The following is a 56149-nucleotide window of genomic DNA, read 5'->3' as shown; positions in this document are numbered from 1 at the left end:
GGCTCGAAGTTGCAGCTGGCGGTGACTCAGCTCTTGGGCTCGAACTTGAACAGCCGTTCGGGATTGCTGACAAGCAGCTTTCGCTGCATGGCCGGATCCGGGGCGTAGAGCGGGATCAGATCGACCAGATCACCATCATTGGGCATGATCTTGACGTTCGGATGCGGCCAGTCCGTGCCCCAGATGACGCGATCGGGCGCATTCTCGATCAGTTTCCGGGCGAACGGCACGGCGTCGTGGAACGGTGGTCCGGAGGCCGAGGCGCGCTCGGGACCGGTGATCTTGATCCAGCACTTGCCGTCGCTCGCCTGCAGGTCGAGCAGCGCCTTGAACTCCGCATCGTCGATGCCCTTGGCAGCGCTGATCGTGCCCATGTGGTCGATCACATAGGTGACCGGCAGCGCCTTCAGGATCGGCACGAATTCCTGGATCGTCCCGGCCTCGAGATAAATGTCGACGTGCCAGCCGATCGCCGCGACGCGGTCCACCAGGGTGCGGAAGACGTTCATGTCGCCGACGCCGCCGAGGCGGCGGAGGAAGGCGAACCGGCAGGCGCAGATGCCGGCCTTGCCGAGCGCCGTGAGGTCGGCGTCGGACATCGCCGCGTTGATGTTGGCGACGCCCTTGTAATGGCCGTTGCTCTGCGCGATCGCGTCGGTGACGACGCGATTGTCGGTGCCGTGGACGGTCGCGTTGACGATGACGGCGCGTTCGACACCGATCTTGGCGTGCAGCGCCCGGAACATCTCCAGTGACGCATCGGGCGGCGTGTAGGGGCGGGTGGGCGAGAACGGATAGGTCGAGGCGGGGCCGAAGATGTGGGTGTGGGTATCGACGCTGCCGAGCGGCGGCCGGAAGCTCGGGGTCTTCGTCGCCGGATCCGGGCCGGCGATGCTGGGGATCTTGGCCTCTTCGGCGGAGAGTTGCGCAGGGACAGCGCCGAGCACGCTCGCCGCTCCCAGCCCGGCCATGGTGGCCAGCAGATCTCGTCTCAACATCAGAGCGTCCTCCTCGGAATGGCCGTGGTCGCGGGCAGGCGTTGCCTGCCAGGCTCCGGTATCGTTCGTGTTTGCTATCGTCACGCCACAACGTAGAGATCAGGCGACCTCTCAACGTGGCGTCGTGATCATGGCGTGCTTCGGATCCGGAGCCGTGTGGCGTCCGCATTGCAGCGGGGCAGCCGACCGCCGTGATCCCAGTCAGTTCCTGGGTTCGAGGATGTTGCAGCCTCTGGAGCATGACAAGAAGCATTGGGTGAACGGTCAGTTCGCTTGGTTGGACAATGCTCTGCAGTCCAACTGCCAATGTTGCAGAGATCCCGTTCGAGCTGCGTTGCAGCGTATCTGAGCGAGACGGGCTTCTCTTCGACCAACCTGCCAGACGGCGGCTTCATCACGCCGGTCCGCGGAATTGTTCGTGCGACGGAAAGGTGAGTTGCGTCAACGCCGTGGCGTGCGTTTTGGTCATGCGCCGGCAGCTTCAAGCGCCGTTGTGAAGACCGCATGCGCAATGCTATGCGACAGCAAAGAGAGGCGTGCGGGCGCCGAGACGCTGCGCGGCTGTCAGCTCACAACAATATCGGGCAAAGGAAACACCATGGTCGACGCGCTCATCATCGATGCCTGCAGAACGCCGCGCGGTATTGGCAAGGCCGGAAAGGGCGCGCTCGCCGGGCTGCACCCGCAGCATCTCGGCGCCACCGTGCTGCGCGCGCTGGCCGATCGCACCGGCATCAACACCGGCGACGTCGAGGACGTCATCTGGGGCTGCTCGTCGCAGCGCGGGCCGCAGAGTGGCGATCTCGGCCGCATGTCGGCGCTCGATGCCGGCTACGACATCCGTGCCTCGGGCGTCACGCTCGATCGCTTCTGCGGCTCCGGCATCACCAGCGTCAACATCGCAGCAAGCTCGATCATGGCCGGGCAGGAGGACCTCGTCGTCGCCGGCGGCTGCGAGATGATGTCGATGGACGGCCGGCGCGGCGAGGGGCCGCTGATGATGGACGCCGGCAATCTGCATCTGCGCGCGCTGCATCCGCAGTCGCACCAGGGCGTCTGTGCCGACGCCATTGCCACCATGGAAGGCATCACCCGCGCCGACGTCGACGCGCTCGGGCTGGAGAGCCAGAAGCGCGCGGCGGCTGCGATCACGGCTGGACATTTCAAGAAGAGCCTGGTGCCGGTGCATCGCGAGGACGGCAGCCTCGCGCTCGACCACGAGGAATACCCCCGGCCGCAGACCACGGCCGAGGCGCTGGCCGGGCTGAAGCCGGCGTTTCCGGCTATCGCCGACTACGCGCTGGACGAGAAGGGCACGACGTATCGCAACTTGATCCTGCAGCGCTATCCCGGGCTCGAGATCGAATTCGTGCATCACGCCGGCAACTCCTCGGGCGTGGTCGACGGTGCGGCGGCGATCCTGCTGGCGTCGCCATCCTACGCCAAGGCGCATGGCCTGAAGCCCCGGGCGCGCGTGGTGGCGATGGCCAATATGGGCGACGACCCGACCCTGATGCTGAACGCCCCGGTGCCGGCGACGCGCAAGGTGCTGGCCAAGGCCGGGCTCAAGCTTGATGACATCGACCTGTTCGAGATCAACGAGGCGTTCGCCGTCGTCGCCGAGAAGTACATCCGCGACCTCGAGCTCGACCGCGCCAAGGTCAATGTGAACGGCGGCTCGATCGCGCTGGGACATCCGATCGGCGCCACCGGTTCCATCCTGATCGGGACGCTGCTCGACGAGCTCGAGCGGCGCGATCTCAAGCGCGGCCTGGTCACGATGTGCGCGGCCGGCGGCATGGCACCCGCGATCGTCATCGAGCGGGTCTGAACGGTACATCTCCTCGATCTGAGGTGCGCGCGCCCGTTGCGGAGATTCCCGCGGCGGGCGCCGTCGTCTTGTGCTCCGGCAATTTGTGATTTTGGCGGTGGCGCAGTTGAGGCGCAGGATCGCGCGAGCCGCGGCGGTTCCACTTTCCGGACCAGTCAACCACGTTTCGACCGGAAAGGAATTCGCGCTTGTTCCGCTAGTTGCGACGGGTTATTGCCACGGCGAGGCCTCATCTTAGAAGAAATGGCTCTCCGTGCTGTCGACGCTGTCGCATATCATCGATCGCAAGGCTTCGAACCGGGTGGTCACGCGGCTGCGGGCACTGCTGCGCAGCAATGAGTTCTACCTGATACCGCTGGCCCTGGTGATCGGCGTTGCGACGGGGGCGATCGTGACGGTGATGAGCCTGATCGCGCAAGTCGCGCATGTGGTCATCTACGGCATCCCGATCGATGTCCGGCTCAGCGCTCATACCTGGGTCAACCCGGTGGTCGCCCTGATCGCGCCCGCCTGCGGCGGCCTTGCGCTCGGCATCATGGAATGGCTGCGGCGGCGCTGGAAGATCGCGGCCGCGGTCGACCCCGTCGAGGCCAATGCGCTGCGCGGCGGACGGCTGTCGATGCGCGACAGCATCGTGGTGAGCGGCCAGACCCTGGTCTCCAACGGCTCCGGCGCGTCGGTCGGGCTCGAGGCCGGCTACACCCAGATCGGCGCCGGCGTCGCCTCGCTGCTCGGGCAGTATCTCACGCTCCGCCGCAACGATATGCGCCTCATTCTCGGCTGCGGTGCGGCCGCCGCCATTGCGGCCGCCTTCGGCGCGCCGATCACGGGGGCGTTCTATGCCTGTGAGCTGATCGTCGGCGTCTACTCCGTCGGCAGCGCGGCGCCGATTCTGGCGGCCTCGCTGGCGGGTGCGCTGACCTCGCAATATCTCGCCGGCGCGCCGTATTCGCTGGAGATCGCCAAGGTCGGCGCGGTCGGCTTCGAGCAATACATCGCGCTGTTCGTCCTGGCGCTGCTCGTCGCCGGCATCGGCATCCTGGTGATGCGCGCCTCGCCGGCGGTCGAGCGGCTGTTCGTCCGGATTCCGGTGTGGCTGCGCCCGGTGATCGGCGGGGTTTGTGTCGGCGCCATGGCGATCGTGACGCCGCAGGTGCTGGCGGCAGGCCACGGCGCAATGCTGCTCGACCTGCATCGCGAGATGGCGGTCGGCATGATCGCCACCATCATCGTGCTCAAGCTCGCCGCCTGCCTGATCTCGCTGGCCTCGGGCTTCCGCGGCGGTCTGTTCTTCGCCTCGCTGTTCGTCGGCAGTCTGCTCGGCAAGCTGTTTGCGGGCCTGCTCGCGCTGGCCGGCCTCGGGCTCGCGATCGACCCGCTGGTGGCGATGCTCACCGGCATGGCGACGCTCGGTGTCGCCATCGTCGGCGGGCCGCTGACGATGTCGTTCCTGGTGCTGGAGATGACCCGCAGCGTCGACGTCACGGCCGTTGTGTTGGGGGCCTGCATCGTGACCTCGGTGTGCGTCCGCGTCCTGTTCGGCCACTCGTTCTCGACCTGGCGCCTGCATCTGCGCGGCGAGACCATCCGCAGCGCCAACGATGTCGGCTGGCTGCGCAACCTCACGGTCGAGCGGCTGATGCGCTCCGACGTCGGGAAGGTGCCGACCACGACGAGCATCGCGGCCTGCCGGCGCGAGTTCGCGCTGGGCACGCGCCAGGCCGTGGTGGTGGTGAACAACAGCGACGATTATTGCGGGCTGGTCTCCTTGCCCGATTTGTTCTCGGGCGAATTGGATTCCATTGCCGACGAGATCCAGGTGGTCGAGCTCGCGAAATATTTCGATGTCGCGCTGTTGCCCGAAATGAACGTCAAGACGGCGATGAAGATCTTCGACGATTCCGGCGCCGAGGTGCTGGCCGTGCTGGAGTCGGAGAACAGCCGGAAGGTGATCGGCTTCCTGACCGAGTCCTTCGCGCGCCGCCGCTATGTCGAGGAGATCGACCAGGCGACGCGCGGCGTGCTCGGGGCGCTGTCGTGACCGCGTCCCATCGCCGCGACGCGTGATCCCTGGGCCGGCACCAGGGCAGGCTGACGGCCGATCGAGACGCGTGAGGACTGCATGACGAGACGGATGAGCACGGCTATCGTGGCCGCCTTGAGCGCGCTGGTGACGGCTGCGGCGACAGCACAGCCCGCGGTGCTCAAAGGCAAGGACGCGTTCGGCAGCTGGCAGGGCGATGCACCGGGCACAATCAGGCTGATCCGTCCCGAAGACCTGCCCAAACCGGGTGCGACGGCGTCCGCAGCCAACGTCTCCCGCGTGGTGCAACGACCGGCCTCCGCCGTGCCGAAGGTCATCGACGGTTTCAAGATCGCGCTGTTCGCCGAGGGGCTGAGCGGGCCGCGCATCATCCGCACCGCGCCGAATGGCGACATCTTCGTTGCCGAGACCCGGGCAGGGCGCGTCCGCGTGCTGCGCCCGAGCGAGGACGGCAGCAAAGTCGCGTCGAGCGAGATCTTCGCCGACCGGCTCGGCCATCCCTTCGGCATTGCGTTCTATCCGAGTGCCGATCCGCAATGGGTCTATGTCGCGAGCACCGAGCGCGTCATGCGCTTTCCCTATCGTGCCGGCGACATGAAGGCGCAGGGGCCGCTGCAGGTCGTCGTGCCCGATCTGCCGGCCGGCTACGGCCATTCGACCCGCGATGTCGTCTTCACCAGGGACGACAAGCGCATGCTGGTGTCGGTCGGCTCCGTCGGCAATGTCGGCGAAGCGCTGGGAGAGCCTGCCGGCGGAATCAGTGCCTGGATCAAGGCGCACCCGCTCGGCGCCGCCTGGGGTGGGGAGGCCGACCGTGCCGGCGTGCTCGCGTTCGATCCCGACGGCAACAACCGCAGCCTGTTCGCCACCGGCATCCGCAACTGCGTCGGCCTCGCCATCCAGCCCACGACCGGAACGCCGTGGTGCTCGACCAACGAACGCGACGGGCTCGGCGACGATCTGGTGCCGGACTACGTCACGCGGGTGAGGGAGGGCGGCTTCTATGGCTGGCCCTGGTACTACATCGGCGACAACCCTGACCCGCGCCATGCCGGCGAGCGCCCGGACCTCAAGGGCAAGATCACCGTGCCCGACGTGCTGCTGCAGCCGCATTCGGCCTCGCTCGGTCTGACGTTCTACGACGGAAATCTGTTCCCGCCGGAGTATCGCGGCGACGCCTTCGCGGCCGAGCACGGCTCGTGGAACCGCTCCAAGCGCACCGGCTACAAGGTGATCCGGGTCAGGCTCAAGGACGGCGTGCCCACCGGCGAATACGAGGATTTCGTCACCGGCTTCGTCCTCAATGACCGCGAGGTCTGGGGCCGGCCGGTCGGCGTCACCGTGGCGCGCGACGGCAGCCTTCTCATTTCCGAGGACGGCAATGGCACGATCTGGCGCGTGAGCCGCTGAGCGCCGCACCACCACCTGTGACTCACTTCTTCGGCGCGCGGCAGTTGAAGGCGCGGCGGAAGCCGGCGGCCCTTGCGTCGTCCTCGGAGCAGAACCAGCGATCGGGCTCGGTGGTCGCGGGATAGCTCGGGCAGCCCTGCAGGTGATAGATGCCGATGTTGCCGGTGACGCGGGCGCGCACCGCGAACTTCCCCTTGATGCTGCAGCCCGGCGGCGCGCTCGGCGCGTCCGGGAACAGCACGGCACGGATCTCGCGGTCGCGGTCGGTGCGGCAGGCGGCGCCGAGCAGGGCGCCGTCCTTCTTGTCGGCGCGGAACTCGGCCGGCGCGACGAAGCAGCCCTTCCAGAGTCCGCGGAGCGCCTCCTTGGCCGCGGCGACATCGTCCTTGACCCGCGCCTTCGCGGCCGGGTCGGCGCCGACGGCGAAACCTGCGCGCGCCATTTGCTGGTTGAGGCTGACCTTGTCGCCGTCGACGGTGCAAAGGCCGATCCTGCGGGTCTTGAGCGGCTTGTCCGGACCGAGATCGTCGCAGCGCACCGCGCGGCCGCCGATCAGCTTGCCGAGCTGCTCGCGCGCCTCGACGCCACAGCTCCAGGAATCGGCGTGATCGTCGATGCAGAGCTGGTCGACCTCCGGCGCATCGATGCCGTCGAGCCGGAACACCGTGTCGCCGAGCTGGATCGTGTCGCCGCTGCGCACCGTGGCGCTTGCGGCCAGCGACGCGCCGGTCATGCCGGCTCCCAGCACCATGGCCCCACACAACGACAACAGCCGGTCTCGCAGCCGCATGCTTCCTCCCGCAATCACATTCATCAAATACTCGGCCGTAGTCCTATCACAGCGCGCGTGAGTCTCGCCAAGGGCGGCGCGGAACGACGCCGCCGGACCGCCACCTTGCGCGGGGGGCGGCTGCTACCCATCTGACCGGGCGAAGGAAATCTTGCCATGTTGGACTTGACCTCCGATCTCGCTGGCGCGGCGCTGTCGCCGGCGCGCGCGTCTGATGCTGCGCCGGCCGACGACCGCGCGCTGCTCGACGCCTATTCCAATGCCGTCATCGACGTCACCGAGCGCGTCGGCCCTGCGGTCGTGCGCGTCGAAACCGGTCCCAAGGCTGGGGCGACCGCCGGCTCCCGCGGCGGGCTCGGCTCGGGCATCGTGATCTCGCCCGACGGCCTCGTGCTGACCAACAGCCATGTGGTCGGCTCCTCCAAGAGCATCCGGCTGCGCGACGTCGAGGGCGTCGTCACCGACGCGCAGGTGCTCGGCGTCGATCCCGACACCGATCTGGCGCTGCTGCGCGCCAATCACGCGCGCGACCTGCGCTACGCCGCGCTCGGCAATTCCAAGAGCCTGCGCCGCGGCCAGCTCGTGGTCGCGATCGGCAACCCGCTCGGGTTCGAATCGACGGTGACGGCGGGCGTCGTCTCGGCGCTCGGCCGCTCGATCCGCTCGGTCTCGGGCCGCATGATCGAGGATGTCATCCAGACCGATGCGGCGCTCAACCCCGGCAATTCTGGCGGCGCGCTGGTGTCGTCTGCGGCCGAGGTGATCGGCATCAACACCGCCATCATCCAGGGCGCGCAGGGCATCTGCTTTGCGGTCGCGAGCAACACCGCCCAGTTCGTGCTGTCGGAGATTATCCGCCACGGCTATGTCCGCCGCGCCTATATCGGCGTGTCCGGGCAGACTGCGCCGGTGCCGCGGCGTCACGCGGTTCTGGCCGGCGTCGAGAACAAGATGGGCGCACTGTTGATGCAGATCGAGCAGGACGGGCCCGCGGCGCGCGCCGGCCTGTTGCCGGGCGATGTCGTGATCAGGCTCGACGGGGTCGACATCAACGGCGTCGACGACCTGATCCGCGTGCTCGACCGCGACCGCATCGGCCGTACCATCGCGATGGACGTGCTGCGGCTCGGCAGGTTGCGCGGCATCGACATCGATCCGGTGGAGCGCAAGCCGGTGGCAAGGCAGGCGTCTTAGCATTGCATTCGTGAGATGCTGAGCTGCAGCCACGACCACAGCTGTCGTCCCGGCGAACGCCGGGACCCATAACCCCAGGGAGCAGTTTTGAAGCAGGTGCGTCGTGAGCACCTCGCGCCACACGTCCGCCGCGGCGTATGGGTCCCGGGTCGGCGCCGCGCCGCGCTGTCGCGCGTCACGGCTTGCCCGGGACGACAGCGGTGGGTGGGTCGGATATACGCTTCAAACAGCGATCGGTATAAGGTCTCGTTCCCGCTGCGCGTCGCGCCCGAGTTCTGCGATCAGTTCGGTCCCTCCTGATAGTGCAGAGGGCGCAGGGAATGCCGGGTGAAGGCCTCACCCATGGCCCGCCTGCTGAAAAAATGCAGGCGGCAGGTACCACAGGTGCTGCCGTAGCCGGCATTCCCTGCGCGATGGTCTTCACGCTTATACGCAGTCTCCCTGGTGCGCCGGGCTTGTTGGCCACCATTCGCGACAACCCTTGCGCATTGCGCGGGACACCAGCATCGGGGTGTCAGGACGCTGCGACTTCACGTCCGCAAGCGATCGTTCGTCCGCGCATCCGAAGACACACTGCGATCTCTCGCGGCCATCGCTCCCCGCCTCGCGTGTCGTGACGATCGCGCGCAACGCCCCTCCGCAGTGAGGCGGGATGCGCGCAGACAACCGCGATTTCTGGAAATACGCAGCATGTTTCTACCCGAAGTTCAAGGTGGCCATGGACCCTTGCGGGACGCTGTCCGGAACGTCGGCTGGAGCCCAAATTCCGGACCGATGCACCGCTGGGCCCAAGACGGCTTGCTACACAGGATGGCCAGAGGGCGGCTGGTCAACGGTTAGCATCCACGATGATCTTAGCAAGCAACCACACTCCGAGACCAATGATCAGGATCGGAGCCAGTGGCCAAGGCAAGTTGAGAAGCGCCCAAAGCCCCCCTGCGAAGCACACGACCCCGCAAGCGACCCAGAAGCCTTCGATCCTGATGTCCATCTGCCAGCGGGCATACTCCGCCGCGAGGATGAGGATGCCAACACCCATGAGAAACCATTCCCAGGGCACCGGCACCAGCATGGCGATGCCGACCCAGATGAAGAACACGGCCCAGGCAACGGCGTCGATCTGCCCGGCGATTTCGGTGGACGATCCGCGATTGAACGCTGGCTGGCTGTTCATGCCTTTCTCCATTTCGTCGTTCGAAGGAACGAGCAACCGAAGACCTAGAGCTTGGGTTGCATGGACCGGATCATGGCCTGCGCTGGAACAAGGGCGGCAACTCTCCCCGACACGGGGGGCGCAAGCGACCGATAGGCGAAGCTACTCCGACCACAGGATGTCGAAGCGGTTGAAGTCAATTGATTTCGTTACGAACTTGGGGGTCTTGCCGGACAGGCCTGCCAACGCGCCCGACGTGAACTCGATGAGGGTCTTGCCGGACCCGGTTAAGCCAACTGCCTTTCCGTCCTTCATCTCGATCGTTGCGGTTCCTTCCTGCATTTGGGTTACGGCGAGACCCCCGGGGAGTCCTGTGGACGCCGCCGACGAGGACCGGCTCTCCAGTTGGACCATCCCACTCGCCTACGTTCATCGCAGAATACACCGCCCCTTTCAGCAGACCTTCGACGCCGACGCATGAGAACTGGCATTGTGCCAATCCATGTCCGGGGCGATCGCCTATCGGCTCGGGAGTGGAGACACCAAGGGCGTTGCATTCATAGCGCCCGATGACGTCGGAATGGGCGACTTCCACGGCTCAGATCAAACTAAACACAGAACACGTCACCATTGTAACTAATCGCTTGATCATGGAGTGTCCTCCTGCGAAGTTGCGCGACCTTGATCTCAATACGAGCCCGCCCATTGACCGAGATCAACAGGGCAATCATGTGCGTCGGATGCGCACTCTCTAAGCTGGAAGGCGATGGGCCGCCCGGCCGGACCGTGCCGCCCGGGTCAATCCATCAACAATGAGGCCTGGTCAGGTCAGGCAAGCAGACGTACTTGGACCTCGGTCGACAAGTCGGGAAAGGGCGCGTGCCGACATCGGCGGGGTGACCTTAATCTCTCATGCCATCAGAAACCTTGCACGACTTGAGACCGCAAAACCAGCCTTCGATCTCCTCGGACTTCATAGGATCTTTGTGAGCGCCCACTGAAGGGTGAGACGACACGGCATTCGGACACACACCGGCGACTCAAAGGCGCACCAATTCTCTGCGGGGGATTTAGATGAATGCCTGAAGCAGTTAAGCCAAGGTGGCTCGGATGCGCCCATATGTCCGTCACTCCACGTAACAGGCTGCGACCGGAACTCTACAGTTTTTCGTGCGAGCGACCGCTATTGCGGGCTGCTTGCAAGCCATGGCATGCGCGGCAGTCAGGACAAGATTCCCGCACCTTCTCGATGGCGCGGCGACATAGATCGACCGGCTTCTCTTGGCCGTCAGCCGCCGAGGCCAAGATCTTCTCGGCGAGGCATGCCATCAAGGAAGGTGTCCGCTTTGCTTCGGGTATCGTTCTTGCAGCGTCCGCCAGAACACCCCGCAATGCGGCGCGAGGATACGTTTGCGACCACTCGCTCTGCGTCAGCGCCATCAGTTCCCCCACAGACAGACTACTCACACTACTTACAAACGAAAATCGGCTGTTGAGCTTTGCTCGGCACCTCGCGCTCGAAAATTGGGCCGTCGAATGCGACATTCGACGGCCCAATTCGTTCGGTGTCACTGGTGAACGATCCAGGGGCGGTCACACCGAGGAGACGAAAGTATAATTAGGTCATTGAAAGCCGGACATCTTGGTTATCTCGACTTAGGTATCTCGATGCGCTTCGCGGAGGCGGGTAGTTTCCCCATTTCATTCTCGATCAGCCGGAGCAATATGCGGCGCTTATGCGGATCCGTCTCCTCTCGCAGGAGCGCTTTGTAGTGAACCAGGTTCTGGTTGACGATGAAGCTTTCGAAGTCAGTCATTCGAGCCTCGCCTTCCCACGCATCATTTATAAGGTATGCGGTGCGCGAGGCAGAACCATTTTCAGTGCCCAAATCCTGCAGACATTGCTCAATGAGCGCCGGGGGGCGTCCCCAACCGCCCTTGGCGGGCTCAATCTCGGTAGTCCGCACTGGGGCGCAAGCCGCTGCTTGGCGTTGGACTGCGGTAGATCGGCTCTGGCCTGAAGAACGGACATCGCGTTCGGGGCCGGGCGGCGCCTTGGGCCAGACGGAACCCGACAAGCGCTGCTCCATCGCCCTCCAGGGCCCCTCGCATTGACCGATGTCAATGCTGCCGGGGCCAGAGGATTAAGCTCCCGATCTGAAAGTGGTGCCGAGAGGAGGCCGCCATGTTGTTTGGTCCGTGTGGTTGCACGACCCGATCGCCGTCGTTGTCGAGACGCCACCTGCTTTGCGCCGGCGGCGCGGGCTTTGTGTCCGCGATGGTGGGCACGCTGGTCGGGAGCGGACAAAGCGCAAGGGCTCAGGCACTCGGCGGAGCCGTGCCGCAGGTCGATCGCTTGAAGGTTCGCATGGTCAGCGACATCATTGTCCGTCGCTTCGGGATCTCGCAAAAGCTCGGTGACCTCTCGATCGCGCGCATGCAGGGCAATGAAACACCGGATGCGCCGCCCCGCGCCACCCTGGTCGGGGAATGGGGCCTCTCGATGCACGCTGAATCCCAGCGTGACAATGAGGTCCGCAATATCCTCGTCGATTTCGGATACAATCCGGTCACGCTGCTGACCAACATGGAGATCCTGAAGATCCGGCCCGAAGAGTTCGACGCGCTCGTCCTCAGCCATGGCCATTACGATCACTTCGGCGGCATGGTGGGGTTTCTCTCCGCGACAAAGGGCAAGCTCAAGAAGGATCTGCCCTTCTTCGTCGGCGGTGAAGACTGTTTCTGCACGCGGACCGTCGGGAATGGTGGTCAGTTCGGGGCGCTCGATCGCCAGGCCATCAAGGAGTCGAACCTCATCCTGATGATGGCGGACGGGCCGGCCGTCGTTGCCGATCATGCGTTCACGACGGGCAAGATCGCGCAAAGCAGCTTTGAAAAGCCGCTCAGTCCCAGTCGCGAGAAGGTCGGCATCGCCAATGGCTTCGGCTGCTTCCCGGACAAGGTCTCGCCGGCGAAGAACGCCGGCGAGTTCGTCGTGGACGACTTCGAGCACGAGATCGGGACCAATTTCCTGCTGAAGGGAAAAGGTCTGGTGATTCTGACCTCGTGCAGCCATCGTGGCGTCATCAACACCATCAGGCAGGCCCAGCGCGCATCGGGAGTTGACAAGGTTCACGCGGTGATTGGTGGCTTCCACCTCGTGCCGCCGCTCGACGATGCCTACTTCAAGCAGGTCATCGCGGAGTTGAAGGACATCAACCCTGATTACCTCATGCCGGCCCATTGTACGGGCGAGCCGTTCTACGACATGGTCCGGCGCGAAATGCCGGGGAAAGTGTTCCAGTCGAACGTCGGAACGCTCTATACGTTTACGACCTAGGTGGTTGCCCCACCTTCGCGACGGGCTGACCATCGGGACCATGCGCCGCGTGCAGCGGCCGCCCAAGAAATAAGCTGAGGCGTCGGCGAGGGCGGCTGCTTGGCAATCGAGCAGCTTCAGTCCTTTTCTCAAGTCATTGAAACGGTTGTCTCTTCCAAATCCGCGGCAAGCGCGAGCCGATTGTACACAATGGCACAGCGCTTGCTTCGTTACTTGCGAGCCATTCTCGCGGGGAGGCAATGGTCGCCATGGCGGACTCAATTGCATCGGGTGGAGTGAGCATCGCCGCCGAGCCCGAACCGATCGCGCTCGACTGGGACGAGACGGCGCTGCTCATCATCGACATGCAGCGCGACTTCATGGAGCCGGGCGGTTTTGGCGAGACGCTGGGCAACGACGTCTCGCAGCTCGCGCGCGCCGTGACGCCGATCGCGAACGTCCTGGCGGCGGCGCGCAAGATGGGCATGCTCGTCATTCACACCCGCGAGGGCCACAAGCCGGATCTGTCCGATGCGCCGCCGGCCAAGGTCGAGCGCGGCGCGCCATCCCTTCGCATCGGTGATCCCGGCCCGATGGGGCGCATCCTGATCCGCGGCGAGCCGGGGCACGACATCATTCCTGCGCTGTATCCGATCGCCGGCGAGGTGGTAATCGACAAGCCGGGCAAGGGCGCGTTCTACGCCACCGAACTCGGCGATGTGCTGAAGCAGCATGGCATCGCCAACCTCCTGGTGTGCGGCGTCACCACCGAGGTCTGCGTCAACACCACCGTGCGCGAGGCCAATGACCGCGGCTATCGCTGCGTCGTCGTCTCCGACGGCTGTGCGTCCTACTTCCCGGAATTCCATGAGATGGGCCTGAGGATGATCAAGGCCCAGGGCGGCATCTTCGGCTGGGTCGCGGACTCGGCCGCGGTCCTGAAGGCCATGAGCTGAGAGATGAGCCGAGAGACCAGTCGAGACGAATGAGTTCGGTCATGTAGTCGCTGCAAGCAACAGGGGAGCAAGGCGATGAGCGGAAGCGGGACGGCAAGCGCGGTCAAGGCGGATTTCAAGCCGGTGCTGTGGACATCCGGCGACTGGAACGCGTTCTTCGGTTTCGGCACCAACATCCTCGTCAACATGCTCGTCCTCACCGGGCTGTTGCGCTTCGTGCTGAAGATGCCGGACAGCCTGGTGTTCGGCCGCATCCTGCCGGCGCTCGGCCTGATGATGTGCCTGTCGACGTTCTACTACGCCTTTCTCGCCTATCGCCTGGCCCAGAAGACCGGCCGCAGCGACGTCTGCGCGCTGCCGTCGGGGGTCAGCGTGCCGCACATGTTCATCGTCACCTTCGTGATCATGCTGCCGATCACCTTGAAGACCGGCGATCCGCTGAAGGGCTGGTCGGCCGGCCTGGTCTGGGTGTTCTTTCAGAGCTTCATCCTGATGATCGGCGGCTTCGTCGCGCCCTACATCCGCAGGATCACGCCGCGCGCCGCGCTGCTCGGCACGCTCGCCGGCGTCTCCGTCACCTTCATCTCGATGCGCCCGGCGCTCGAGATGTACATGACGCCGCAGATCGGCCTCGTGTGCTTCGCGATCATTCTGGTGAGCTGGTTTGGCGGCGTGAAATATCCCAAGGGGCTGCCGGCCGGGCTCGTCGCCATCGCGGTCGGCATGGTCATCGCCTGGGGCTCGAACCTGTTCGGCCTCGGTCTCGGCGGCCTCAGCGTCAAGGGCGTCGGCGACGCCTTTGCGAGCTTCGGCTTCTCGGTGCCGCTGCCGGCGTTCGGCACGGTGTTCTCCGGCTTCGAATATCTCGGCATCATCCTGGTCACCGCGATCCCGTTCGGCATCTACGACCTCGTCGAGGCCATGGACAATGTCGAGAGCGCGGAGGCCGCCGGCGACGAGTATCCGACCACGCGCGTGCTGACAGCCGACGGCGTCGTGAGCCTGATCGGCTGCATGATGGGCAACCCCTTCATCAACGCCGTCTATATCGGCCATCCCGGCTGGAAGGCGATGGGCGGCCGCATCGGCTATTCGGCGGCGACCGGCCTGATGGTGATCGTGCTGTCCTGGCTCGGCATCATCTCGGTGCTGCTGGCGCTGGTGCCGGTGGTCGCGATCTCGCCGATCCTGCTCTACATCGGCATGCTGATCGGTGCGCAGGCGTTCCAGACCACGCCGGTCAAGCATGCGCCGGCGATCGTGCTCGCCTTCACCCCGCATCTCGCCGCCTGGGCCAAGCTGCAGATCGACACCATGCTGGCCTCGACGGTGGCCGCGGCGCAGAGCGTCGGCGGCCTCGCAGCCGACAAGGTCGATGCGGTCAAGACCGCTGCGATCGCGGCGCTGCCGCAGCAGGGCGTGCTGTATCACGGGCTCGAAGTGATGGGTGGCGGCTCGATCCTCGCCGGCCTCGTGCTCGGCGCGATCGGCGTGTTCGTGATCGAGCGCGCCTTCACCAAGGCGGCGGCCTTCGCGCTAGCCGGTGCGGTCATGACCTATTTCGGCTTCATGCACGGCGAGGCGGTCGGCATCGGTGGCGGTTTCGGCGTGACGCCGGCGGTGGCGCTGGCCTATGTCGTGGTCGCGGGCGGGCTGTTCGCACTGGGGCGGCTCGGCATGTCCGAGAGCTACCTGGCGCATGCCGACATGCATGCGGCGCCGGCAGAATAGGTATCTTTTCAACGAGAACGACAACCGGCGGCATGGCCGCCGGTTATGATTTTCACGCGCCCGGCTGATCGAGATAATAGCGCAGCAGCGCCTGGCCCGGCTCGGACAGCCATTCGGCCGCCCCGGTGACATAGCCTTCAATCAATCCCGTCGTGCCGATCAGATAGGTGATCGGCATCGCCGGCGTCGCGAAGATCGAGGCATCGGCATTGGCCGGATTGGTCGCTTGCGCATGCGGATCGGCGTAGGAGGCGCGGGGCATCGCGATCGCCTCGGCATAGCGGCGGATGCTCTTGATGTCGCGCCGGTCGGTGCAGATGGTCCAGACGTCGAGCGTCGGAATCCGCATCCGCTCGAGCCCGGCCAAAGTCGGCAGGTCGACCTTGCACGCCGCGCACCAGCTCGCCCACAGATTGACCAGCGTGACATGGCCGGGCTTGGGCGCGAGCGTCACGTCCTTGCCGCCCATGTCCTGCAGCTTCAACGGCGGCGGCGCCTGGCGCGGCCGCTCGACGATGAACTGGGTGCGGCCGCTGCGGAACACCGGCGGGCTCGGGTCCTGTGCGCCGGCGCAGGCAGGCCTGCTTGTCAGCAGCAGCAGGCTGGCCGCGGCCAGCAGCAGATCGCGCCGTGCGGGCGCGCTCAAAGCCTCAGCCATGGACGTAGGCCCAGCCTTTGCGCTGCAGCTCGACGACGCGGCCGATGCCGAACGGCACCAGCTTGGCGCCGTCGATCAGCTCGATCGTGAGGTTCTCCTTGCTCTCCGCGATCGACTTCGACGAGGCGCACATGCTGAAGCCGATATGCGGATACATCTGCCGCAGCGCCGCCAGCGGCTCCTTGAGCGGTGATTTGTCGGCGCGAAACACATCGATGCCGGTGCCGTTGGCGACGACCTCGATCGCGGGGGTCTGTCCAAGACTGGCGAAATGCCGCGTCAGATTGCCGGAATAGCTGATGGCGTGACCCATCACATGGGGGTCGTTGCGGTCGATCAGCACGACAATGCCGGCGCGATGCTGGGCGACGGCCGGGACGGCGGGGGCTGGGGCGCCGAGGGCTGTCGCGCCAGCGAGAAAGCCGCGGCGCGACACGTCAGGGATCGGTTCGCTCATCATGGCTTCCTTCAAAGCACGCGGTGCGCCGGCGCTGGATGGCCAGCGCCGGCGATGCTCGGATCAGCCGCGCGGCGCGATCGGCGCCTTGCCGTTGCGGCCCCACAGTACGAACAGCGACAGCGCCAGCAGCAGGATGTTCAAGGGCGTGACTGCCGCTTCGCCGCGGGAGATGTGGAAGGCGAACGCGAACACCTGCAGCGTGGCACAGCCGATCGCGGCCAGCACGGTCAGGCGAGGCATGATGCGGGTCAGCGACGGCAGCAGGATGCCGAGCCCGCCAGCCAGATCGATCAGGCCGATGGTGCGGACGAAGGCCACCGAATATTCGCCGGTCCACGGCATCATCTGGGCGAGTTCCTCAATCGGCGTGAAGACCTTGGTGACGCCGGCGAAGCAGAACAGGGCGAAGAGCAGGGTCTGGGCGACCCACAGGCCGATGCGCAGCGCCAGCGGGGGCTGGAGTGGGCTGAGATCGGTGGTCGATGCGGTGCTGGACATGGTCGGAGCTCCAAATGGAAAGGTGCCCGACATTGATAATTTCTTCTGGTTTGATCATTATGCTTTTCGTTAAGTCATCATTTTCTATGGGTTGATGATAAGTGGATACGCTGGTCAGTATTCGAGTGTTCTGCCAGGTCGCGGAGCTCAAGAGCTTCGCGGCCGCCGCTGATCGCCTGGGGCTTTCGCCGGCGATGGCCTCCAAGCATGTCATGCAGCTGGAGCAGCGGCTCTCGACCCGGCTGCTCAACCGCACCAGCCGGCGGGTCGGCCTGACCGAGGCCGGCCAAGTCTATTTCGACCAAGTGCGGCCGATGCTGGAGTCTCTCGACGAGGTCGAGGCCGTCGTCAGCAAGGCAACCGTGATCCCGCGCGGCACCCTGAAGGTCAGTGCGCCGGTGTGGTTCGCCAATCCGCTGTTTGCCGGCACGCTCGCGGCGTACCGCACGCGCTATCCGGACGTGGTGATCGATCTCGATCTCAGCGGACGCCTGGTCAATCTCGTCGACGAGGGGTTTGATCTGGCGCTGCGCGTCTCGGCCACGCCCGGCGACGGGCTGATCGCGCGGCCGCTGTCGCCGGTGCTGATGCAACTCGTCGCCGCGCCGAGCTATCTCGCCGCCGCCGGGCGGCCGAAGGCGGTGGCCGATCTCAATGGCCATGCAATGCTGAAATACGCGTTGTACCCGCTGCGGGCCATGATCCTGCCGACCGTGGACGGCGAGGTGACGGTCAACTTCAACGAGGTGCTGATCAGCGGCAACGAGACGCTCCTGCATCACGCCGCTGTCGCCGGCATGGGCATGGCGGTGCTGCCCCGCTGGCTGATGGCCGACGACCTCGCCAGCGGCCGGCTCGAGACGGTGCTGCCGGAGATGCTGACGATCAAAGCGCCGCTGATGGCGGTCTATCCCAGCCGAAAATATCTCTCCGCCAAGGTCCGCACCTTCATCGACTTCATCGCCGCCGATCCCCTGATGAAGCAGGCCTCGGACGGACCTCTGGCCGCGATCGATCCGACGGCGGCGGGGGTAAGAAAGGGACGGAAGGCAGGGTCTTGAGCATATTGGGTCGCCGGAGGTCTCTATGCCGTCATGGCCGGCCATAACGCGTAACCCATGGCACGGCTCGTTCGAAGCGGCGTTCTGCAAGCTCGAACGACTTGCCTGATAGCTCGTGAGTCCTTGCCCGCTCACGGCCGCACCGCCGGCGCCTCCATCCTCATGCCATGTGCCCGGGACATCAGATACAGCTCCAGCGCGATCATGTCCGGCGCGTCGAAGTCGAAGGCTCGCGCGCGCACCCCGGTCATGCAGCCGCGCAGGCGGCGCTGCAGCGAGCCCATGCCTTGCCATTCCAGCCGGTAGATCGGATAGCCCGTCGGCTGTCCCTGCGTGATCGCGGAGCCGGCGAGATGCTTGCTCCAATTGTCATCGTGACAATTGGTGCAGGCGAGATTGAGCTGGCCCTGCCGCTGAAAAAACAGCTCGCGACCGCGCGCGATGAAGGGCTTGAGCCGCGGATCGTCGCCAGCGGTGATCGACATCCCGCGCGATTGCTTCGCGATCAGCGCCGTCAGCGCCAGCAGCTCGCGGCTCTCTGCTGCGAACGGCGCTGCCTCCTGATGCTGTTTGCGGCAGAGATTGACGCGCTGGCCGAGATCGACCGGCGCACCGCTGGCGGCATTGAAGGCGGGATAGCGCGCGGCGACGCCCTTCATGCTGACATCGACCGCGCCATGGCAATCGCCGCACGCCTTGTTGGCTGTGCCTGCCTTCGTCGTCCACAGCGCGTCACCGTCGAGCACCGACAGCATCGCCGGATTGGCGGTGTCGTCGTCCTGCATCGCCTTGGTGTCCGACGACATGAAGTCATAGCCGGAGCGGCGCTCGGACTCTGCGATCTCGCCGGCAAGGACGGGCAAGGTCAGGACGATTGCCGTGACGACAGTGAGAAACGCAGACCGCATCATTCGATCGTGATCGCGGCGGTGGTGGTGGCGACGAACCCGTTGTCGCCGATCCATTCGAACTCGAAGCGGCCGCTCTCGGTAGCCGTGGTGAAGAATGACAGGAAAGGATTGGCGGCGATGGCCGGATAGAGGTCGGCGCGAAAGATCTCAGTGCCGTTGAAGCGGCAGGTGAAGCTGGTGATGATGTCGCGCGGGATGGCTTCGCCTGCGGCCGTATGGCGATAGCCCGGCTCCATGACGTGGCTCATCAGCGTCTTGATCTCGATGACGGCGCCGCGCTTGGCCTTGGCGGGAACGTTGACGAGGGCGGCAGGCATCACGGCATCTCCTCGGTGCAGGCGGCCAAGGTCACGATGACGTCGACGCTCGCCGACCAGAACGAGCCGTCGGACAGTCTTGCGATCGCCACGACCTTCTGGGTGTCGGCGAGCCGGATGCGGGTCGTCACCTGGGCGCGGCCGGCGCTCGGCGTCAGGTGAAAGTTGGCGACGTTGGGCTGCGGATTCTTCTCGTTGAAGACGTGGATGCTCTTGACGGAGGTGTCGGGCGTCATCGGATGATCGACGCTGACGGTCATCGGCACGGTGTTGCCGTTCTCGACCAGCGGCGGGATGTCGAGCCGGACCTTGCCGACCGTCACATTGGCTTCGCCGACGAGATTGCGGATCGCGGACGCCAGCATCGCCGGCGTCGCCTGCGCCGGCCGGACCGTGATCAGCGGCAGCGCGCCGGCGGCGGTCAGCGTTCCCGCCAGTTGCAGCAGGTGGCGGCGCGAGATGTGGGACGATTCGAACATGCCAATCATATGGGCTCACTCGCGCAAGGTCGCGAGATAGGCGACGATGTCTTCGATCTGCTCCGCCGACAGGATCGGCTTGTCGCGCCAGGCGGAACCGACGCGCGTCAGCCCATCCACGCGGTAGTAGGACGGCATGATCGTTTCCGGATTGAGCCTGGAGGCATCGACCAGCCGCAGGCGGAGCTGCGCGGGCGTGGAACGGCTGCCGGCGCCGGCAAGGCTGGGCGCGAGATCGCCCTGGAAGCGTACCTCCGCAAACGGGCCGGAGTGACAGAGGAGGCAGGTCGAGCTGCGCGCGACCACCAGCGCGCGGCCGCGGGCGGCGTCGCCGGGCCGTCCGGTGAGGGAAGAGGCGATGCCGTCGCCGGTGATCGTAGTGGGCGCGAGTGTCTGCGCCGCGACAGCGGCGGGCAGGGCGGCGACGATCGCGGCGATGACAAAGCTAGCCGAAGGCATCATGGGTCAGCGCCTTGAACCAGGCCGTCGCCGAGTCGGCCTCACGCGCGCGCGTCTCGCGCGGTGCGTCGACCGGGCTGCTCCGGCCGCCCTCGACCTCGGCGAAGATGTCTCCCTTGGGCTGATAAACGCCTGCCAGCGAGAACGCGTAGTCCGGCGCGACGATGCTGTAACAGATGCCGGTCAGCGGCGGCGGCTCCGACGGCCGTCCCGTCAGATCGCGCACGATCACGGCCGCACACGCCTTGCCCTGCGCCTGCGCGGCGCCGGCCGATTTCGGGATGCCGCCGCCGAGACAGGCGTCGCCGATGACGTGGACATCCGGGACGAGCTTCGAGGCGAAGGTCGCGGCATCGATCGGACACCAGCCGGTGCGGTCGGCCGCGCCGGCGAGCGAGGCAATGCGGCCGGCCTTCTGCGGCGGGATGATGTTGGTCACATCGGGATTGTAGTTGCCGAACTCGGTGACGACGGTGCGCGTGGCAACGTCGACGCCGGTGACGCGGCCGCCCTGCGACAGCGGGATACGCTCGATCATTCCGGCATAGAGCTGCTGCCACGCCTGCTCGAACAGCTTCTGCTGCGAGAAGCTGTCCTTGGCATCGAGGATCAGCACCTTCGACTTCGGCTTGTGCGCCTTGAGATAATGCGCGATCAGGCTGGCGCGCTCGTAAGGCGCGGGCGGGCAGCGCGACGGATTGGCCGGCACCGCGATGGCGACGGTGCCGCCATCCGGCATCGCCTCGATCTGCTTCCGCAGCAGCAGCGTCTGCTCGCCGGCCTTGTAGGCGTGCGGCATCGCTTCTGATGCAGCTTCGTCGTAGCCCTGCAGGGCCGTGAAATCGAGATCGATGCCGGGCGCCAGCACGAGGCGGTCATAGGCCAACGTGGTGCCGTCGGCGAACGTGACCTTGTGGGCCGGCGCATCGATCGCCGTGGCCGTCTGCAGCACGACGCTCACGCCTTCGGCTGCGATCTTGTCATAGCCGAACTGCTGGGCACTGATATCGCGCAGGCCGGCGATGACCTCGTTGCTGAGCGGACACGCCGTGAAGGTCTTGTTGGCCTCGACCAGGGTGACGTCGAGCTTCGCATCCGCCTGGCGCAGCGCGCGGGCGCAACTGGCGCCGCCGAAGCCACCGCCGATCACGACCACGCGCGCCATCGCTTGTGCGCGCAGCACGGCAGGGGCGGCGATCATGGCAACGCTTGCCGCGATCAGGCCGCCGACCTCTCTCCGCGTGCGCTGCCGGGACATCGTCATCATCTTGCAATAGCACGGCGGCGCCATTGTTCCCAACGGCTGCCGCCACGCGGGTCATGCGAAGGTGATGTTCTGGGCGCGCAGCGGCACCGAGCGGATGCGCTTGCCGGTGGCAGCGAAATACGCATTCAGCACCGCGGGCGCGGCGACGCCGATGGTCGGCTCGCCGACGCCGCCCCAGAAGCCGCCGCTCGGGATCATGATCGCTTCCACCTTCGGCATCTCGCTGATCCGCATCGAGTTGTAGCTGTCGAAGTTGGTCTGCTCGATGCGCCCGTCCTTGACCGTGCAGCCGCCGTAGAACAGCGCCGACAGGCCGTAGACGAACGAGCCCGCGATCTGCCGCTCCACCTGCGCCGGATTGACCACGTAGCCGGGATCGGTCGAGGCGACGATGCGGTGGATCTTGATCTTGCTGCCGTCGATCACCGAGATCTCGGCGGCGCCCGCGACATAGCTGCCGTAGCCATGGAGCTGCGCCAGCCCGCGATGAACGCCGTCCGGCGCCGGCGTGTCCCAGCCGATCTTCTCGGCCACGGCGTTCAGCACCGCCAGATGCTTGGGATGATCGGCCATGAGCTTGCGGCGGAACTCCAGCGGATCCTGGCCGGCCGCATTGGCGAGCTCATCCATGAAGCATTCGAGATAGATCGCGTTCTGGTTCACGTTGACGCCGCGCCAGAAGCCCGGATTGATGTGCGGGTTGCGCATCGCGTGTTCGATCAGGAGGTTCGGCACGGAATAGCCGATCGTAGCCTCGCCCGATGGCGCGAGCCCCTGGAAGGTCGCGGGGTCCTTGCCGTTGACGAGCGCGTCGGGCCGCAGGCTGAACAGGATCGACTGGCCGGAGATGCGCATGTGCAGAGCGGTCAGATTGTTGTCGGCGTCGAAGCCGCCGGTCAGCTTGCACTGCGTAATCGGGTGATAGCGGCCGTGGGTCATGTCCTCCTCGCGCGACCACAGCAGCTTGACCGGCGTGCCCGGGATTTCCTTGGCGATCTTCACGGCTTGGCGGACATAGTCGGTCTGGCCGCGCCGGCCGAAGCCGCCGCCGAGAATCAGCTTGTGCACCTCGCACTTGTCCGCCGGAAGCCCTGAGGCTTCCAGCACCGCGGCGAACGCCGCCTCGCCGTTCTGCGTGCCGCACCACACCTCGCAGCGATCCGCCGTGTAGAGAGCGGTCGCGTTCATCGGCTCCATGGTGGCGTGGTTCTGGTAGGGATAGTCGTAGACCGCCTCGACCTTCTTTACGGCATTGGCGAGCGCGGCCTTGGCGTCGCCGTTCTCGTTGCCGACGAAGGCCGGCCCGGAATCCAATCCGTCCGCGAGCCATTTGGCGATCGAGGCCGAGGAGACCTTGGCGTTCTCGCCTTCGTCCCACACGATCGGCAGCGCATCGAGCGCCGTCTTCGCGTGCCACCAGGTGTCGGCGACCACGGCCACGGCGGTGCCGTCGATCGCCACCACCTTCTTGACGCCCTTCATGCCGGCGATCTTGGCCTCATCATAGCTCTTCAGCTTGCCGCCGGTGACCGGACAGTCCTTGATTGCGGCGTTGAGCATGTTCGGCAGCTTCATATCGGCGCCGTAGATCATCGCGCCGGTGACCTTGTCGGCGGTGTCGAGCCGTCTGACGCCCTTGCCGATCAGGGTCCAGTCCTTCGGATCCTTCAGCTTGACGTCGGTCGGCGGCGTCAGCTTCGCGGCGGCTTCCGCCACCTTGCCGTAGGTCGTCGTGCGGCCCGAGGCCTTGTGGGTGATGACGCTGTTGGCGGCGGTGCATTCGGCCACCGGAACCTTCCATTGATCGGCGGCCGCCTGGATCAGCATCATGCGCGCGGCGGCGCCGCCCTTGCGGACATAGTCCTGCGAAGAGCGGATGCCGCGGCTGCCGCCGGTGGAGAAATCGCCCCACACGCGCTTGCGGGCGACGTTCTGGCCGGGCGTCGGATATTCGGTCGTCACCTTGCTCCAGTCGCAGGCAAGTTCTTCCGCGACGAGCTGGGCGAGACCGGTGAGCGAGCCCTGGCCCATCTCCGAGCGGGCGATGCGGATCACCACGGTGTCGTCGGGCCGGACTACGACCCAGGCATTGACCTCGGGCGAGCCATCCGCGGCGCGCACGACTTGCGGGCCACCGAACGGGAGGTCGAGGCCGAGCGCGAGGCCACCGCCGAGCGCGGCGGTGGCGATGACGAAGGACCGGCGATTGAGGCGCGGCGTCACATGCTGGTTCATGCCGTCCTCCTCAGGCGTTGGCAGCGGCGTGGATCGCCTCGCGCACCTGCGCGAAGGTTCCACAGCGGCAGATGTTGGTGATGGCGTCGTTGATGTCCTGGTCGCTCGGCTTCGGATTGTCCTTGAGCAGCGCGGCGACGGCCATGATCATGCCGCTCTGGCAGTAGCCGCATTGGGGAACGTCGTTCTCCAGCCACGCCTGTTGCACCTTGTGCAGGCCGCCGTCGCTGGCCAGTCCCTCGATGGTCGTGATCTGCTTGCCGACGGCCTCGGAGACGGTGACGCCGCAGGAACGCACGGCGGTGCCGTCGAGATGCACGGTGCAGGCGCCGCATTGCGCGATGCCGCAGCCATATTTGGTGCCGGTCAGTCCGGCGTTCTCGCGGATCGCCCACAGCAGCGGCGTGTCGGGCTCGACGTCCAGAGCATAGGATTGTCCGTTGATCGTGAGGTTTGCCATCGCAGATCCCTTTCGTTCAACTCGCCAGTTGAACAGAAGGCTGCAATGTGGCGCGAACGTTTGCATCCTTCAAATCAAGAATATGCGTTTGCCGCGCGGGAAGATTTGTGATGAGCCGGGGTTGTAGTTGCTTCGGCTCATGGGCCGCGCGGCGGAGCTACGGCAAGCCGCAGGAAGCTCATCACGCTGCCCAGCGCGGCGAAACCTGCGCCGAGGGCCAAGGCAAGGGTGGCACCTTCGCGCCCCGCAAGGCTGAAGCACAGGGCGGCCAGCGCCGCGCCGGTGGTCTGGCCGGTCAACCGGGCCGTGGCGACGATGCCGCTGGCGCCGCCGCTGCGATGGGGCGGGGCGCTCGACATGATGGCCTTCATGTTCGGCGCCTGGAAGAAGCCGAACCCGATGCCGCAGATCAGCATGCGCCAGACGATGTTCGCGATGCTCGGGTTCTCCGGCAGCATGGCCAGCAGCGCCATGCCGGATCCGAGCATCACCAGGCCGATGCCGCCGAGCAGGCCGGCGGGAAAGCGGTCCGACAGCCGGCCGGCGATCGGCGCCATGATCGTCACGGCGAGCGGCCAGGGCGTCATGAAGAACCCGGTCTCGACCTGCGAGCGTTGGAGAATGTCCTCGAAGTAGAACGGCAGCGACACGAAGCCGAGGCCCTGGACCGAGAAGGAGCAGACGGCTGTCGCCGCCGACAGCGCGAACACCCCGCGGCGGAACAGGTCGATCGGCAGCATCGGCGCGGGGTGATCGGCCTGGCGGCGGGCCAGGATGACGCCGAGCACGAGCGCTGCGACCAGCTCGGCCACCACCATGGCCGGCGTCGCGCCATGCGCGGCGCTGCCGATGCCGGTGATGAACAGGCCGAGGCAGAGCGCAGCGAGCGCCGCGCCGAGAAAATCGAAGCCGTGGTCAGCGCGCGGCGTGCGCGGCAGCATCTTCATGCCGATCGCGATCGCAATCAGACCGAACGGCAGGTTGATCGCGAACAGCCAGGGCCACGAGCCGAGCGAGAGAATGGCGGAGGCGATGGTCGGGCCGAAGGTGAAGGAGATCCCGACCACGAGCGCATTGTGGCCGAGGCCGCGGCCGAGCATTTTTCCAGGATAGACGTAGCGCACCAGCGCGGTGTTGACGCTCATGATGCCGCTGGCGCCAAGGCCCTGCAGCGCGCGGGCAACCACCAGCGTCGGCAGCGACCACGCCAGCGCGCAGCCGACCGAGGCGAGCGTAAACAGCAGGAGGCCGCCGAGATAGATGCGCTGATGGCCGACGATCTCGCCGAGCGCGCCGAGCGGCAATAGCGTCGCCACTAGCGCGATCTGATAGATGTTGACGACCCAGACCACCTCCGCTGGCGAGACGTGGAGATCGGCGGAGATCGACGGCAGCGCGATGTTGGCGATGGCGACGTCGAGCGAGGCCATCGACAGTGCCGTGAAGATCGCGGCGATCGCCCAGGGCCGCTTGCCGGGCGGCAGGCCGTCGGCCGTGCCGTCGCCGGCGAGCTTCGAAGCGTGGTGGCGGTTGGACATGGAGACCTTTGGGGACCTTCGGCTCGCGGGGCGCGTCCGGATCAGCATGTACACTCGAACAGGCGAGCGCCCCAGCCGTCGCGGGCGCATGGCGGTATGCGCCCGGTCGCAAGGAACGGGTTGAAGCCGGCTACACGCCCGGCCTTGCCAACCGCTCAATCGTCTGGTTGTGCCGCGTCAGCAGCTCACACGCGTGCCCGATCTGCCGCGCGCGCAGGGCCTGCAGGATCAGCCGGTGATCCTGGTTGGTGCGCGGACGCCAGCCGGCATTGCGGGCCATCGCCAGCACGAGGCGCGAATTCGCGAGGCGTAGTCCGTCGAGGCTCGCCAGCAGCCGCGGCATCGCGCAGGGCGCGACCAGCGCGCGGTGGAAGGCGCGGTTCGCTGTCTCGAACTCCTGAATGGTCTCGGCATTGTCGGCTTCGATCAGCGCGAGCTCGATCGCGGCGAGATGCGTCGGCGTATAGCGCGGCGCGGCATTGCGCAGCGCGATCACCTCGAGCGCTGTGCGCATCTCGACGATCTCCCTGGTCGACTTCGCATCCAGCGGCGCCACCCGCACGCCGCGTCGCGGTGCCGCGACCACCAGATAGAGCGCCTCGAGCTGCCGGAATGCCTCGCGCACCGGCACGTGGCTGGAGTTGAACTCGCGCGCGACGTGGTCCTGCCGCAACGGCGCGTCGGGCGGCAGCGCACCGCTGACGATGCGATCGGTGATGGCTTCGGCGATCCGCTGAGCGGTGGTGAGATTCTCGTCGGGCATAGTCATAGATTATCTATCGAAAAAACCAATGCAGCGGAAGCTCTCGTCCGATACGGTGCTCAAATACAGAGAAATCATAGATAATATCTATGATAATCTATAAATTGGCGTGGAGCGAGCATGGTGGATCTAAGCGGTGCGGGCCCTGATCGAATGGCGGTTGGCAATGCCATCCGTCATGACTGGACCAGAGACGAGGCCGAGGCGCTCTACCGCCTGCCATTTCCGGACCTGATGTTCCTGGCGCAGTCGGCGCATCGCCAGCAGTTCGATCCCACCCGCGTCGAGACGGCGAGCCTGCTCAGCATCAAGACCGGCGGCTGCCCGGAGGATTGCGGCTACTGCTCGCAGAGCGCGCACTACGACACCGGGCTCAAGGCGACGAAGCTGCTGGATCGCGACGAGGTGGTCGCCACCGCGCGGCGTGCCAAGGCAGCGGGAGCCGAGCGCTTCTGCATGGCCGCGGCCTGGCGCAGTCCGAAGGACCGTGACCTCGATCAGGTCTGCGACATGGTCAGCGCAGTGAAGGGTCTCGGCATGGAGACCTGCGTCACGCTGGGCATGCTGACCCCGCCGCAGGCGGAGCGGCTCAAAGCGGCCGGGCTCGACTTCTACAATCACAATGTCGACACCTCGCCCGAATTCTACGACCGCATCATCACCACGCGCACGCTGCAGGACCGCATCGACACGCTCGCGCATGTGCGGCAGGCCGGCATCAAGGTGTGCTGCGGCGGCATCATCGGCATGGGCGAGGAGGTCGATGACCGGGTCGGCATGCTGGTGCTGCTGGCCAATCTCGCTGAGCATCCCGACAGCGTGCCGATCAATCTGTGGAACGAGGTGAAGGGCGTGCCGGTCAACGATACGGCCGCGCGCCCCGATCCGATTGCGCTCGTGCGATTGATCGCGGTCGCGCGGATCCTGATGCCGGCCAGCGTGGTGCGGCTGTCTGCCGGCCGCCAATATATGAGCGACGAGCTGCAGAGCCTGTGCCTGCTCGCCGGCGCCAACTCGATCTTCATCGGCGACGTGCTGCTGACCACGGCCAATCCGCAAGCCCAGCGCGACGCCGATCTGCTCGCGCGGCTCGGCATGACCTCGTCGCTGTCGGCGCGCCCGGCCGTGCCGGCCGCCGCGAGAGAGAGCGCGGACGCGCCGTCCCCAGCCTGATTCGAGCCTGATCGCGATCTCGGGGCGACCGCGCCCACGGAACTGCCTTGTCGTGCCGGTCCACGCCTGCGGCTGACCGAAACAGAGCGGAGCCATGCCTATGCCGTCCGACAGATTGGCGATCTATTCCGACGGTCTGCAGGGACTCGCGGCCGATGACCGGTTGCGGCGCCTCAGTCCACGGGCCGGTCTCGATTTCTCCTCCAACGACTATCTCGGTCTCGCACAGGCTCCGCGGATGAAGCGCGCGGTCGCCGCGGCCATGGAGGCCGGCACGCCGGTCGGTGCGGGCGGCTCGCGCCTGCTGCGGGGCAATTGCGAGGAGCACGAATGGCTCGAGGCGGAAGCGGCGCGCTTCTTCGGTGCCGAGAGTGCGCTGTTCTTCGGCTCCGGCTACATGGCGAACTTCGCCGTGCTCACCACGCTGCCGCAGCGCGACGACCTGCTGGTGCTCGATGCGCTGGTTCATGCCAGCACCCATGAAGGCGCGCGCGCCGGCCGTGCCGAGACGTGCCAGTTCATCCACAACAACGCCCAGTCGGCCGAGGACGCGATCCTGATCTGGCGCAGGGGCGGCGGGGTGGGCCGGCCCTGGATCGTCGTCGAAAGCCTCTACAGCATGGATGGCGATCTCGCGCCGCTGGCGGATTTGATCGCGATCGCCGAGCGCCACGATGCCTTTCTGCTGATCGACGAGGCCCATGCGACCGGGGTCCATGGCGCGCAGGGCCGCGGTCTTGCCGCAGCCTACGAGGGACGCGAGAGCATCGTGACCGTTCACACCTGCGGCAAGGCGTTGGGCGCCGCCGGCGCGCTGGTCACCGCAAGCCGCGTGCTGTGCGACACGCTGATCAATCGCTGCCGGCCTTTCGTCTTCAGCACGGCGCCGTCGCCGCTGATGGCGGTGGCGGTGATGGAAGCGCTTGCGATCCTGCGGGAAGAGCCGGAGCGGCAGCGGAGGCTGGCGCAGCTCGTCGCCTTCGCCCATCGCGCGATCGCCGCGCGCTTCGGTGAAAGCTGGTCGCCGTCGCAGATCATTCCCTGCATCGTCGGCGACAATGCGCGCGCGATGAACCTGGCTGCAGCGCTGCAGGCGCGGGGCTTCGACGTCCGCGGCATCCGCCCGCCGACGGTGCCGCCGGGCACGGCGCGGCTCAGGCTGTCGCTGACCTTGAATATCGACGAGGCGGCCATCGCGGCGCTGCTCGATGCGCTCGCCGACGAGATCGGAGGGCTGCGGCCATGACGCTGCGCATCGTGGTCACCGGGACCGACACCGGGATCGGCAAGACGGTGTTCGCCGCCGGCCTCACGGCGCTGCTCGGTGCCTGCTATTGGAAGCCGGTCCAGGCCGGCCTTGCCGAGGAGACGGATGCCCGCCGTGTCCAGCGGCTCGCCGAACTCGCCGACGACCGCGTGTTGCCTGAAGCCTATCGGCTGGCCGAGCCGGCCTCGCCGCATCGCGCGGCGCGCCTCGCAGGCATCAGCATCGATCCGCTCAGCCTCCGTCCTCCGCAGGCCGTCGGCCGGCCTGTCGTGATCGAGGGGGCCGGCGGGGTCATGGTGCCGCTCGATTCCGGAACGCTTTATCTCGATGTCTTCGCGCGCTGGCAGCTCCCGGTCGTGCTCTGCGCGCGCACCAGTCTCGGCACGATCAATCACTCGCTGCTGTCGCTGGCGGCGCTGCGCAGTTGCGGCATCGACGTGCTCGGCATCGCCTTCATCGGCGACGGCCACGACGACAACGAAGATACGATCTGCCGGCTCGGCGAGGTGAGGCGCCTCGGCCGGTTGCCCTGGGTCACGCCGCTGACGGCGCGATCGCTGCAGCAGGTGTTCGGTACTCAATTCCAGCGCACGGATTTCGAAGGATGACGCGCAACGCAGCCTCGCCGATCTGGCATCCCTTCACGCAGCATGCCCTCCAGCCCGAGATGACACCGGTCGCGCGCGGCGAGGGCGCCTATCTCTTCACCGCCGACGGCAGGCGGATCATCGATGCGATCGCGTCCTGGTGGGTGGTCACGCACGGCCATTGCCATCCGCATATCGTGCGCGCGATCCAGGATCAGGCCGAGCGGCTGGATCAGGTCATCTTCGCCGGTCATACCCATGAGCCGGCCGAGCAGGTTGCCGCCGGGCTGCTCGCGCTGGTGCCGCCGAGCCTCACGCACGTGTTCTTCTCCGACAGCGGCGCCACCAGCGTCGAGGTCGCGCTGAAGATGGCGCTCGGCTATTTCAGGAACATCGGCGAGTCGCGCACGCGCATCGTGGTGATGCAGCATTCCTATCACGGCGACACCATCGGCGCGATGTCGGTCGGCGCGCGCGGCGTGTTCAATGCGGCCTATGAGCCGCTGCTGTTCGACGTCGCCGTGGTCCCGTTTCCAGCGCAAGGCAGGGAACAGGCGACTCTGGATGCGCTCGCTACATTTTGCGAGAAGGACCGGCCGGCCGCCTTCATCGTCGAGCCCTTGGTGCTCGGCGCCGGCGGCATGCTGATGTATCCGGCCGCGGTGCTGCGCGAGATGCACCGGATCTGCAAGGCGTTCGGCGTGCTGTTCATCGCCGACGAGGTGATGACCGGCTGGGGCCGCACCGGCACGTTGTTCGCCTGCGAGCAGGCGGACATCGCCCCCGATATCGCCTGCTACGCTAAAGGACTGACTGGAGGCGCGATGCCGCTTGCGGTTACGCTGTGCAGTCCCGCCATCTTCGAGGCGCACTATTCGACCGACCGCGCCTGCACGTTCTTTCACTCCAGCTCCTACACGGCCAATCCGATCGCCTGCGCGGCGGCGAGCGCCAATATCGAGCTGTGGCGGCAGCCGCAGACGCGGGCCCGGGCCGCCGCCGTCGCGGCCGCGCAGGAGCGCTGCCTCGACCGCCTGCGTTACGACGAGCGATTTTCCGACCTGCGGCGCTGCGGCACCATCACCGCGCTCGATCTCCATGCCGACGAGCCGGGCTACCTCGCCGAGGTCGGCCCCAAGCTGCAGGCCTTCTTCCGCGACAGCGACGTCCTGCTGCGTCCGCTTGGCCACACGATCTACGTCATGCCGCCTTACTGCGTCACCGCCGGGGATGTCGAGACGGTCTATGCCGCCATCGACGAGGCCGTCGATCACGTGCTCTGAGGGGCTGTTGTGCGGACCACGATTTGCGCTCCGCGATCCCGCGCACTAGCATCGTGCCAACGTCGTTGCGGAGGAAGCGGTCATGAACGCGCCGGTCAGCGGAGATGGCACCAAGGAGTGCAAGGAGGCCAGCGCAGCCGTGGGCGCGGCGCAGCAGGCCTTGCTGGAAGCGCTGCCGTTCGGCGACACGGCCGATTTCGATGATGCCGCGCGCGGCTTTCTCGGCACGATCGATCAGGCCAAGGTGGCGACGGCGCAGGGGCGCACCGTCTGGAGCCTCGCGCCTTACGGCTTCCTTGATGCGGAGCAGGCGCCGCCGACCGTCAATCCCAGTCTGTGGCGGCAGGCGAAGCTCAACATGCATCACGGCCTGTTCGAGGTCGTGCCCGGCGTGTACCAGGTGCGTGGGCTCGACATCGCCAACATGACGCTGATCGAGGGGGACACCGGCGTGATCGTGGTCGACACGCTTACCTCGATCGAGGGCGCGCAGGCTGCATTGGAGCTGTACTACCAGCACCGCGGCGTCAGGCCGGTCACGGCGGTGATGTTCACGCATACCCACACCGATCATTGGGGCGGCGCGCGCGGCGTGGTCGACGATGATGCCCTGGCCAGCGGCCGCGTGCCGCTGATCGCGCCGAACCTGTTCATCGAGCATGCGGTCTCCGAGAACATCATCGCCGGCCCCGCGATGCTGCGGCGGGCGCAATATCAGTTCGGGCCGCTGCTCGCGAAGGGTCCGAAGGGCCATGTCGATTGTGGGCTCGGCAAGACCATGGCGGCGGGGGCCGTTGCGTTGTTGCGGCCGACCGACCTGATCATGGCGACCGGGGACACCCGGGTCATCGACGGTCTCACCTTCGAATTCCAGATGGCGCCGAACAGCGAGGCACCGGCGGAGATGCATTTCTTCGTGCCGCGCTATGGGCTCCTGAACCTCGCGGAGAACTGCACGCACAACTTCCACAACCTGCTGCCGTTTCGCGGCGCCGACGTGCGCGACGCGCTGGCGTGGTCGAAATATCTCGGCGAGGCGCTGCAACTGTGGGGCGGCAAGGCGGAGGTGATGTGCGGCCAGCATCATTGGCCGATATGGGGCGCGAGCCGTGTCGACGGCATGATCCGCGAGCAGCGCGACCTCTACAAGTTTGCCCACGACCAGACGGTGCGGCTGATGAATCATGGCCTGACCGCAAGCGAGATCGCCGAGCAGATCAGGCTGCCCCGGAGCCTCGAAGGGGCATGGCATGCGCGCGGCTATTACGGCCACATCCGCCACAACGTGAAGGCGATCTACCAGAAATATCTCGGCTGGTATGATGCCAATCCGGTCAATCTCGATCCGCTGCCGCCGGTCGAGGCCGGCCGGAAATACGTCTCCTATATGGGCGGGGCCGAGGCGCTGCTGGCGCGGGCGCGCGCGGACTTTGCCAACGGCGAATTCCGCTTCGTCGCGCAGGCCGTGGGTCATCTCGTCTTCGCCGAGCCGGACAATGCCGAGGCGCGCGCGCTGCTGGCCGACACGCTGGAGCAGCTCGGCTATGCCGCCGAGAGTGCGACCTGGCGCAATGCCTATCTGTTCGGCGCGCAGGAGCTGCGCCAGGGTATGCCGGAGGTTCCGGCCCGGCCCGGCCTGCCGCGCGAGACGCTGGCGGCGCTGCGCACCGAGCAGCTATGGGACGTGCTCGGGGTCAGGCTGAACGGGCCCAAGGCGGAGGGCAAGCACATCGTGCTGAACTGGACGTTCACCGACACCGGCGAGCGCTTCGTGCTCACCTTGCAGAATTGTGCGCTGACCTATGCGGTCGGCGTGCAGGCGTCGACCGCCGATGCGGGGTTCACGCTGGCGCGTTCGACGCTTGATGCGGTCATTGCCAAGGCCACGAGCTTTCCGGAAGCGGTCGCCGCCGGAAAGATCAGCTTCGCGGGCAATCCGATGCGGCTGGCCGAGCTGATGTCGCTGATGGATGAGTTCCCGCGCATGTTCGAGATCGTCGAGCCGAAACGGGGCGCCGTGACCTGAGTTGAGGCGGAGGCCGGGTTGCCGACTTGCCCGGCCTCCTCGTGCTATTCGGCGCTGCTGACCAGCCGGATACGCGGCTTCGCGATGTCGATCAGGCTGCGATACGCGGCGAGATAATCGAGCGCCATGCGGCGCGCGGTGAAGCGGCGCTCGAACTGCTCGCGCACGCGGGCGCGGCTCAGGTCGGGCAGGCGATTGACGGCCGCGACCGCGCTGAGCTCGTCCTCGACGATGAAGCCGGTCACGCCGTCGTCGATCACTTCTGGAACCGAGCCGCGGTTGTAGGCGATCACGGGCGTGCCGCAGGCCATCGATTCGATCATCACGAGGCCGAACGGCTCCGGCCAATCGATCGGCAACAGCAGTCCGAGCGCGCCAGACAGGAACTCCGGCTTCTCACGATCGCCGATCTCGCCAATGAACTCGACGAGCGGATTGTCGTGGATCAAGGGACGGATCGTCTGCTCGTAATAGTCTTGGTCAGCGCGATCGACCTTGGCCGCGATCTTCAGCGGAATCCCGCAGCGCATGGCGATCTTGATGGCACGGTCGACACCCTTTTCCGGGGCGATGCGTCCGAGCACGGCGAGATAGCTCGGCCTCACCGGCTTGGGCATCAGGAGCGTTGCGGGCAGTCCATGCAGCACGGTGCGCACCCAGTTCGCATTCGGCACCGGCCGGCGCTGTGAGTCCGAGATCGAGACGACGGGAACATCCTTGAAGACCGAGAACACCGGCTGGTGCTCCGGAAGATCGAGCCTGCCGTGCAAGGTGGTCAGGAACGGTGTGGGTTGCCGGTGGAACAGGGAGAACGGGTAGTAGTCGAGGTGGAAGTGCAGAATGTCGAACTGTTCGTCGTCGCATTGCTGCCGGACGTTTTCGAGCATCACCATGTGCAGCGCGTTCGGATCCCTCACCGAGCCGTCGAGGCGCAAAGCTCTCGGCCATGTTGGAGAGAGCTTCGCTGAGGTCTGAGAATCGCCGCTGGCGAACAGGGTGACGTCGTGTCCGAGGGCAACGAGCTCCTCGGTCAACCAATGAACGACCCGCTCAGTGCCGCCGTAGAGCTTCGGAGGCACGGCCTCCGTCAATGGAGCTATTTGCGCAATGCGCATCTCATCGTCTCCTGTTCGTGACCGATCATGGATGAATCCCCAATGGCACCGGCACTGCCACAGCGGGAACGTTGTCGCACGTGCGAAGTTCCATTCACGCGATCACTCTTTCTTCGACACAACGTGTTCCGCGCCGTCTCATTGATGCCATCCCCGCTCTCCAACGCTGCCGCCGCGGCATCACCGGAGGGCAGGGTTGCGCTGCGAAGGCGCACGGAACCGGAGAAATGGTTCATCGTTCATCTGGCCCCATCAGGTGTCGCCACGACCTCGCTCATCAAGGGGAAGACCATGGATCAGCTTTCAGGCTACGCGCACCGACCCTTTCCCTTCGTGATGCGCTATCTGCGCAAGCGTCCCACCGCCCATCTCGTCATCCTGATGGCCGTCATCGGTGCGGTTGCCTGTTCGGTAGGCACGCAATATGGCGTGAAATCCCTCGTCGACAGCCTCTCCGCCGGGCCTGCGGGCGGCGGCAACGTCTGGGCCGCGTTCGTGCTGCTGATGGCGCTGATCGCGACCGACAACATTCTGTGGCGCGTCGCCAGCTGGATCGCGAGCTTCACCTTCGTCCGTGTCACCGGAGATCTCCGGCGCGACATCTTCCGTCATCTCACCGGGCATTCGCCGAGCTATTTCGGCGACCGTTTGCCCGGCATGTTGTCGAGCCGCATCACAGCGACGTCGAACGCCGTGTTCACCGTCGAGAACATGTTCGTCTGGAACGTCTTGCCGCCATGCCTCGCCACCGTCGCGGCGATCTGTCTGATCGGAACCGTGAGCGGCCCGATGGCCATCGGCCTGCTGCTGATCTCGGCGATGATGGTGGCGGCGATGTTCCGTCTGGCGGCCGCCGGCAAACCGCTGCATGACGATTTCGCCGACAAGGCGGCCATGGTCGACGGCGAGATGGTCGACGTGATCTCGAACATGCCGCTGGTGCGCGCGTTCTGCGGCCTGCGCCACGAGCACGACCGATTCGATGCGACCGTCGACCGGGAGCTCGAGGCGCGCGGGCGCAGTCTTCGCTACCTCGAGAAGCTGCGCATTCTGCACGCGACGGTCACGATCGTGCTGACGGTCGCGCTGATGGCGTGGGCGATCTCGCTGTGGCAGCGGGGCGGGGCGACGACGGGCGACGTCGTGCTGGTCTGCACGCTCGGCCTCTGCATTCTCAACGCGACGCGCGATCTGGCGGTCGCGCTGGTCGACGTCACCCAGCACGTCGCGCGCATGAGCGAGGCGATCGCGACCCTGCTGCAGCCGCACGAGCTGCGCGATCACCCCGAGGCTGAGCCGCTGGTCAAGAGCGGTGCGGCCATCGCCTTCGACAACATCACCTTCCACTATCCAGGCGGCCACAAGCTGTTCGACAATTTCACGCTGCGTCTGCAGCCGGGCCAGCGCGTGGGCCTGGTCGGACAGTCCGGCGGCGGCAAATCGAGCCTATTCACGCTGCTGCAACGGTTCTATGATCCGCAAACCGGGCACATCAGGATCGATGGTCAGGACATCGCCAAGGTCACCCAGCAGAGCCTGCGCGAGGCGATCTCGGTGGTTCCGCAGGACATCTCGCTGTTCCATCGCTCCATTCTGGAGAACATTCGCTACGGACGTCCGAGTGCGACCGACGACGAGGTGTTGCGGGCGGCGATCGCGGCGCGCTGCGACTTCGTCGAGACGCTGCCGGAAGGATTGCAGACGATGGTCGGGGATCGCGGCGTCAAGCTGTCGGGCGGGCAGCGCCAGCGCATCGCGATCGCGCGGGCGTTCCTCAAGGACGCGCCGATCCTGCTGCTCGACGAGGCCACGGCTGCGCTCGACAGCGAGTCCGAGGAGGCCATCCGCGAGGCGTTGAGTCGGCTGATGCGCGGCCGCACCGTCATCGCGATCGCGCATCGGCTCGCGACCTTGCGGAATTTTGACCGCGTGGTGGTGCTGAAATCGGGCAGGATCATCGAGGACGGCGCGCCCGACCGGCTGATGCAGGACGAGGGCCCGTATCGGGATCTCGTGACCCAGGAGATGAACCGGCTCGCCAAGTTCGCCGCCTGATCGTAGCGTCGGGTCGCGTCGAGAACGTGCACTCTCGGTTGTCTGGGCACTTCAATATCGCATGAGGCCAACATGTCCGCCGAAGTCGCAAGCACACTGTCGTTGATCACCCAGACGGACGAGCCTGCCGAGCAGCCGTTCTATATTCCCATGACGGGGCCGGCGTCCCGGCCGCGGCGCTCGCTCAAGCACGACGATACGTTCATCGTCCTCGACGGCCATGGCGACATCGGCGCCTCGGCCGGCGGACCGGACGGTCTCTTCAACGCTGATACGCGCTATCTCGCGCGGCTCGAATTGACGCTGGACGACGTTCAGCCCCTGCTGCTCGGCTCGAGCCTGCGCGACGACAACTCCGCGCTGACCGTCGATCTCACCAATCCCGACATCTACAGCCAGGGCCGCCTGGTGCTGCCGAAGGATATGCTGCACATCGTGCGCACGATCTTTCTGTGGCATGGCACGGCCTATCAGCGCATCGGGCTGCAGAACCATGGCGATCGCCATGCCAGCTTCGATCTCAAGCTGACATTCGACAATGATTTTGCCGACCTTTTCGAGGTGCGAGGCACCGTGCGGCCGCGGCGCGGCATCGGCTTGAGCCGGCTGGTGGACCCGTCCGAGGTGGTCCTGCACTATCGCGGCCTGGACAATGTCCTGCGCACCACCGACGTGAGCTTCGATCCGCGTCCGACGCATCTCACCGTCAATGTCGCAACCTATCATTTCGACCTTGCCCCGCAGGAATCGGCCTCGCTGTTCGTGGCCGTGATGTGCAACGCCAAGGCCGGCGAGCGGCCCCGGCGCTTCTTCCGCAGCCTGCTCGCCCATCGCCGAGAGATGCGCCGATGCACCGTTGGCGCCGCCAGCATCGAGACCTCCAACGACATCCTCAACGAGGTGCTGTGCCAGGCAGCGGCCGATCTGAACATCCTGATGACGGATACGCCGGAGGGGCGTTATCCCTATGCCGGCATTCCCTGGTATTCGACCACATTCGGTCGCGACGGGCTGATCACCGCGATGCAGATGCTGTGGGTCGATCCGCGCATTGCCCGCGGCGTCCTGCGCCGGCTCGCCGTGCATCAGGCGCGCACGACCGATCCGCTGTCCGATGCCGAGCCCGGCAAGATCCTGCACGAGATGCGCGGCGGCGAGATGGCGGCGCTGCGTGAGGTGCCGTTCGGCTGCTATTATGGCAGCGTCGATTCCACGCCGCTGTTCGTGCTGCTCGCCGGGCTCTATATCGAGCGCACCGGCGACATCGACACCCTGAGGGAGCTATGGCCGGCGATCGAGCTGGCGTTGCGCTGGATCGACGGCCCCGGCGATCCCGATCGCGATGGCTTCGTGGAATATCAGCGCGCCTCCGAGCAGGGGCTCGCCAACCAGGGCTGGAAGGACTCCTACGACGCGGTGTTCCATGCCGATGGACGTCTCGCGGAAGGTTACATCGCGCTTGCGGAGGTGCAGGGCTATGTGTTTGCCGGCAAGCAGCTGGCGGCGCGTTGCGCCCGTCGGCTCGGCAAGGCCGAGATGGCGGACCGGCTCCAGGCCGAGGCCGCTGATCTCGCGGAACGGTTCGAGGACGCCTTCTGGTGCGAGGATCTGAACACCTATGCGCTCGCGCTCGACGGCCACAAGCAGCCCTGCCGCGTCCGGACGTCCAACGCCGGGCAGCTGCTGTTCAGCGGCATGGTGCGCGAGGATCGCGCCCGCAAGCTTGCCGCCGAACTGCTGCGGCCGCATTTCTTCTCGGGCTGGGGCATCCGCACGGTGGCCTGCGGCGAAGCGCGCTACAATCCGATGTCCTATCACGACGGATCGATCTGGCCGCACGACAACGCGCTGATTGCGCTCGGCCTGTCCCGCTATGGCCTGAAGCATGCGGTCGAGCAGGTGTTCGGCGGCCTGTTCGAAGCAGCGTCCTACATGGATCTGCGCCGGCTGCCGGAGCTGTTCTGCGGCTTCCGGCGCGAGAAGCATCGCGGCCCGACGCTCTATCCGGTGGCCTGCGCGCCGCAGGCCTGGGCCAGCGCGACGCCGTTCACCTTGCTCGAGGCGGCGCTCGGGCTCGAGTTCGACGCCGCGCGCGGCGAGATCCGCCTGCGCAATCCGCGGCTGCCGGCGTTCCTGGACTGGGTGGTGCTGCGCGATCTCAGGCTCGGCAACTCGACGATCGACCTGCGGATTCGCCGCCATGGCGAGGACATCTCCATGGAGGTGCTGCGCCGGCGCGGTCAGATCCAGGTCTCGCTGGTGCTGGCGCAATGATGGCGCTGAAACACGCTCTCCGCCGAGCTGCTCGCAGCTGCCTCCTCATGCTGCCGCTGCTGATCGGTCTGCATGCGACCCATGGGCATGCGCAGCAGCCGTCGCCGACACCGCCCGCCAAGGATGCGGCGGCGCCCGCGAAAGAGCCGGCACCACCCCCTTCGGTCACGATCCTCGGCGCGCGCGACGCGCATGGCGTGCTCGGTCGCGACGTGCGCAGCTCGACCGGCGAGGACATGGGCCACATCGTCGACGTCATCGTCGATCTCACCGGCACGGTGCGCGCCGCGGTGATCGATTTCGGCGGCTTCCTCGGCGTCGGCAGCCGCAAGATCGTGGTCGACTGGACCGCGCTCGATTTCAAGCACATCGCCGAGAAGAGCGACCAGGTCACGCTCGACCTCACCAAGGAGCAGGTGAAGGCCGCGCCCGAATACAAGGAGGACAAGCCCGTCGTGGTGCTCGGCGCGTCCGGCAAGCTGTCTCCCTGGGATTTCGATCATTGAGTTGATGGGTGAAATTGCCGGTCCGGCCTGCGCGTGCAGCGGAACGCGGTGGGGATGTTCTGTCCCGTCAGCCTCATGAGTTGAGATGTGAGAGCCATGCCGATTGCACGGCCGTCCAGATCACCTGACCGGGAGCCCGAGCCTGGCGGCGCGGCAGAGGCGGGCGCGCGTCCGGATGTCGGGCTGGATCATGGCCAGACGACTGCGAGACCTGCGCCGTCGCGGCAGAGCCTGCGCGGGCTGGACTGGTTCATCTTCTTCCTGGCCGACGTGCAGACCGGCTTCGGTCCCTTCATCGCGGTCTATCTGACGACGCAGAAATGGACGCAGGCGCAGATCGGCCTGGTGCTGTCGATCGGCGGCATCGTCGGGCTGATCGGGCAGATGCCGGGCGGCGCGATCATCGATGCGGCCAGATCCGAGCGCCGCGTCGCCGGCCTTGCCATCGCGGCCATCGGCGGCTGCGCGCTGGCCTATGCCGCTTGGCCGATCTTTCCCGTGGTCGCGGCTGCCGCAACGTTGCATGCGGCGGCGAGCTGCGTGCTGGGACCCGCGATCGCGGCGATCAGCCTCGGCCTGGTCGGGCCGCGCGGCATGGCGGAGCGGCTCGGCCGCAATGCGCGGTTCGCGTCGCTCGGCAATGGCGTGGCCGCGGCCGTGATGGGCACCTGCGGCTATCTGCTGTCCAGCCGCGCCGTGTTCCTGGTCACCTTCATTCTCGCCTTTCCGACGCTGATCGCGTTGTCGCGAATCCGCGAGCGCGAGATCGACGTCGCGCGGGCGCACGGCCGGGCCGATCACGAGGACAAGGAGGTCGCGCGGCTGTCGAATCTGCTCGGCCTGTTGCGTCAGCGCGCGCTGCTCGTCTTCGCGCTCGGCGTGTTCCTGCTGCAACTCGCCAATGCGGCGATGCTGCCGCTGATGGCCGGCGTAGTGACGACGAAATCGAGCGAATGGGCGCCGATGCTGATCGCGTTCTGCATCGTGGTGCCGCAGGCGATCGTGGCGCTGACCTCGCCCTCGGTCGGCGCGGTGGCGCAGCAATGGGGCCGCAGGCCGCTGCTGATGCTGGGGTTTGCCGCGCTCGCGATGCGCGGCGCGCTGTTCGCGGTCGTGCACGATCCCTACGTGCTGGTGGCGGTGCAGATCTTCGACGGCGTCACCGCGGCCGTCTTCGCCGTGATGATTCCACTCACGGTGGCCGACGTCGCCTTCGGCAGCGGGCACTTCAATCTGGCGCAGGGAATTGTCGGGACGGCGTCGGGGATCGGCGGATCGCTGTCCACCGTCGTCGCCGGCTTCGCCAGCGACCGCTACGGCAGCGCCACTGCCTTCATGGGTCTGTCGGGCGTGGCGCTGACAGGTCTTCTTCTGATCGCGCTGCTGATGCCCGAGACCGGGCACCGCCGGCGCAGGGCGTGAACGGGCAGGGCGCCTCAGGCGTCCATGCTGCGCAGGCGCTGGCGGTTGCGCAGCACGATCTGGCGGGCACCGGAGAAGCCGAGAACGCCCTGGCTGTGCAACTGCGACAGCGCGCGCGACACAGTCTCCAGGGTCAGGCCGAGATAGTCGCCGATATCGCGGCGGCACATCGGCAGCGCCATCATGCCGGCGACGGCGAGGCGGCGGTCCATCTCGAGCAGGAAGGTGGCGACGCGCTCCATCGCGGTCTTGCGGCCCAGCAGCAGCATGTGGTCCTCGGCATGGCGGAGATCGCCGGCCGTCATGGTCCAGAGCTTGCGGGCGACCGTGACGTCGACGCCGGCGGCCTGTTCAAGGCTGCGGCGCTTCACCAGGCGCACAGTGGTGTCGATGATGGCTTCGGCGGCGAGACGGTGCATGGAGCCGAATTCGAGGCCGAAAACGTCCCCTGGAAGATGGAAGGCGCCGATCTGGCGGCGGCCGTCGGAGAGCAGCTTGTAGCTGCGAACAGCGCCGGAGATCACCTGGTAGACGTACTCGGCCGGCTCATCCTCGCCATAGATCTCCTCGTCCTTCTTGTACGAGAACTCGCTGGCGATCAGCCCGGTGTGGCCGGTGATCTCGGCAAAGGGATTGGCCGCAGGAGAGGGGACGGTGTGGGGAACGTTGGTGCTGACGACCGAATTGATAACCGACTGATTGAGCATGACCATCTCCTTACGGCGGATGGCGATGTGGTACACGGCGGCTCCCGTTAAGGACATTTCGCGCGATATCTTAAGGGGGGTCCCTTACGTAGATATACGTAGGCCGGCCGGGTCAGGAGACGCGCTGTGCGGTACCCGAATGGTCGTTGGCGATCGCTTTGCGGATCCGCTTCACCAGATTGTCGTCGAGCAGCGGCTTGAGCAGGAAATCCTGGATCCCGACCGCCGCCGCGCGCGCCGCAAGCCTGTCATCGTAATGGCCGGTGATCAGCACCACCGGAGCGGTGGCGCCCTGCTTGCGCAACCGTTCGGCGAGCTCGACCCCGTTGATCTCCGGCATCTTGTAGTCGACCACGAAGCAGTCGACGGGCGCGTGGTCGGAGGCCTTGAGCAGCGCGGTGCCGCTGCGAAACGTGCGCACGTCGAAGCCGTCAGCCTCCAGCAGGAAGCGCAGCGAGCCGAGGACGTCAGCATCGTCGTCGGCTACGTAGACCGTAAGTTTTGTGTGAGCCGACATCGCACGTGCCGCGAGAATGTGATGTTGAACCGAGGCACAACATAACACTCGATTCTGTCAAGGTATCTTGATCTAGCTCAATCCTTCAGCGCGCCTGCGCGCATCGCCAGGCGCACCAGCTCGGAGAGGCTGTTCGCTCCCATCTTGGTCATCACGTTGGCCCTGTAGACCTCGATGGTGCGCGGACTGATGTCGTATTCGCGCGCGATCAGCTTGTTGGAGAGCCCGGCCATCAGCCCATCCATCACCTGTCGCTCCCGGGGGCTCAGGCTGGCGACGCGTGCCAGGACATCCTGCGTGACCGATTCGTTCTTCGCGGCCGGCTCGGCCTGCTGGACGGCCGTTTCGATCATGGCAACCAATCGCTCGTCCTCGAATGGCTTCTCCAGAAAATCGACCGCGCCGAGCTTCATCGCCTCGACCGCGAGCGGCACGTCGCCATGGCCGGTCATCACCAGGATCGGAAAGCTGCTGCCGGCGGCCTTCATGCGCTTGAGCAGCTCGATGCCGTCGATGCCGGGCATCCGCACGTCCGAGACGACGCAGCCGAAAGGAAGCGTCGGCAGTCGGCCGAGGAAGACCTCCGCGTTCTCGAACAGCGTGACGTCGAAGCCTGATGAATCGAGCAGGAAGTTGAGCGAATCCCGCATCGCCTCGTCGTCGTCGATCACATAGACCTTGGCCCGTTCAGCCATCGTGCTCAACCCTGGTCGAGGCCGCCGGCAGGGTGAAGCGGAACGTCGCTCCGCCCGCCTCGTTGTTCTCGGCCCACATGCGCCCCCCGTGGGCCTCGATGATGGACCGGCTGATCGAGAGGCCGACTCCCATTCCAGTGTCCTTGGTGGTGAAGAAGGTCTTGAAGAGGTTGGGCATGACGTCGTCGTGGAATCCCGTTCCGGTATCGGAGACCGAGACCTCGATCAAGTCGTCGCCGAGTCTGCGATTTGTCGCACTGAGCTCGCGGCGTCCGGAATGAGACATCGCCTCGAGCGCATTGCGGAACAGATTGACCAGGACCTGCTGGATCTGGACCCGGTCGGCGAGCACGAGGTCGGCCTCCGGATTGAGCTGGAAGCGCAACTGGACGTTCTGCTCGCGGGCGCCGGAAAGGCCGAGCGCGCCGGCTTCCTCGATCAGCTTCGACAGGCTCTCGACCCGCTTCTCCGATTCGCCGCGCGAGACGAAGTCGCGCAGACGGCGGATGATCTGGCCGGCGCGAATCGCCTGCTCGGCGGCGCGGTCCATCGCGCTCTCGATCTTGGGCGTGTTCGGATCGCCGCTGCCAGCCAGCAGCCGGCGCGAGCCTTTCATGTAATTGCTGATCGCGGCGAGCGGCTGGTTCAGCTCATGCGCCAGCGCCGAGGCCATCTCGCCCATGGCGCTGAGGCGCGACACGTGGACCAGCTCCGACTGCAATTCGCGCAGCCGCGCCTGGGTCTGCTGATGCTCGGTGAGATCATGGGCGAAGCCGGTGAAATAGGGCTTGCCGCCGGACTGCATCTCGCCGATCGACAGATGCATCGGGAATGTCGTGCCGTCGCGGCGGCGGCCGGTCACGATACGGCCGATACCGATGATACGGCGCTCGCGGCTGGCGTGGTAGCGGGTGAGGTAGCCGGCATGGCGGGAGCGGTCCGGCTCGGGCATCAATTCACTGACGTCGAGGCCGACCGCCTCCGCCTCGGTGAGGCCGAACATGCGCTCCGCCGCGGAGCTGAAGAACTGGATCGTACCGCTGCCGTCGATCACGATCATCGCGTCCGGCACGGTGTCCAGGATCGAGCGGAAATGCTGCTCGCGCAGCCGCAGCGTCTCCTCCAGCCGCTTCTCCTGGTCGATGTCGAGGGCGATGCCGCGCAGGCGGTGCGGTGTGCCGGCCTCGTCGGGGACCACGCCGGCAAGCACGCGAATCCAGTGGCCGCTGCCGGACATCTTGAACGACATGTCGAACCCGGTGCTCTGACGGCGCGAATCCTCGATCGCCGCCTCAACCGGCGCGCGATCCTCGGGCGCCAGCAGCGCCAGGAAGGAGCCGTAGGTCACCGGCTCGTCGGCCGCCACGCCGAACAGCTTCCGCGTCGTCACCGACCAGTAGAACTCGCCCGAGGCCAGATCGAGATCCCACGCGCCGAAGCCCAGCGTCCGAGCGTCGTCGGGCCTGGCGGATGCATCCGGGAAGGGTTGGGTGAAGCCGCGCAATTCGAAGCCTTTGATCGATTCGCCGTTGTTCGATTCGCCGTTATCGCCGCAGCCGGGAGGCCGACCACCGCGGTATCCTATACCAGATTGCGCCCCTGCAACCCGGCCCGACTTAAACTTTGGTTCGACAATTCAAGGCTTTCTCCGATCCTGGGCCGGGTTCCAACGGTGTCCTGCCGCCCGTGCTTCACCGCCGCACCTTGATCTATCTCATCACGGCAGGTGATTTCACCTCTAAGAGCTGCATGGAAGCAATGTTTGGAGAGACGGGATGACGTTCGCGACTGTGATGGTGAGCCTTGCGCTCAGTCAGCCGAATGAGGCCCGCCTTCAGGTCGCGGCCGACCTTGCGGCGCGCTTTGACGCGGGTGTCATCGGCGTGGCGGCTGCGGAATTCGCGCCGCCGCTCTACTTCACGACCGGCGAGCAGGCGCAGGATCTGATCGAGCAGGGCGAGGCCGCGCTGCGGAATCGACTGGCCGAGCTCGAACAGCAGTTCCGCACCGCCGTTGGTGACCGGGCTGCGTCGTTGAGCTGGCGCGGCGCTGTCGATTTTCCCGCGCGCCATGTGCTGGCGCAGGCCCGTGCCGCCGACATTCTCGTCACCGGCAGCGTGCCGCCCGGGATGTCCGATGCGTTCGCGGTCGCCAATCCCAAGGATCTCGTCATGCAGGCCGGGCGCCCGCTGCTCGTGGTGCCGGACAACGTCAGCTCGCTCGATCTTGGGACCGTGCTGGTGGCCTGGAAGGAGACATCGGAGGCGCGCCGGGCCCTGACCGATGCCCTGCCGCTGCTCGCCAAGGCGAGCGGCGTCGTGGTCGTCGAGATCCTGGAGAACACCTCGGAATATGACGCCTGCGCAGCGCGTCTTGCGGACGTGGTCGCATGGCTCGGCCGTCACAAGATCGTCGCATCGGCGCGCGTCGCGGAGCCAGGGCAGGGACGGAACGTTGTGGCCACGCTCGACGCCGTCGCCGCCGATCTTTCGGCAGGCCTCGTGGTGGCCGGCGCCTATGGCCATTCCCGGTTCCGCGAGCTCGTGCTCGGCGGGGTTACCGAGCATCTGATGACGCGCAGTGAGCGTTGCGTTCTGCTGTCGCACTGAAATTCGACCCGCTCCATTCGAGAACAGGATTGCCGCCTTGTACAGATTTCTCGAGGAAACCGCCGGCAACTACATGACGCGCAACGTCACGACCGTGAGCCGGGAGACGACGATCCGCGAGCTCGGCGAGATGTTCGACCGCGACGATTTCAACACCTACCCCGTCGTCGAGAACGACGAGGTGATCGGCATCGTCACCAAGTTCGACGTGCTGAAATGCTTTGCCTTCACGCCGAATCAGATGCTGCCGCGCTACAGCGACCTGATGAACCGGACGGTCGCCGACGTGATGACGTCCGAGTTCATCTACGTCAGGCCGGATACGAAGCTGACGCGCGTGCTGCAGTTGATGGTCGAGCATCGCATCCGCAGCCTTCCCGTGACCGATGCCGACAACCGCGTGGTCGGGATCGTCGCCCGCGAGGACATCGTGCGAGCGCTGGCGGCTGCCGCCAAGGATTGAGCGCGGCGCGCTGAGCCCGAAGCCTGCTACGAACGTCTAATGACGGCCGGCATGCATCGCTGCATGCCGGCCGTCGCCGTGTCTGCGACCGAAACCGCGTCGTCGTGCAACACTCCGCCTGTTTACCGGCGAACCGGTCGCAAAGTTGATTTCGATCAATTCCACGTGTGAACGATTGTGGTTGCTGGGCTCGTGTTCTTTCAGCGAGATTCCGCATGAGCGCGTCCTCATCCACAAAATCCATGACCATCGGCGAAAGTGGCTTGTCGCTCACTTTTGCCGTCACCGCCTTCCTGTGCGTCTTCGCTGCGGCGAAGGCACTGGATACGGCCTTCGCGTTCCACGCCTCGCTCGCGGCTGCCGCCAGCGCGGCGTCCGTCTTCTTCATCCTCAACCGCTACTTCGAGCGCGGCGAGCTGCCTCCGCAGGAGATCAATGGTCGGCCGAACTACAATCTCGGTCCGATCAAGTTCGCCTCGTTCATGTCGATGTTCTGGGGCATCGCCGGCTTCACGGTCGGCCTCATCATCGCCTCGCAACTGGCCTGGCCCGCGCTGAACTTCGACCTGCCATGGACCAGCTTCGGCCGCCTGCGGCCGCTGCATACCTCGGCGGTGATCTTCGCGTTTGGCGGCAACGTGCTGCTGGCGACGTCGTTCTACGTCGTGCAGCGGACCTGCCGCGTGCGCCTCGCCGGCGATCTTGCGCCCTGGTTTGTGGTGATCGGCTACAACTTCTTCATCCTGATCGCGGGCACGGGCTATCTGCTCGGTGTTACCGAGGGCAAGGAGTACGCCGAGCCCGAATGGTACTCGGATCTTTGGCTGACGATCGTCTGGGTGGTCTATCTGCTGGTCTTCCTGACGACGATCATCAAGCGCAAGGAGCCGCACATCTTCGTGGCGAACTGGTTCTACCTTGCCTTCATCGTCACGATCGCGGTTCTGCACCTCGGCAACAATCCGGCGCTTCCGGTGTCGCTGTTCGGCTCGAAGTCCTACATCGCCTGGGGCGGCGTGCAGGATGCGATGTTCCAGTGGTGGTACGGCCACAACGCGGTCGGCTTCTTCCTGACCGCCGGCTTCCTCGCCATCATGTACTACTTCATCCCGAAGCGGGCTGAGCGACCGGTCTATTCCTACCGGCTGTCGATCATCCACTTCTGGGCGCTGATCTTCCTCTACATCTGGGCCGGCCCGCACCATCTGCACTATACGGCGCTGCCGGACTGGACGCAGACCCTGGGCATGACCTTCTCGATCATGCTGTGGATGCCCTCCTGGGGCGGCATGATCAACGGCCTGATGACCCTGTCGGGAGCGTGGGACAAGCTGCGGACGGACCCCGTGCTGCGCATGCTGGTCGTGTCGGTCGCCTTCTACGGCATGTCGACCTTCGAAGGTCCGATGATGTCGATCAAGGTGGTCAACTCGCTCAGCCACTACACCGACTGGACCATCGGTCACGTGCACTCCGGTGCGCTTGGCTGGGTCGGCTTCGTCTCCTTCGGCGCGCTGTACTGCCTGGTGCCGTGGATCTGGAACCGCAAGGGTCTCTATAGCCTCAAGCTCGTGAACTGGCACTTCTGGACGGCCACGCTGGGCATCGTGCTCTACATCTCCGCGATGTGGGTCTCGGGCATCCTGCAAGGTCTGATGTGGCGGTCCTACACGGCGCTCGGCTTCCTCGAATACTCGTTCATCGAGACCGTCGAGGCGATGCACCCCTTCTACATCATCCGTGCCGCCGGTGGCGCGCTGTTCCTGATCGGCTCACTCATCATGGCCTACAATCTCTGGATGACGGTCCGTGTCGGTGAGGAAGAAGTTCAGTCGCCCGTCGCCCTTCAGCCGGCGGAGTGAGGTATCAACCATGTCTTTCTGGCAACGACACCAAGTCTTCGAGAAGAACTCGATCATCCTGGTCATCGGCATCCTGCTGGTGATCGCGATCGGCGGCCTCGTCGAGATCACTCCGCTCTTCTACCTGAAGAGCACGATCGAGGCGGTCGACGGCGTGCGTCCCTATACGCCGCTCGAGCTGGCCGGCCGCAACATCTACGTCCGCGAGGGCTGCTATCTCTGCCATTCGCAGATGGTTCGTCCGCTGCGCGACGAAGTGGAACGCTATGGCCACTTCTCGCTCGCCGCGGAGAGCATGTACGACCATCCGTTCCAGTGGGGCTCCAAGCGCACGGGTCCTGACCTTGCCCGCGTCGGCAACAAGTACTCCGACGACTGGCATGTCACCCACCTGACTAACCCGCGCGCCATCGTCCCGCAATCGATCATGCCCGGCTATCCCTTCCTGAAGGAGACCGAGCTGAACGCCGACAACGTCGCCGATCACCTGAAGACGCTGCGGGCGGTGGGTGTGCCCTACACCGACGACCAGATCGCCAACGCCGCCACCGACCTCAAGGCGCAGGTCGATCCGGACGGTGCCGGTGCCGAGGCGCTCACCAAACGCTATCCGAAGGCGGTGGTGCGCAACTTCGACGGCAAGGCGGGTGCGCCGACCGAGATGGATGCGCTGGTAGCGTACCTGCAAATGCTCGGCACCTTGGTCGACTTCAAGATCTACAACGAAAAAGCCAATCTGCGCTGAGATCAGAGGCGAACATCATGAAGCCCATCATTGCAGTCGAAAACATCGCGTCGTCACTCGTGACGACGCTGTGGACCCCGATCTTCGTCGCGATCTTCATCGCGATCGTGACCTATGCCCTCTGGCCTCGCAACAAGGCCGCTTTCGACGAGGCGGCGAGCATGCCGTTGCGGGAGGATTAATTCATCATGGCTGACCATACCGAAGTCGACAGTGTCTCCGGCACCCCCACCACCGGCCACGCCTGGGACGGCATCAAGGAGCTCAACACCCCGCTGCCGCGGTGGTGGGTGATCACCTTCTACATCACCATCGTCTGGGCGATCGGCTACTGGATCGTGTATCCGGCCTGGCCGACCATCTCCAGCAACACTCAGGGCCTGTTCGGCTACTCGTCCCGTGCGGACGTGGCGGTCGAGCTTGCCAATCTCGAGAAGATCCGCGGCGCCAAGATGGCGGCGCTCGCGACCGCCTCGCTCGCTGACATCGAGAAGGATCCGGCGATGCTGGCCCTGGCGCGTGCCAAGGGCAAGACCGTGTTCGGCGACAATTGCGCCGCCTGTCACGGGACCGGCGCGGCCGGCGCCAAGGGCTTCCCGAACCTGAACGACGACGACTGGCTGTGGGGCGGCTCGCTGGAGCAGATCCAGCAGACACTGCTGTACGGCGTGCGCTCGGGTCACCCGAAGACCCGTGAGGGCCAGATGCTCGCCTTCGGCAAGGACGGTGTCCTGAAGCCGGCGGAGATCGTCACGGTCGCCAACTACGTTCGGGAGCTTGCGGGCCTGCCGACCCGGCCGGGTTATGACGCCAAGGCCGGCGCCAAGGTCTTCGCCGAGAACTGCGCGGCCTGCCATGGCGACAACGCCAAGGGCAATCCGGACCTCGGGGCGCCGAACCTGACCGACAAGATCTGGCTCTACGGTTCCGACGAGGCGACCCTGATCGAGACCATCACCAACGGTCGCGCCGGTGTCATGCCGGCCTGGGAGGGCCGTCTCGACCCGACCACGATCAAGGCGATGGCCGTCTACGTCCACTCGCTGGGCGGAGGAAAGTAACGGAAATCCAACGGAACCTTTCCTTCAATTGAGCTGGATCAACTGCGCGGCCGGAGGTGGGAATACCTTCGGCCGCAACTGCGAGAAGACCCCCCAGCCATGACCCGCCAGCCATGAACCAGACGGTAAGACCGGACGACCTGAAGCCTCAGGACCTGCAGCCGGTGGACAATTACGGTCCGCTCTATGCCGCGCACAAGAAGGTCTATCCACAGAGCGTCTCAGGAACCTTCCGCCGGATCAAATGGGGCCTGATGGGCTTCTGTCTCGGTGTCTATTATTTCCTGCCGTTCGTGCGCTGGAATCGCGGCTTCGGCGCGCCCGACCAGGCGGTGCTGATCGACTTCCCGAACCACCGCTTCTATTTCTTCTTCATCGAGCTATGGCCGCAGGAGGTGTACTACTTCACCGGCCTCCTGATTATCGCCGCCATCGGCCTGTTCCTGATGAACGCGATCGGCGGCCGCATCTGGTGCGGCTATCTGTGCCCACAGACAGTGTGGACCGACCTGTTCTACGCGGTGGAGCGCCTGATCGAGGGCGATCGCCGGGAGCGCATGAAGAAGGATGCCTCCGGCGACCCGATGAAACTGGAGCGGATCTCGGAGCTCGTGCTCAAGCATTCGATCTGGCTGATGATCGCGTGGTGGACCGGCGGCGCCTGGGTGCTGTATTTCAGCGATGCGCCGACGCTCGTGAAGGATCTCATCACCTTCCAGGGGCCGATGCTCGCCTATGTCTGGATCGCGATCCTGACCGCGACGACCTACACGCTCGCCGGTTTCATGCGCGAGCAGGTCTGCGTGTATATGTGCCCGTGGCCGCGCATCCAGGCGGCACTGACCGATGAATGGGCGCTCAACGTCACCTACCGCTACGACCGCGGCGAGAGCCGCATGTCGGTCAAGAAGGCCGCCGAATTGCGCGCGCTCGGCCAGCCGGCCGGCGACTGCATCGATTGCAAGCAATGCGTGGCGGTGTGCCCGACCGGCATCGACATCCGCGACGGCGCCCAGATGGACTGCATCCAGTGCGGCCTCTGTATCGACGCCTGCGACACCGTTATGACCAAGATCGGCCGCCCGACGCGGCTGATCGGCTATGACAACGACATCAACATCCATCGCCGGCAGGAAGGCAAGCCGCCGATCTACAAGCTCGTGCGCCCGCGGACCATCGTCTATGCCGCGATCATCGCCGCGGTCGGCGGCGCCATGGCCTACAAGCTCGCGACCCGGTCGCTGCTCGAGGTCAACGTGCTGCACGATCGCAATCCGATTGCGATCAAGTTGTCCGACGGCTCGATCCGCAATGCCTATACGGTGCGCGTCCTCAACAAGCACGGCTTCGATCGCGTCATCGCCATCGACATCGAGGGTCCCGTCAATTCGACCGTTCACGTCGTCGGCGCCGACTCCGTCACGCCGGACCGACCGATGATCGTGGTCGGCCGCGACCAGACCGAGGAGCTGCGCCTCCTGGTGACCGCGCCCGAGGAGACCAATCCTGCGAAGTCCATCCCGGTGAAGTTCCATGTGACGGATATCGGTCTCGGCGTCGTCGCCTCCGCCACCGACAATTTCGTCAGCCCGTAAGCAAGGAGCCTGTCAATGGCCAGCCGTTCCAATCCCTCTTTCCAGCTGACCGGAGGCATGGTGCTCGCGATGCTCCTCGCCTTCTTCGGGACCGTGATCGGCGTCAACGTCTACATGATGAAGATGGCGATCTCGACCTTGCCGGGCACCGAGGTCGACAGCGCCTACAGCGCCAGCCTCGGCTACGAGAAGGAGATCGCGGCGGCGCGCGCCCAGGAGGCGCGGCGCTGGCAGGTCGAGGCGCATATCGAGCGTGGCGCCGGCGGTGCCGCCATTCTGCAGGTCAACGCGCGCGACGCGAGCGGCAATCCCGTCTCGGGCCTGACCTTCCAGGGCCGGCTCGAGCGTCCCGCCGACAAGCGCGCGGATCAGGAGGTCGCGCTCGCCGAGGTCGGCATCGGCATCTATCGCGGCACGGCGGAGGCGATCGCGCCGGGCCAGTGGGACCTCGTGCTCGAAGGCGATTCCAGCGGCCGACGCCTGTTCATGTCGAAGAACCGCGTGCTGCTGAACTGAAGGGATTTCGATCATGCATGCGACGCGTGACTTCTCTCACTACGTCAAGGATCTCGGGGCAGGGCTGAAGCATATCGACCTCGCGGTCGAAGGCGTCAGCTGCGCCGGCTGCATGGCCAAGATCGAGCGCGGCCTCTCCGCGCTGCCCGACGTGACGCTGGCGCGCGTCAATCTCACCGACCGCCGCGTCGCGCTGGAATGGAAGCAGGGCACGCTCGATCCGGCCAAGTTCATCGATCGGCTCGCCGAGCTCGGCTACAAGGCCTATCCGTTCGAGAAGGCGAGTGCGGAAGCCACCGAGGCCGAGGAGTCGCGCTTCCTGCTGCGCTGCCTCGGCGTCGCGGCGTTCGCGACCATGAACGTGATGATGCTGTCGATCCCGGTCTGGTCCGGCAATGTCAGCGACATGCTACCCGAGCAGCGCGACTTCTTCCACTGGTTGTCGGCCGTGATCGCGCTGCCGGCCGCGGCCTATGCGGGCCAGCCGTTCTTCCGTTCCGCCTGGCGTGCCTTGAAGACCGGTAACGTCAACATGGACGTGCCGATCTGCATCGGCGTGATCCTGGCCTTGGGCATGTCGATCGTCGAGACGTTTCATCACGCCGAGCACGCCTATTTCGACGCCGCGATCATGCTGCTGACCTTCCTGCTGGTCGGCCGCTATCTCGACCAGAACATGCGGCGGAAGACCCGCGCCGTCGCCGGCAATCTGGCCGCGCTGAAGGCGGAGACCGCGACCAAGTTCATCGGCCCCGACGAGATTTCGGAGGTGCCGGTCGCCGCCGTTCGCGCCGGCGATCTGGTGCTGCTGCGTCCCGGCGAGCGCTGCGCGGTCGACGGCGTGGTCGTCGAGGGCCGCTCCGAGATCGACCAGAGCCTGATCACCGGCGAGACGCTCTACGTGCCGGCCGAGCAGGGCACCGCGGTCTATGCGGGTTCGCTCAACATTTCCGGCACGCTGCGCGTCCGGGTCTCGGCCGCCGCCGAGGGCACCTTGCTCGCCGAGATCACGCGCCTGCTCGACAACGCGCTGCAGGCCCGCTCGCGCTACATGCGGCTGGCCGACCGCGCCTCGCGGCTGTATGCGCCGGTGGTGCATGCGACCGCAGCGCTCACCGTGCTCGGCTGGGTGCTGATGGGGGCGAGCTGGCACGACGCCATCGTCACCGGCATCGCCGTGCTGATCATCACCTGTCCCTGCGCCCTCGGGCTCGCGATTCCGACGGTGCAGACCGTGGCGTCGGGCGCGATGTTCAAGTCCGGTGTGCTGCTCAATGCGGGCGATGCGATCGAGCGCCTCGCCGAGGCCGATCACGTCATCTTCGACAAGACCGGCACCTTGACGCTGCCGGAGCTCGAGGTCGTCAACGCCGCCGACATTCCTGCAGACGTGTTCGCACTGGCCGGCCAGCTCGCGCTGTCGAGCCATCATCCGGTGGCGGCGGCGGTGGCCCAGGCTGCCAATGCGCGTTCGCCGCTGATGGGCGCGGTCGAGGAGCCGGGGCAGGGTGTCCGCGCCGTCGTCGACGGCCTCGAAATCAGGCTGGGGCGTCCGGCCTTCTGCGGCGCAGAGGCGCTGGTTGCGCAGACCAGCAGCGTCGATCCCGAGGCCTCGGTTGTGGCCTTCAGCCGCGGCGACAGCAAGTACCTGTTCTCGGTGCGCCAGGGCCTGCGCCCCGACGCCGCCAAGATCGTCGCCGGCCTGCAGCGGCGCGGCATCAAGGTCGAGATCCTCTCGGGCGATCGCGAGGCGGCCGTGGCCGCGGCCGCCAAGGCGCTCGGCATCGGCGAGTGGCGCGCCGGCGTCACGCCGGCCGACAAGATCGCGCGCATCGAGGAGCTGAAGCGCGCGGGCGTCAAGGTCATGATGGTCGGCGACGGCATGAACGACGCGCCGTCGCTCGCCGCCGCGCACGTCTCGATGTCGCCGATCTCGGCCGCGCATCTGAGCCAGGCCACCGCCGATCTCGTCTTCCTCGGTCGTCCCCTGGCGCCGGTGCTGGCCGCGATCGACTACGCGCGCAAGGCGCTGCATCTGATGCGGCAGAATCTGTGGCTCGCAGTCGGCTATAACGCCCTGGCGGTGCCGCTTGCGATCAGCGGCGTCGTCACCCCGCTGATCGCGGCAGCCGCGATGTCCGGCTCGTCGATCCTCGTCATGCTGAATGCGCTGCGTGCCCGCAAGGTGGCCGGGGAGGCCGCGTCATGGAAGTGATGATCATTCTTGTCCCGCTCGCTCTGGCGCTCGGCCTTGCCGGCCTGGTCGGCTTTCTCTGGTCGCTGAAGAGCGGCCAGTATGAGGATCTCGAAGGGGCGGCTTGGCGCGCCATCGCCGACGACGATGAGCAGGCCCCGCCGGCTCAGCCCGAGGCCGCGCCGAGCCGGTCCTGAACGCCTGGCAGCGTCAACCAACGCGTCAGGTATCCCGCGACCGCGAGCGCGGCGGCGATGCCTGCCACGCAAGCCGTCCAGCCGAACCGGTCGAACAACTGGCCCAGCACGGCCGTTCCGATGATGCCGCCGGCGAAATAGCTGGCGAGGTAAAGACCGCTTGCAACGCCCTGATCGTGGGCGGCGGTCTTTCCGACGAAACCTGTGGTCACGGCCTGGGCGAAGAACGTGCCCGCACCGACCAGCACCGTGCCGGCCAGCACCGCCCCGAGCCGTGACGACAGCATCAGGACGAGGCCGAGGCCTGCGGTCGCGAGTGCGCCCCAGATCGCGCCCTGTGTGCCAATCCTTGCGACCGTCCGGCCGGCGAGCAGCGTGGTGACGATCGAGGGCAGGAAGACGAAATACACCAGTCCGACCTCCATCATGCCGAGCGACAGCGGCGGCCGCACCAGCACGAAGTTCACGAAGGTGAAGGCGCCGATGAAGGCGAACAGGACGCAGAAGCCGACGCCGAAGGCCGCGCGCAGGCGGCGGTCGCGCAGGTGATCGGCAATGGCCCCGCCGCGCAGCCGCATCGTTCCCTGCGCACGCATGGCCGCGCCTCCGACCGCGAATGCGGCGAGAAGGGCACCGCAGACATTGAGCGCGGCGAAGACGTAGAAGGTCGGCTTGAGGCCCAGGGCACCGGTGAGACCGGCCGAGAGCAGGCGCCCGACCAGATTGCTGGCGACGTTGCCGGTGATATAGGCCGCGAAGGCGCCGCCGGCCTCGCTGGCGGTGCACTGCTCGCCGAGATAGGCCAGGGTGAGGGCGAACGCCGAGGCCATGCACAGGCCCTGCAGGATGCGCAAGCCTGCGAACATCGTCAGGTCGGGCGCGCTGCCGAGCAAGGCGGTGAAGCCGGCGAGCAGGGCAAGGCTGGCGACGATGCCGATCCGGCGATCGATCAGCGGGCTGAGCAGGCCGATGACCAGGCTCGCGATCGCCATTCCCAGCGTGCAGGCGTTGACGGCAAGCCCCATCTCGGCCGCGCTGACCTGATAGTAGCGCGTGAGGACCGGCAGCATCGCCTGCGCCGCGAACAGATCGACGAGGCTGAAGAAGGCGAGCAGGCCGACCAGGATCGCGCGCCGCGCCGCCGTTCGTGCATTCACATTGCGGGCTCCAATCGGCAACCGTGCGGACAGATCCGTCATGGCAATCTCCTCGGCTCCACAGGCAACGCGGCCGTATCCGGATCGCCTGCCTGAAGGGGGCGATCCGAAGGCGGCCGGCGGAGGCGCGCGATCTACATGTTGTGATCGTGCGGATCCTTGCGAACGTCGCCGACATAGAGGATGACCGTCTCCTTGCCGTCGTTCTTCCACCAATGCGACGTGCCGAACACCTCGGCTCTCAGATCGCCGGCCTTGTGCAGGATCGGCTCGGCGCAGTTGCTGGCATATTCGATGATCTCGCCCTGCTGAACGAAGATCAGCGCCGGGCGATCGTCATGGCTGTGCCACGGCACGATGCCGCCGGGCGCGATGGTCAGCTTGCGGAAGCGCAGCTCGCGGTCCTTGATATTGGCGGGCTGCTTGGCGAGATCGATCGCACCAAGCGTGACGTCGGTAACGCCGACCGCCTTGACGTCTGCTTTCTCACGCACGCCGGCCTTGATCTTGTCGGCCGGACACTCGCCGGCGCGGGCGCCGGACGCCGCGATCACCGTCGTAGCAACGGCCAGGACGAAAACAGCGCTCAGGCGGCGCGCGCGTGTAGCTGCGATCTGCATCAACATGTCATTGTCTCCTCTGATGGAACAGCGGCCCGCGCCGAGCGGGCATCGCGAGGCGCACCATCGGGGAGCAGAGGACATGATGGAAATGCATCCTTTCTCTGGAGCCGATAGACCGCCGCTATCGATAGGCGGACGCTATCCTCGCGATTGGACAACGGCATTTCTCAAGCAGAGCAGGTCGCGATTGTAATGCGAACGCCCGATGACGGGCGACAGCATTCATGAGGAGGAGATATCCATGACCCGCCTGTCCAAGACCTTGATCGCCGCGGCCGTGGTCGCGGTCTCTGCCACCGCAGCCATCGCGCAAGGCGGCCTCGATCTCGCGCCCGGCATGGCCTATGTCTACAGCGCCGGCAAGACCAGCATGATGACGATGGCCGCCGGCGACGCCAATCATCGGGCCATGATGCGCCACGCCAGGAAGGTGCCGAACAACACCGTCTTCTTCATGAGCGACGGGCAGCTCTATTCGACGTCCGGTATGCTCGATCCCACCGGCAATTTCTATCGGCCCTGAGCTCGACAGCCGGGCAGGCCGCCCTTGTGGTCGGCTTGCCCGGGAAACTATCATGGTTGGGGTCCTGAACCTGCCGGAGCAGCTCATGACAGTGCTTTCACCCGCGGATGCCGAGCGGCTCAGACAGGCCTTCCTGCAATGCAGGGAGATGCAGGGCACCCTGCGGCAGCAGCTCGAGGCCTATGCCGCTGCGGGTCGCGAGATCTTTCCGGCCTACGCGTCCGCCGTCGACCGCCTGGTGGCGCGGCTCGGAGACAACGGCGGCGGCGAGACTGCGCCGCGGCCCGGTGAGACGATGCCGCCATTCGTCCTGCCCGATGAGGCTGGCCGGCTGGTGAGCCTGCAATCCTGCCTCGTCCGAGGGCCGGTCGCCGTGATGTTCTTCCGTGGCCATTGGTGCCCCTATTGCCGGCTCAACGTTCGCGCGGTGATCAAGGCGCAGGAG

General features: G+C 66.0%; 53 protein-coding genes (1 of these 53 running past the window's edge). 29 read left to right on the top strand and 24 right to left on the bottom strand.

Features of this window, described 5'->3' with window-relative positions; genetic code table 11:
* Positions 1 to 26: 26 nt before the first annotated feature.
* Positions 27 to 998 (bottom strand): amidohydrolase family protein, encoded by a 972-nt coding sequence (locus tag QW881_RS18405; RefSeq protein WP_315758454.1) that lies wholly within the window; start codon positions 996 to 998, stop codon positions 27 to 29.
* A 598-nt stretch (positions 999 to 1596) separates the two neighbouring features.
* On the opposite strand from QW881_RS18405, the gene QW881_RS18400 reads away from it, so the two are divergent.
* The 3 genes from QW881_RS18400 to QW881_RS18390 all read left to right on the top strand — a co-directional run bounded on the left by QW881_RS18400 (position 1597) and on the right by QW881_RS18390 (position 6283).
* Positions 1597 to 2829, top strand: a complete 1233-nt coding sequence (locus tag QW881_RS18400) for an acetyl-CoA C-acetyltransferase (RefSeq protein ID WP_315758455.1) — start codon at positions 1597 to 1599, stop codon at positions 2827 to 2829.
* Positions 2830 to 3082: 253 nt separating this feature from the next.
* The gene (locus QW881_RS18395) at positions 3083 to 4870 is read left to right on the top strand and encodes a chloride channel protein (protein ID WP_315758456.1); all 1788 of its coding nucleotides are present in this window, start codon (positions 3083 to 3085) and stop codon (positions 4868 to 4870) included.
* An 81-nt stretch (positions 4871 to 4951) separates the two neighbouring features.
* Complete coding sequence (locus tag QW881_RS18390; protein ID WP_315758457.1) at positions 4952 to 6283, top strand: sorbosone dehydrogenase family protein; 1332 nt, start codon at positions 4952 to 4954, stop codon at positions 6281 to 6283.
* Positions 6284 to 6305: 22 nt separating this feature from the next.
* On the opposite strand, the gene QW881_RS18385 is transcribed toward QW881_RS18390, so the two are convergent.
* A complete protein-coding gene (locus QW881_RS18385; RefSeq protein WP_409999032.1) occupies positions 6306 to 7073 on the bottom strand; it encodes a thermonuclease family protein in 768 nt (255 codons plus the stop codon).
* Between the two features lie 156 nt (positions 7074 to 7229).
* On the opposite strand from QW881_RS18385, the gene QW881_RS18380 reads away from it, so the two are divergent.
* On the top strand, positions 7230 to 8267 hold the full coding sequence (locus QW881_RS18380; RefSeq protein ID WP_315758459.1) for a S1C family serine protease: 1038 nt from the start codon (positions 7230 to 7232) through the stop codon (positions 8265 to 8267).
* 829 nt (positions 8268 to 9096) lie between these two features.
* Here QW881_RS18380 and QW881_RS18375 read toward each other — a convergent pair.
* The 3 genes from QW881_RS18375 to QW881_RS18365 all read right to left on the bottom strand — a co-directional run bounded on the left by QW881_RS18375 (position 9097) and on the right by QW881_RS18365 (position 11237).
* Positions 9097 to 9441, bottom strand: a complete 345-nt coding sequence (locus QW881_RS18375; protein ID WP_315737124.1) for a hypothetical protein — start codon at positions 9439 to 9441, stop codon at positions 9097 to 9099.
* A gap of 141 nt (positions 9442 to 9582) precedes the next feature.
* On the bottom strand, positions 9583 to 9834 hold the full coding sequence (locus tag QW881_RS18370; RefSeq protein ID WP_315758460.1) for a hypothetical protein: 252 nt from the start codon (positions 9832 to 9834) through the stop codon (positions 9583 to 9585).
* Positions 9835 to 11066: 1232 nt separating this feature from the next.
* The gene (locus QW881_RS18365) at positions 11067 to 11237 is read right to left on the bottom strand and encodes a hypothetical protein (RefSeq protein ID WP_315758461.1); all 171 of its coding nucleotides are present in this window, start codon (positions 11235 to 11237) and stop codon (positions 11067 to 11069) included.
* Between the two features lie 368 nt (positions 11238 to 11605).
* Between QW881_RS18365 and QW881_RS18360 the strand changes: the two genes are divergently transcribed.
* The 3 genes from QW881_RS18360 (at position 11606) to QW881_RS18350 (ending at position 15426) form a co-directional block, all read left to right on the top strand.
* The gene (locus QW881_RS18360) at positions 11606 to 12760 is read left to right on the top strand and encodes an MBL fold metallo-hydrolase (protein WP_315758462.1); all 1155 of its coding nucleotides are present in this window, start codon (positions 11606 to 11608) and stop codon (positions 12758 to 12760) included.
* Positions 12761 to 13008: 248 nt separating this feature from the next.
* On the top strand, positions 13009 to 13695 hold the full coding sequence (locus tag QW881_RS18355) for a cysteine hydrolase (protein ID WP_315758463.1): 687 nt from the start codon (positions 13009 to 13011) through the stop codon (positions 13693 to 13695).
* Positions 13696 to 13770: 75 nt separating this feature from the next.
* Entirely contained in the window at positions 13771 to 15426 is a 1656-nt protein-coding gene (locus QW881_RS18350; RefSeq protein ID WP_315758464.1) for a regulator, read from the top strand.
* 52 nt (positions 15427 to 15478) lie between these two features.
* Here QW881_RS18350 and QW881_RS18345 read toward each other — a convergent pair whose 3' ends face one another.
* From QW881_RS18345 to QW881_RS18335, 3 genes are all read right to left on the bottom strand, one after another.
* Complete coding sequence (locus tag QW881_RS18345) at positions 15479 to 15970, bottom strand: TlpA disulfide reductase family protein (RefSeq protein WP_315758542.1); 492 nt, start codon at positions 15968 to 15970, stop codon at positions 15479 to 15481.
* A 106-nt stretch (positions 15971 to 16076) separates the two neighbouring features.
* Positions 16077 to 16541: a hypothetical protein gene (locus QW881_RS18340; protein ID WP_315758465.1), complete on the bottom strand. Its 465-nt coding sequence runs from the start codon at positions 16539 to 16541 to the stop codon at positions 16077 to 16079.
* A gap of 63 nt (positions 16542 to 16604) precedes the next feature.
* A complete protein-coding gene (locus QW881_RS18335; protein ID WP_315758466.1) occupies positions 16605 to 17042 on the bottom strand; it encodes a DoxX family protein in 438 nt (145 codons plus the stop codon).
* A 101-nt stretch (positions 17043 to 17143) separates the two neighbouring features.
* Here QW881_RS18335 and QW881_RS18330 point away from each other — a divergent pair, with 101 nt between their 5' ends.
* Entirely contained in the window at positions 17144 to 18103 is a 960-nt protein-coding gene (locus tag QW881_RS18330) for a LysR family transcriptional regulator (RefSeq protein WP_315758467.1), read from the top strand.
* Positions 18104 to 18234: 131 nt separating this feature from the next.
* On the opposite strand, the gene soxA is transcribed toward QW881_RS18330, so the two are convergent.
* From soxA to QW881_RS18285, 9 genes are all read right to left on the bottom strand, one after another.
* The gene (soxA, locus tag QW881_RS18325; protein ID WP_315758468.1) at positions 18235 to 19011 is read right to left on the bottom strand and encodes a sulfur oxidation c-type cytochrome SoxA; all 777 of its coding nucleotides are present in this window, start codon (positions 19009 to 19011) and stop codon (positions 18235 to 18237) included.
* The gene (gene soxZ, locus QW881_RS18320) at positions 19011 to 19331 is read right to left on the bottom strand and encodes a thiosulfate oxidation carrier complex protein SoxZ (protein WP_315758469.1); all 321 of its coding nucleotides are present in this window, start codon (positions 19329 to 19331) and stop codon (positions 19011 to 19013) included. The genes soxA and soxZ overlap by 1 nt, the downstream gene beginning before the upstream one ends.
* Positions 19331 to 19819, bottom strand: a complete 489-nt coding sequence (locus tag QW881_RS18315) for a SoxY-related AACIE arm protein (RefSeq protein ID WP_315758471.1) — start codon at positions 19817 to 19819, stop codon at positions 19331 to 19333. The genes soxZ and QW881_RS18315 overlap by 1 nt, the downstream gene beginning before the upstream one ends.
* A gap of 6 nt (positions 19820 to 19825) precedes the next feature.
* On the bottom strand, positions 19826 to 20272 hold the full coding sequence (soxX, locus tag QW881_RS18310; protein ID WP_315758472.1) for a sulfur oxidation c-type cytochrome SoxX: 447 nt from the start codon (positions 20270 to 20272) through the stop codon (positions 19826 to 19828).
* Positions 20256 to 21533 carry an NAD(P)/FAD-dependent oxidoreductase gene (locus QW881_RS18305; protein WP_315758543.1) on the bottom strand — a complete coding sequence of 426 codons (1278 nt, stop codon included), beginning with the start codon at positions 21531 to 21533 and terminating at the stop codon, positions 20256 to 20258. The genes soxX and QW881_RS18305 overlap by 17 nt, the downstream gene beginning before the upstream one ends.
* Before the next feature lie 54 nt (positions 21534 to 21587).
* The gene (locus QW881_RS18300; protein ID WP_315758473.1) at positions 21588 to 23771 is read right to left on the bottom strand and encodes a xanthine dehydrogenase family protein molybdopterin-binding subunit; all 2184 of its coding nucleotides are present in this window, start codon (positions 23769 to 23771) and stop codon (positions 21588 to 21590) included.
* Between the two features lie 10 nt (positions 23772 to 23781).
* Positions 23782 to 24231 (bottom strand): (2Fe-2S)-binding protein, encoded by a 450-nt coding sequence (locus QW881_RS18295; RefSeq protein WP_315758474.1) that lies wholly within the window; start codon positions 24229 to 24231, stop codon positions 23782 to 23784.
* Positions 24232 to 24368: 137 nt separating this feature from the next.
* Positions 24369 to 25769, bottom strand: a complete 1401-nt coding sequence (locus QW881_RS18290) for an MFS transporter (RefSeq protein WP_315758475.1) — start codon at positions 25767 to 25769, stop codon at positions 24369 to 24371.
* A 130-nt stretch (positions 25770 to 25899) separates the two neighbouring features.
* Positions 25900 to 26532 carry a GntR family transcriptional regulator gene (locus QW881_RS18285; RefSeq protein WP_315758544.1) on the bottom strand — a complete coding sequence of 211 codons (633 nt, stop codon included), beginning with the start codon at positions 26530 to 26532 and terminating at the stop codon, positions 25900 to 25902.
* Between the two features lie 120 nt (positions 26533 to 26652).
* On the opposite strand from QW881_RS18285, the gene bioB reads away from it, so the two are divergent.
* From bioB to QW881_RS18260, 5 genes are all read left to right on the top strand, one after another.
* Positions 26653 to 27705 (top strand): biotin synthase BioB, encoded by a 1053-nt coding sequence (gene bioB / locus QW881_RS18280; protein ID WP_409999033.1) that lies wholly within the window; start codon positions 26653 to 26655, stop codon positions 27703 to 27705.
* Positions 27706 to 27805: 100 nt separating this feature from the next.
* Positions 27806 to 28951 carry an 8-amino-7-oxononanoate synthase gene (locus QW881_RS18275; protein WP_315758548.1) on the top strand — a complete coding sequence of 382 codons (1146 nt, stop codon included), beginning with the start codon at positions 27806 to 27808 and terminating at the stop codon, positions 28949 to 28951.
* A complete protein-coding gene (gene bioD, locus QW881_RS18270) occupies positions 28948 to 29580 on the top strand; it encodes a dethiobiotin synthase (protein WP_315758476.1) in 633 nt (210 codons plus the stop codon). The genes QW881_RS18275 and bioD overlap by 4 nt, the downstream gene beginning before the upstream one ends.
* Positions 29577 to 30842, top strand: a complete 1266-nt coding sequence (locus QW881_RS18265; RefSeq protein WP_316159124.1) for an adenosylmethionine--8-amino-7-oxononanoate transaminase — start codon at positions 29577 to 29579, stop codon at positions 30840 to 30842. Before bioD ends, QW881_RS18265 begins: the two co-directional genes overlap by 4 nt.
* An 82-nt stretch (positions 30843 to 30924) precedes the next feature.
* The gene (locus QW881_RS18260) at positions 30925 to 32868 is read left to right on the top strand and encodes an alkyl/aryl-sulfatase (RefSeq protein WP_315758478.1); all 1944 of its coding nucleotides are present in this window, start codon (positions 30925 to 30927) and stop codon (positions 32866 to 32868) included.
* Positions 32869 to 32912: 44 nt separating this feature from the next.
* On the opposite strand, the gene QW881_RS18255 is transcribed toward QW881_RS18260, so the two are convergent.
* Positions 32913 to 33983: a glycosyltransferase family 4 protein gene (locus QW881_RS18255; RefSeq protein WP_315758479.1), complete on the bottom strand. Its 1071-nt coding sequence runs from the start codon at positions 33981 to 33983 to the stop codon at positions 32913 to 32915.
* A 291-nt stretch (positions 33984 to 34274) separates the two neighbouring features.
* Here QW881_RS18255 and QW881_RS18250 point away from each other — a divergent pair, with 291 nt between their 5' ends.
* The 4 genes from QW881_RS18250 to QW881_RS18235 all read left to right on the top strand — a co-directional run bounded on the left by QW881_RS18250 (position 34275) and on the right by QW881_RS18235 (position 40240).
* Positions 34275 to 36038, top strand: coding sequence for an ABC transporter ATP-binding protein (locus QW881_RS18250; RefSeq protein ID WP_315758480.1), 1764 nt, complete (start codon positions 34275 to 34277; stop codon positions 36036 to 36038).
* A gap of 72 nt (positions 36039 to 36110) precedes the next feature.
* Positions 36111 to 38312: an amylo-alpha-1,6-glucosidase gene (locus QW881_RS18245; RefSeq protein ID WP_315758481.1), complete on the top strand. Its 2202-nt coding sequence runs from the start codon at positions 36111 to 36113 to the stop codon at positions 38310 to 38312.
* Positions 38313 to 38359: 47 nt separating this feature from the next.
* A complete protein-coding gene (locus tag QW881_RS18240) occupies positions 38360 to 38818 on the top strand; it encodes a PRC-barrel domain-containing protein (protein ID WP_315737142.1) in 459 nt (152 codons plus the stop codon).
* Between the two features lie 96 nt (positions 38819 to 38914).
* Positions 38915 to 40240 (top strand): MFS transporter, encoded by a 1326-nt coding sequence (locus QW881_RS18235; protein WP_315758482.1) that lies wholly within the window; start codon positions 38915 to 38917, stop codon positions 40238 to 40240.
* Positions 40241 to 40254: 14 nt separating this feature from the next.
* Here QW881_RS18235 and QW881_RS18230 read toward each other — a convergent pair whose 3' ends face one another.
* From QW881_RS18230 to fixL, 4 genes are all read right to left on the bottom strand, one after another.
* Positions 40255 to 40947, bottom strand: coding sequence for a helix-turn-helix domain-containing protein (locus tag QW881_RS18230; RefSeq protein WP_315758483.1), 693 nt, complete (start codon positions 40945 to 40947; stop codon positions 40255 to 40257).
* A 112-nt stretch (positions 40948 to 41059) separates the two neighbouring features.
* Positions 41060 to 41464: a response regulator gene (locus QW881_RS18225; RefSeq protein ID WP_315737144.1), complete on the bottom strand. Its 405-nt coding sequence runs from the start codon at positions 41462 to 41464 to the stop codon at positions 41060 to 41062.
* Between the two features lie 77 nt (positions 41465 to 41541).
* Positions 41542 to 42159, bottom strand: coding sequence for a response regulator FixJ (gene fixJ, locus QW881_RS18220; RefSeq protein WP_315758484.1), 618 nt, complete (start codon positions 42157 to 42159; stop codon positions 41542 to 41544).
* Complete coding sequence (gene fixL, locus QW881_RS18215; RefSeq protein WP_409999162.1) at positions 42152 to 43663, bottom strand: sensor protein FixL; 1512 nt, start codon at positions 43661 to 43663, stop codon at positions 42152 to 42154. The genes fixJ and fixL overlap by 8 nt, the downstream gene beginning before the upstream one ends.
* 271 nt (positions 43664 to 43934) lie before the next feature.
* Here fixL and QW881_RS18210 point away from each other — a divergent pair, with 271 nt between their 5' ends.
* The 10 genes from QW881_RS18210 (at position 43935) to ccoS (ending at position 53401) form a co-directional block, all read left to right on the top strand.
* Positions 43935 to 44768: a universal stress protein gene (locus QW881_RS18210; RefSeq protein ID WP_315758485.1), complete on the top strand. Its 834-nt coding sequence runs from the start codon at positions 43935 to 43937 to the stop codon at positions 44766 to 44768.
* Between the two features lie 37 nt (positions 44769 to 44805).
* Positions 44806 to 45231 carry an HPP family protein gene (locus tag QW881_RS18205; RefSeq protein WP_315737147.1) on the top strand — a complete coding sequence of 142 codons (426 nt, stop codon included), beginning with the start codon at positions 44806 to 44808 and terminating at the stop codon, positions 45229 to 45231.
* A gap of 215 nt (positions 45232 to 45446) precedes the next feature.
* Positions 45447 to 47093 (top strand): cytochrome-c oxidase, cbb3-type subunit I, encoded by a 1647-nt coding sequence (ccoN, locus tag QW881_RS18200; protein ID WP_315737148.1) that lies wholly within the window; start codon positions 45447 to 45449, stop codon positions 47091 to 47093.
* A gap of 10 nt (positions 47094 to 47103) precedes the next feature.
* Positions 47104 to 47838, top strand: a complete 735-nt coding sequence (ccoO, locus tag QW881_RS18195) for a cytochrome-c oxidase, cbb3-type subunit II (RefSeq protein WP_315737149.1) — start codon at positions 47104 to 47106, stop codon at positions 47836 to 47838.
* A 17-nt stretch (positions 47839 to 47855) separates the two neighbouring features.
* The gene (locus QW881_RS18190) at positions 47856 to 48020 is read left to right on the top strand and encodes a cbb3-type cytochrome c oxidase subunit 3 (RefSeq protein ID WP_315715702.1); all 165 of its coding nucleotides are present in this window, start codon (positions 47856 to 47858) and stop codon (positions 48018 to 48020) included.
* A gap of 6 nt (positions 48021 to 48026) precedes the next feature.
* Entirely contained in the window at positions 48027 to 48899 is an 873-nt protein-coding gene (ccoP, locus tag QW881_RS18185; RefSeq protein ID WP_315758486.1) for a cytochrome-c oxidase, cbb3-type subunit III, read from the top strand.
* A gap of 113 nt (positions 48900 to 49012) precedes the next feature.
* The gene (gene ccoG, locus QW881_RS18180; protein WP_315758487.1) at positions 49013 to 50494 is read left to right on the top strand and encodes a cytochrome c oxidase accessory protein CcoG; all 1482 of its coding nucleotides are present in this window, start codon (positions 49013 to 49015) and stop codon (positions 50492 to 50494) included.
* A gap of 15 nt (positions 50495 to 50509) precedes the next feature.
* Positions 50510 to 51010 carry a FixH family protein gene (locus QW881_RS18175; RefSeq protein WP_315737152.1) on the top strand — a complete coding sequence of 167 codons (501 nt, stop codon included), beginning with the start codon at positions 50510 to 50512 and terminating at the stop codon, positions 51008 to 51010.
* A gap of 13 nt (positions 51011 to 51023) precedes the next feature.
* The gene (locus QW881_RS18170) at positions 51024 to 53225 is read left to right on the top strand and encodes a cation-translocating P-type ATPase (RefSeq protein WP_315758488.1); all 2202 of its coding nucleotides are present in this window, start codon (positions 51024 to 51026) and stop codon (positions 53223 to 53225) included.
* The gene (gene ccoS / locus QW881_RS18165; protein WP_315715707.1) at positions 53216 to 53401 is read left to right on the top strand and encodes a cbb3-type cytochrome oxidase assembly protein CcoS; all 186 of its coding nucleotides are present in this window, start codon (positions 53216 to 53218) and stop codon (positions 53399 to 53401) included. The genes QW881_RS18170 and ccoS overlap by 10 nt, the downstream gene beginning before the upstream one ends.
* Here the strand turns inward: ccoS and QW881_RS18160 are convergent.
* Both QW881_RS18160 and QW881_RS18155 read right to left on the bottom strand, forming a co-directional pair.
* Complete coding sequence (locus QW881_RS18160; protein WP_315758489.1) at positions 53371 to 54600, bottom strand: MFS transporter; 1230 nt, start codon at positions 54598 to 54600, stop codon at positions 53371 to 53373. The two genes, ccoS and QW881_RS18160, sit on opposite strands and share 31 nt — an antisense overlap.
* Before the next feature lie 92 nt (positions 54601 to 54692).
* The gene (locus tag QW881_RS18155) at positions 54693 to 55184 is read right to left on the bottom strand and encodes a cupin domain-containing protein (RefSeq protein WP_315758490.1); all 492 of its coding nucleotides are present in this window, start codon (positions 55182 to 55184) and stop codon (positions 54693 to 54695) included.
* Between the two features lie 238 nt (positions 55185 to 55422).
* Between QW881_RS18155 and QW881_RS18150 the strand changes: the two genes are divergently transcribed.
* A complete protein-coding gene (locus QW881_RS18150) occupies positions 55423 to 55704 on the top strand; it encodes a hypothetical protein (protein WP_315758492.1) in 282 nt (93 codons plus the stop codon).
* Positions 55705 to 55789: 85 nt separating this feature from the next.
* Positions 55790 to 56149, top strand: partial view of a peroxiredoxin-like family protein gene (locus tag QW881_RS18145; RefSeq protein ID WP_315758493.1) — the start only. It continues 360 nt past the right edge of the window; the window shows 360 of its 720 coding nt (coding positions 1–360); its start codon is at positions 55790 to 55792; the stop codon falls past the right edge of the window.

The sequence above is a fragment of the Bradyrhizobium sp. SZCCHNS3016 genome, assembly GCF_032484535.1.
GTDB lineage: Bacteria > Pseudomonadota > Alphaproteobacteria > Rhizobiales > Xanthobacteraceae > Bradyrhizobium.
Note: the sequence above shows the minus strand (reverse complement) of the source record. Positions and strands in the feature narration are given on the sequence as shown.

Bases quoted from the DNA above. Each gene is read 5' to 3' on its own strand.
- QW881_RS18405 (WP_315758454.1), bottom strand. From the start codon at position 998: ATGTTGAGACGAGATCTGCTGGCCACCATGGCCGGGCTGGGAGCGGCG.
- QW881_RS18400 (WP_315758455.1), top strand. From the start codon at position 1,597: ATGGTCGACGCGCTCATCATCGATGCCTGCAGAACGCCGCGCGGTATT.
- QW881_RS18390 (WP_315758457.1), top strand. From the start codon at position 4,952: ATGACGAGACGGATGAGCACGGCTATCGTGGCCGCCTTGAGCGCGCTG.
- QW881_RS18385 (WP_409999032.1), bottom strand. From the start codon at position 7,073: ATGCGGCTGCGAGACCGGCTGTTGTCGTTGTGTGGGGCCATGGTGCTG.
- QW881_RS18380 (WP_315758459.1), top strand. From the start codon at position 7,230: ATGTTGGACTTGACCTCCGATCTCGCTGGCGCGGCGCTGTCGCCGGCG.
- QW881_RS18375 (WP_315737124.1), bottom strand. From the start codon at position 9,441: ATGAACAGCCAGCCAGCGTTCAATCGCGGATCGTCCACCGAAATCGCC.
- QW881_RS18370 (WP_315758460.1), bottom strand. From the start codon at position 9,834: ATGGTCCAACTGGAGAGCCGGTCCTCGTCGGCGGCGTCCACAGGACTC.
- QW881_RS18365 (WP_315758461.1), bottom strand. From the start codon at position 11,237: ATGACTGACTTCGAAAGCTTCATCGTCAACCAGAACCTGGTTCACTAC.
- QW881_RS18360 (WP_315758462.1), top strand. From the start codon at position 11,606: ATGTTGTTTGGTCCGTGTGGTTGCACGACCCGATCGCCGTCGTTGTCG.
- QW881_RS18355 (WP_315758463.1), top strand. From the start codon at position 13,009: ATGGCGGACTCAATTGCATCGGGTGGAGTGAGCATCGCCGCCGAGCCC.
- QW881_RS18350 (WP_315758464.1), top strand. From the start codon at position 13,771: ATGAGCGGAAGCGGGACGGCAAGCGCGGTCAAGGCGGATTTCAAGCCG.
- QW881_RS18340 (WP_315758465.1), bottom strand. From the start codon at position 16,541: ATGAGCGAACCGATCCCTGACGTGTCGCGCCGCGGCTTTCTCGCTGGC.
- QW881_RS18335 (WP_315758466.1), bottom strand. From the start codon at position 17,042: ATGTCCAGCACCGCATCGACCACCGATCTCAGCCCACTCCAGCCCCCG.
- soxA (WP_315758468.1), bottom strand. From the start codon at position 19,011: ATGCGGTCTGCGTTTCTCACTGTCGTCACGGCAATCGTCCTGACCTTG.
- soxZ (WP_315758469.1), bottom strand. From the start codon at position 19,331: ATGCCTGCCGCCCTCGTCAACGTTCCCGCCAAGGCCAAGCGCGGCGCC.
- QW881_RS18315 (WP_315758471.1), bottom strand. From the start codon at position 19,819: ATGATTGGCATGTTCGAATCGTCCCACATCTCGCGCCGCCACCTGCTG.
- soxX (WP_315758472.1), bottom strand. From the start codon at position 20,272: ATGATGCCTTCGGCTAGCTTTGTCATCGCCGCGATCGTCGCCGCCCTG.
- QW881_RS18305 (WP_315758543.1), bottom strand. From the start codon at position 21,533: ATGACGATGTCCCGGCAGCGCACGCGGAGAGAGGTCGGCGGCCTGATC.
- QW881_RS18300 (WP_315758473.1), bottom strand. From the start codon at position 23,771: ATGAACCAGCATGTGACGCCGCGCCTCAATCGCCGGTCCTTCGTCATC.
- QW881_RS18295 (WP_315758474.1), bottom strand. From the start codon at position 24,231: ATGGCAAACCTCACGATCAACGGACAATCCTATGCTCTGGACGTCGAG.
- QW881_RS18290 (WP_315758475.1), bottom strand. From the start codon at position 25,769: ATGTCCAACCGCCACCACGCTTCGAAGCTCGCCGGCGACGGCACGGCC.
- QW881_RS18285 (WP_315758544.1), bottom strand. From the start codon at position 26,532: ATGCCCGACGAGAATCTCACCACCGCTCAGCGGATCGCCGAAGCCATC.
- bioB (WP_409999033.1), top strand. From the start codon at position 26,653: ATGGTGGATCTAAGCGGTGCGGGCCCTGATCGAATGGCGGTTGGCAAT.
- QW881_RS18275 (WP_315758548.1), top strand. From the start codon at position 27,806: ATGCCGTCCGACAGATTGGCGATCTATTCCGACGGTCTGCAGGGACTC.
- bioD (WP_315758476.1), top strand. From the start codon at position 28,948: ATGACGCTGCGCATCGTGGTCACCGGGACCGACACCGGGATCGGCAAG.
- QW881_RS18265 (WP_316159124.1), top strand. From the start codon at position 29,577: ATGACGCGCAACGCAGCCTCGCCGATCTGGCATCCCTTCACGCAGCAT.
- QW881_RS18260 (WP_315758478.1), top strand. From the start codon at position 30,925: ATGAACGCGCCGGTCAGCGGAGATGGCACCAAGGAGTGCAAGGAGGCC.
- QW881_RS18255 (WP_315758479.1), bottom strand. From the start codon at position 33,983: ATGCGCATTGCGCAAATAGCTCCATTGACGGAGGCCGTGCCTCCGAAG.
- QW881_RS18250 (WP_315758480.1), top strand. From the start codon at position 34,275: ATGGATCAGCTTTCAGGCTACGCGCACCGACCCTTTCCCTTCGTGATG.
- QW881_RS18245 (WP_315758481.1), top strand. From the start codon at position 36,111: ATGTCCGCCGAAGTCGCAAGCACACTGTCGTTGATCACCCAGACGGAC.
- QW881_RS18240 (WP_315737142.1), top strand. From the start codon at position 38,360: ATGCTGCCGCTGCTGATCGGTCTGCATGCGACCCATGGGCATGCGCAG.
- QW881_RS18235 (WP_315758482.1), top strand. From the start codon at position 38,915: ATGCCGATTGCACGGCCGTCCAGATCACCTGACCGGGAGCCCGAGCCT.
- QW881_RS18230 (WP_315758483.1), bottom strand. From the start codon at position 40,947: ATGCTCAATCAGTCGGTTATCAATTCGGTCGTCAGCACCAACGTTCCC.
- QW881_RS18225 (WP_315737144.1), bottom strand. From the start codon at position 41,464: ATGTCGGCTCACACAAAACTTACGGTCTACGTAGCCGACGACGATGCT.
- fixJ (WP_315758484.1), bottom strand. From the start codon at position 42,159: ATGGCTGAACGGGCCAAGGTCTATGTGATCGACGACGACGAGGCGATG.
- QW881_RS18210 (WP_315758485.1), top strand. From the start codon at position 43,935: ATGACGTTCGCGACTGTGATGGTGAGCCTTGCGCTCAGTCAGCCGAAT.
- ccoN (WP_315737148.1), top strand. From the start codon at position 45,447: ATGAGCGCGTCCTCATCCACAAAATCCATGACCATCGGCGAAAGTGGC.
- ccoO (WP_315737149.1), top strand. From the start codon at position 47,104: ATGTCTTTCTGGCAACGACACCAAGTCTTCGAGAAGAACTCGATCATC.
- QW881_RS18190 (WP_315715702.1), top strand. From the start codon at position 47,856: ATGAAGCCCATCATTGCAGTCGAAAACATCGCGTCGTCACTCGTGACG.
- ccoP (WP_315758486.1), top strand. From the start codon at position 48,027: ATGGCTGACCATACCGAAGTCGACAGTGTCTCCGGCACCCCCACCACC.
- ccoG (WP_315758487.1), top strand. From the start codon at position 49,013: ATGAACCAGACGGTAAGACCGGACGACCTGAAGCCTCAGGACCTGCAG.
- QW881_RS18175 (WP_315737152.1), top strand. From the start codon at position 50,510: ATGGCCAGCCGTTCCAATCCCTCTTTCCAGCTGACCGGAGGCATGGTG.
- QW881_RS18170 (WP_315758488.1), top strand. From the start codon at position 51,024: ATGCATGCGACGCGTGACTTCTCTCACTACGTCAAGGATCTCGGGGCA.
- ccoS (WP_315715707.1), top strand. From the start codon at position 53,216: ATGGAAGTGATGATCATTCTTGTCCCGCTCGCTCTGGCGCTCGGCCTT.
- QW881_RS18160 (WP_315758489.1), bottom strand. From the start codon at position 54,600: ATGACGGATCTGTCCGCACGGTTGCCGATTGGAGCCCGCAATGTGAAT.
- QW881_RS18155 (WP_315758490.1), bottom strand. From the start codon at position 55,184: ATGTTGATGCAGATCGCAGCTACACGCGCGCGCCGCCTGAGCGCTGTT.
- QW881_RS18150 (WP_315758492.1), top strand. From the start codon at position 55,423: ATGACCCGCCTGTCCAAGACCTTGATCGCCGCGGCCGTGGTCGCGGTC.